General features: G+C 70.7%; 48 protein-coding genes and 5 pseudogenes. 16 read left to right on the top strand and 37 right to left on the bottom strand.

The genetic code is table 11. The features are described 5' to 3' along the window. Nucleotides 1-104: pseudogene (locus JM949_RS06935) on the top strand (IS481 family transposase); the annotation flags it as partial. Here JM949_RS06935 and JM949_RS06940 read toward each other — a convergent pair. Beyond that, nucleotides 101-358: a hypothetical protein gene (locus JM949_RS06940; protein WP_203147610.1), complete on the bottom strand. Its 258-nt coding sequence runs from the start codon at nucleotides 356-358 to the stop codon at nucleotides 101-103. The pseudogene JM949_RS06935 and the gene JM949_RS06940 sit on opposite strands and share 4 nt — an antisense overlap. Before the next feature lie 338 nt (nucleotides 359-696). Here JM949_RS06940 and lanKC point away from each other — a divergent pair, with 338 nt between their 5' ends. From lanKC to JM949_RS06960, 5 genes are read left to right on the top strand one after another with little or no spacing between them, the layout of a single operon-like run. Further along, the gene (gene lanKC, locus JM949_RS06945) at nucleotides 697-3,303 is read left to right on the top strand and encodes a class III lanthionine synthetase LanKC (RefSeq protein WP_203147611.1); all 2,607 of its coding nucleotides are present in this window, start codon (nucleotides 697-699) and stop codon (nucleotides 3,301-3,303) included. Between the two features lie 5 nt (nucleotides 3,304-3,308). Beyond that, complete coding sequence (locus JM949_RS06950; RefSeq protein ID WP_013734295.1) at nucleotides 3,309-3,428, top strand: SapB/AmfS family lanthipeptide; 120 nt, start codon at nucleotides 3,309-3,311, stop codon at nucleotides 3,426-3,428. 24 nt (nucleotides 3,429-3,452) lie between these two features. Further along, on the top strand, nucleotides 3,453-4,505 hold the full coding sequence (locus JM949_RS36605) for an ABC transporter ATP-binding protein (RefSeq protein WP_309232039.1): 1,053 nt from the start codon (nucleotides 3,453-3,455) through the stop codon (nucleotides 4,503-4,505). Then, nucleotides 4,502-5,227 carry an ABC transporter ATP-binding protein gene (locus tag JM949_RS36610; protein WP_309232040.1) on the top strand — a complete coding sequence of 242 codons (726 nt, stop codon included), beginning with the start codon at nucleotides 4,502-4,504 and terminating at the stop codon, nucleotides 5,225-5,227. Before JM949_RS36605 ends, JM949_RS36610 begins: the two co-directional genes overlap by 4 nt. Further along, complete coding sequence (locus JM949_RS06960; RefSeq protein WP_203147612.1) at nucleotides 5,224-6,990, top strand: ATP-binding cassette domain-containing protein; 1,767 nt, start codon at nucleotides 5,224-5,226, stop codon at nucleotides 6,988-6,990. Before JM949_RS36610 ends, JM949_RS06960 begins: the two co-directional genes overlap by 4 nt. 25 nt (nucleotides 6,991-7,015) lie before the next feature. On the opposite strand, the gene JM949_RS06965 is transcribed toward JM949_RS06960, so the two are convergent. The 3 genes from JM949_RS06965 to JM949_RS06975 form a co-directional block, all read right to left on the bottom strand. Then, the gene (locus tag JM949_RS06965; RefSeq protein ID WP_203147613.1) at nucleotides 7,016-7,600 is read right to left on the bottom strand and encodes a response regulator transcription factor; all 585 of its coding nucleotides are present in this window, start codon (nucleotides 7,598-7,600) and stop codon (nucleotides 7,016-7,018) included. Between the two features lie 118 nt (nucleotides 7,601-7,718). Further along, nucleotides 7,719-8,327, bottom strand: a complete 609-nt coding sequence (locus JM949_RS39015) for a response regulator transcription factor (protein ID WP_203147614.1) — start codon at nucleotides 8,325-8,327, stop codon at nucleotides 7,719-7,721. Between the two features lie 192 nt (nucleotides 8,328-8,519). Then, nucleotides 8,520-9,542 (bottom strand): hypothetical protein, encoded by a 1,023-nt coding sequence (locus JM949_RS06975; RefSeq protein WP_203147615.1) that lies wholly within the window; start codon nucleotides 9,540-9,542, stop codon nucleotides 8,520-8,522. A 234-nt stretch (nucleotides 9,543-9,776) separates the two neighbouring features. Between JM949_RS06975 and JM949_RS06980 the strand changes: the two genes are divergently transcribed. Next, nucleotides 9,777-10,352: a hypothetical protein gene (locus JM949_RS06980; protein ID WP_203147616.1), complete on the top strand. Its 576-nt coding sequence runs from the start codon at nucleotides 9,777-9,779 to the stop codon at nucleotides 10,350-10,352. A gap of 62 nt (nucleotides 10,353-10,414) precedes the next feature. Here the strand turns inward: JM949_RS06980 and fabG are convergent, their stop codons facing one another. The 8 genes from fabG to JM949_RS07020 all read right to left on the bottom strand — a co-directional run bounded on the left by fabG (nucleotide 10,415) and on the right by JM949_RS07020 (nucleotide 18,613). Further along, nucleotides 10,415-11,176, bottom strand: coding sequence for a 3-oxoacyl-ACP reductase FabG (fabG, locus tag JM949_RS06985; protein WP_203147617.1), 762 nt, complete (start codon nucleotides 11,174-11,176; stop codon nucleotides 10,415-10,417). A 2-nt stretch (nucleotides 11,177-11,178) separates the two neighbouring features. Continuing rightward, the gene (locus tag JM949_RS06990; protein ID WP_203147618.1) at nucleotides 11,179-11,859 is read right to left on the bottom strand and encodes a TetR/AcrR family transcriptional regulator; all 681 of its coding nucleotides are present in this window, start codon (nucleotides 11,857-11,859) and stop codon (nucleotides 11,179-11,181) included. A gap of 100 nt (nucleotides 11,860-11,959) precedes the next feature. Then, a complete protein-coding gene (locus tag JM949_RS06995) occupies nucleotides 11,960-13,009 on the bottom strand; it encodes a branched-chain amino acid ABC transporter permease (protein ID WP_203147619.1) in 1,050 nt (349 codons plus the stop codon). Then, nucleotides 13,006-13,878, bottom strand: coding sequence for a branched-chain amino acid ABC transporter permease (locus tag JM949_RS07000; protein ID WP_203147620.1), 873 nt, complete (start codon nucleotides 13,876-13,878; stop codon nucleotides 13,006-13,008). The genes JM949_RS06995 and JM949_RS07000 overlap by 4 nt, the downstream gene beginning before the upstream one ends. A 69-nt stretch (nucleotides 13,879-13,947) precedes the next feature. Continuing rightward, nucleotides 13,948-15,192: an ABC transporter substrate-binding protein gene (locus JM949_RS07005; RefSeq protein WP_203147621.1), complete on the bottom strand. Its 1,245-nt coding sequence runs from the start codon at nucleotides 15,190-15,192 to the stop codon at nucleotides 13,948-13,950. A 50-nt stretch (nucleotides 15,193-15,242) separates the two neighbouring features. Next, on the bottom strand, nucleotides 15,243-15,935 hold the full coding sequence (locus tag JM949_RS07010; RefSeq protein WP_203147622.1) for an ABC transporter ATP-binding protein: 693 nt from the start codon (nucleotides 15,933-15,935) through the stop codon (nucleotides 15,243-15,245). Beyond that, nucleotides 15,928-16,692 carry an ABC transporter ATP-binding protein gene (locus JM949_RS07015; protein WP_309232041.1) on the bottom strand — a complete coding sequence of 255 codons (765 nt, stop codon included), beginning with the start codon at nucleotides 16,690-16,692 and terminating at the stop codon, nucleotides 15,928-15,930. The genes JM949_RS07010 and JM949_RS07015 overlap by 8 nt, the downstream gene beginning before the upstream one ends. A 178-nt stretch (nucleotides 16,693-16,870) precedes the next feature. Continuing rightward, nucleotides 16,871-18,613, bottom strand: coding sequence for a tannase/feruloyl esterase family alpha/beta hydrolase (locus JM949_RS07020; protein ID WP_203147624.1), 1,743 nt, complete (start codon nucleotides 18,611-18,613; stop codon nucleotides 16,871-16,873). Between the two features lie 252 nt (nucleotides 18,614-18,865). Between JM949_RS07020 and JM949_RS07025 the strand changes: the two genes are divergently transcribed. Beyond that, nucleotides 18,866-20,569 carry a carboxylesterase/lipase family protein gene (locus JM949_RS07025; protein ID WP_203147625.1) on the top strand — a complete coding sequence of 568 codons (1,704 nt, stop codon included), beginning with the start codon at nucleotides 18,866-18,868 and terminating at the stop codon, nucleotides 20,567-20,569. Between the two features lie 10 nt (nucleotides 20,570-20,579). On the opposite strand, the gene JM949_RS07030 is transcribed toward JM949_RS07025, so the two are convergent. Further along, nucleotides 20,580-21,224, bottom strand: coding sequence for an alpha/beta fold hydrolase (locus JM949_RS07030; protein WP_203147626.1), 645 nt, complete (start codon nucleotides 21,222-21,224; stop codon nucleotides 20,580-20,582). 422 nt (nucleotides 21,225-21,646) lie between these two features. On the opposite strand from JM949_RS07030, the gene JM949_RS07035 reads away from it, so the two are divergent. After that, the gene (locus tag JM949_RS07035) at nucleotides 21,647-22,177 is read left to right on the top strand and encodes a GNAT family N-acetyltransferase (RefSeq protein WP_203147627.1); all 531 of its coding nucleotides are present in this window, start codon (nucleotides 21,647-21,649) and stop codon (nucleotides 22,175-22,177) included. Between the two features lie 186 nt (nucleotides 22,178-22,363). Here JM949_RS07035 and JM949_RS39600 read toward each other — a convergent pair. Then, nucleotides 22,364-22,459, bottom strand: a pseudogene (locus JM949_RS39600) (hypothetical protein); the annotation flags it as partial. A 244-nt stretch (nucleotides 22,460-22,703) separates the two neighbouring features. On the opposite strand from JM949_RS39600, the gene JM949_RS07045 reads away from it, so the two are divergent. Together JM949_RS07045 and JM949_RS07050 are read left to right on the top strand one after the other, a co-directional pair. Then, nucleotides 22,704-24,296 carry a hypothetical protein gene (locus JM949_RS07045; protein WP_238432716.1) on the top strand — a complete coding sequence of 531 codons (1,593 nt, stop codon included), beginning with the start codon at nucleotides 22,704-22,706 and terminating at the stop codon, nucleotides 24,294-24,296. Between the two features lie 106 nt (nucleotides 24,297-24,402). Then, nucleotides 24,403-25,296 (top strand): AraC family transcriptional regulator, encoded by an 894-nt coding sequence (locus JM949_RS07050; RefSeq protein WP_203147628.1) that lies wholly within the window; start codon nucleotides 24,403-24,405, stop codon nucleotides 25,294-25,296. Between the two features lie 117 nt (nucleotides 25,297-25,413). Here JM949_RS07050 and JM949_RS07055 read toward each other — a convergent pair whose 3' ends face one another. The 7 genes from JM949_RS07055 to JM949_RS07085 form a co-directional block, all read right to left on the bottom strand. Beyond that, the gene (locus JM949_RS07055; RefSeq protein WP_203147629.1) at nucleotides 25,414-26,289 is read right to left on the bottom strand and encodes a carbohydrate ABC transporter permease; all 876 of its coding nucleotides are present in this window, start codon (nucleotides 26,287-26,289) and stop codon (nucleotides 25,414-25,416) included. After that, the gene (locus JM949_RS07060; RefSeq protein ID WP_309232042.1) at nucleotides 26,282-27,214 is read right to left on the bottom strand and encodes a carbohydrate ABC transporter permease; all 933 of its coding nucleotides are present in this window, start codon (nucleotides 27,212-27,214) and stop codon (nucleotides 26,282-26,284) included. Before JM949_RS07060 ends, JM949_RS07055 begins: the two co-directional genes overlap by 8 nt. Continuing rightward, nucleotides 27,211-28,455, bottom strand: a complete 1,245-nt coding sequence (locus JM949_RS07065) for an ABC transporter substrate-binding protein (RefSeq protein WP_203147630.1) — start codon at nucleotides 28,453-28,455, stop codon at nucleotides 27,211-27,213. The genes JM949_RS07060 and JM949_RS07065 overlap by 4 nt, the downstream gene beginning before the upstream one ends. Before the next feature lie 26 nt (nucleotides 28,456-28,481). Continuing rightward, nucleotides 28,482-30,971 (bottom strand): glycoside hydrolase family 97 catalytic domain-containing protein, encoded by a 2,490-nt coding sequence (locus JM949_RS07070; protein WP_203147631.1) that lies wholly within the window; start codon nucleotides 30,969-30,971, stop codon nucleotides 28,482-28,484. A 445-nt stretch (nucleotides 30,972-31,416) separates the two neighbouring features. Further along, nucleotides 31,417-31,773, bottom strand: a complete 357-nt coding sequence (locus JM949_RS07075) for a DoxX family protein (protein ID WP_203147650.1) — start codon at nucleotides 31,771-31,773, stop codon at nucleotides 31,417-31,419. 111 nt (nucleotides 31,774-31,884) lie between these two features. Continuing rightward, nucleotides 31,885-32,943, bottom strand: a complete 1,059-nt coding sequence (locus tag JM949_RS07080; protein ID WP_203147632.1) for a helix-turn-helix transcriptional regulator — start codon at nucleotides 32,941-32,943, stop codon at nucleotides 31,885-31,887. A 640-nt stretch (nucleotides 32,944-33,583) separates the two neighbouring features. Beyond that, on the bottom strand, nucleotides 33,584-34,639 hold the full coding sequence (locus JM949_RS07085; protein ID WP_203147633.1) for an SMP-30/gluconolactonase/LRE family protein: 1,056 nt from the start codon (nucleotides 34,637-34,639) through the stop codon (nucleotides 33,584-33,586). 228 nt (nucleotides 34,640-34,867) lie between these two features. On the opposite strand from JM949_RS07085, the pseudogene JM949_RS07090 reads away from it, so the two are divergent. Beyond that, nucleotides 34,868-36,045: pseudogene (locus tag JM949_RS07090) on the top strand (MalY/PatB family protein). Between the two features lie 65 nt (nucleotides 36,046-36,110). On the opposite strand, the gene JM949_RS07095 reads toward JM949_RS07090, so the two are convergent. The 6 genes from JM949_RS07095 to JM949_RS07120 are packed head-to-tail and all read right to left on the bottom strand — an operon-like array spanning nucleotide 36,111 to nucleotide 42,292. After that, nucleotides 36,111-37,298 carry a glycoside hydrolase family 16 protein gene (locus JM949_RS07095; protein ID WP_203147634.1) on the bottom strand — a complete coding sequence of 396 codons (1,188 nt, stop codon included), beginning with the start codon at nucleotides 37,296-37,298 and terminating at the stop codon, nucleotides 36,111-36,113. A gap of 38 nt (nucleotides 37,299-37,336) precedes the next feature. Beyond that, nucleotides 37,337-38,224, bottom strand: a complete 888-nt coding sequence (locus tag JM949_RS07100; protein WP_407664708.1) for a carbohydrate ABC transporter permease — start codon at nucleotides 38,222-38,224, stop codon at nucleotides 37,337-37,339. 55 nt (nucleotides 38,225-38,279) lie between these two features. Beyond that, nucleotides 38,280-39,188, bottom strand: coding sequence for a carbohydrate ABC transporter permease (locus tag JM949_RS07105; RefSeq protein WP_203147635.1), 909 nt, complete (start codon nucleotides 39,186-39,188; stop codon nucleotides 38,280-38,282). Beyond that, nucleotides 39,188-40,612 carry an N-acetylglucosamine/diacetylchitobiose ABC transporter substrate-binding protein gene (gene ngcE / locus JM949_RS07110; RefSeq protein WP_203147636.1) on the bottom strand — a complete coding sequence of 475 codons (1,425 nt, stop codon included), beginning with the start codon at nucleotides 40,610-40,612 and terminating at the stop codon, nucleotides 39,188-39,190. Before ngcE ends, JM949_RS07105 begins: the two co-directional genes overlap by 1 nt. A gap of 16 nt (nucleotides 40,613-40,628) precedes the next feature. Then, complete coding sequence (locus JM949_RS07115) at nucleotides 40,629-41,378, bottom strand: sugar isomerase domain-containing protein (RefSeq protein WP_203147637.1); 750 nt, start codon at nucleotides 41,376-41,378, stop codon at nucleotides 40,629-40,631. Beyond that, the gene (locus tag JM949_RS07120; protein ID WP_203147638.1) at nucleotides 41,375-42,292 is read right to left on the bottom strand and encodes a MurR/RpiR family transcriptional regulator; all 918 of its coding nucleotides are present in this window, start codon (nucleotides 42,290-42,292) and stop codon (nucleotides 41,375-41,377) included. Before JM949_RS07120 ends, JM949_RS07115 begins: the two co-directional genes overlap by 4 nt. A 96-nt stretch (nucleotides 42,293-42,388) precedes the next feature. Between JM949_RS07120 and JM949_RS07125 the strand changes: the two genes are divergently transcribed. Continuing rightward, the gene (locus tag JM949_RS07125; protein ID WP_203147639.1) at nucleotides 42,389-43,339 is read left to right on the top strand and encodes an N-acetylglucosamine kinase; all 951 of its coding nucleotides are present in this window, start codon (nucleotides 42,389-42,391) and stop codon (nucleotides 43,337-43,339) included. A 21-nt stretch (nucleotides 43,340-43,360) separates the two neighbouring features. Here JM949_RS07125 and JM949_RS07130 read toward each other — a convergent pair whose 3' ends face one another. Together JM949_RS07130 and JM949_RS07135 are read right to left on the bottom strand one after the other, a co-directional pair. Beyond that, nucleotides 43,361-43,819, bottom strand: coding sequence for a hypothetical protein (locus tag JM949_RS07130; RefSeq protein WP_203147640.1), 459 nt, complete (start codon nucleotides 43,817-43,819; stop codon nucleotides 43,361-43,363). An 11-nt stretch (nucleotides 43,820-43,830) separates the two neighbouring features. Then, complete coding sequence (locus JM949_RS07135) at nucleotides 43,831-46,257, bottom strand: molybdopterin oxidoreductase family protein (RefSeq protein ID WP_203147641.1); 2,427 nt, start codon at nucleotides 46,255-46,257, stop codon at nucleotides 43,831-43,833. Between the two features lie 348 nt (nucleotides 46,258-46,605). Between JM949_RS07135 and JM949_RS07140 the strand changes: the two genes are divergently transcribed. Then, nucleotides 46,606-47,325, top strand: a complete 720-nt coding sequence (locus JM949_RS07140; protein WP_203147642.1) for an SDR family NAD(P)-dependent oxidoreductase — start codon at nucleotides 46,606-46,608, stop codon at nucleotides 47,323-47,325. 315 nt (nucleotides 47,326-47,640) lie between these two features. Here JM949_RS07140 and JM949_RS07145 read toward each other — a convergent pair whose 3' ends face one another. Both JM949_RS07145 and JM949_RS07150 read right to left on the bottom strand, forming a co-directional pair. Continuing rightward, the gene (locus JM949_RS07145; RefSeq protein WP_203147643.1) at nucleotides 47,641-47,832 is read right to left on the bottom strand and encodes a DUF397 domain-containing protein; all 192 of its coding nucleotides are present in this window, start codon (nucleotides 47,830-47,832) and stop codon (nucleotides 47,641-47,643) included. Further along, nucleotides 47,823-48,590, bottom strand: a complete 768-nt coding sequence (locus tag JM949_RS07150; protein ID WP_203147644.1) for a helix-turn-helix domain-containing protein — start codon at nucleotides 48,588-48,590, stop codon at nucleotides 47,823-47,825. The genes JM949_RS07145 and JM949_RS07150 overlap by 10 nt, the downstream gene beginning before the upstream one ends. 261 nt (nucleotides 48,591-48,851) lie before the next feature. On the opposite strand from JM949_RS07150, the pseudogene JM949_RS36615 reads away from it, so the two are divergent. Next, a pseudogene (locus JM949_RS36615) lies at nucleotides 48,852-49,072 on the top strand (hypothetical protein). Continuing rightward, entirely contained in the window at nucleotides 49,072-49,317 is a 246-nt protein-coding gene (locus JM949_RS07155) for a flavin reductase (RefSeq protein ID WP_203147645.1), read from the top strand. Before JM949_RS36615 ends, JM949_RS07155 begins: the two are co-directional and overlap by 1 nt. 108 nt (nucleotides 49,318-49,425) lie before the next feature. On the opposite strand, the gene JM949_RS36620 is transcribed toward JM949_RS07155, so the two are convergent. From JM949_RS36620 to JM949_RS07180, 6 genes and pseudogenes are all read right to left on the bottom strand, one after another. Further along, the gene (locus JM949_RS36620) at nucleotides 49,426-49,569 is read right to left on the bottom strand and encodes a hypothetical protein (protein ID WP_238432719.1); all 144 of its coding nucleotides are present in this window, start codon (nucleotides 49,567-49,569) and stop codon (nucleotides 49,426-49,428) included. Between the two features lie 11 nt (nucleotides 49,570-49,580). Continuing rightward, on the bottom strand, nucleotides 49,581-50,894 hold the full coding sequence (locus JM949_RS07160) for a PepSY-associated TM helix domain-containing protein (protein WP_238432720.1): 1,314 nt from the start codon (nucleotides 50,892-50,894) through the stop codon (nucleotides 49,581-49,583). A gap of 128 nt (nucleotides 50,895-51,022) precedes the next feature. Then, a complete protein-coding gene (locus tag JM949_RS07165) occupies nucleotides 51,023-51,604 on the bottom strand; it encodes a copper resistance CopC family protein (protein ID WP_203147646.1) in 582 nt (193 codons plus the stop codon). Further along, nucleotides 51,601-52,815 carry a Dyp-type peroxidase gene (locus tag JM949_RS07170; RefSeq protein WP_203147652.1) on the bottom strand — a complete coding sequence of 405 codons (1,215 nt, stop codon included), beginning with the start codon at nucleotides 52,813-52,815 and terminating at the stop codon, nucleotides 51,601-51,603. Before JM949_RS07170 ends, JM949_RS07165 begins: the two co-directional genes overlap by 4 nt. Nucleotides 52,816-52,870: 55 nt before the next feature. Next, nucleotides 52,871-53,470 carry a copper chaperone PCu(A)C gene (locus JM949_RS07175; RefSeq protein WP_203147647.1) on the bottom strand — a complete coding sequence of 200 codons (600 nt, stop codon included), beginning with the start codon at nucleotides 53,468-53,470 and terminating at the stop codon, nucleotides 52,871-52,873. A 68-nt stretch (nucleotides 53,471-53,538) separates the two neighbouring features. Continuing rightward, a pseudogene (locus JM949_RS07180) lies at nucleotides 53,539-54,691 on the bottom strand (copper resistance protein CopC); the annotation flags it as partial.

Below are 54,691 nucleotides of genomic sequence, written 5' to 3' on the forward strand. Positions count from 1 at the left end.
TACCCGCCTGGCTCCACACCTACAACCACCACCGCGGACACACCGCCCTCGCCGGACAACCACCCATCACCCGCGTCAACAACGGTGCTGGGCGCTACACCTAGTAGGTGAAGGTCCAGAGGAAGTAGTAGCCGGGGCCGGTGGGGCCGTACTGGCGGTACTCGCAGTAGTACCAGCTCCACAGGCCGGTCTGGGCGCCCTCGCTGCCGTAGCTGTTGCAGAACTGGCCGTCGTAGTAGACGCCGCGCAGCGTGCCGCCCGGCGGGTCGGCCGCCGCCGGACCGGCGCCGATCCCGATCAGCCCGCCCAGGGCGAGCGCCACCGCCGCCGCCAGGGTCGCCCATCTGCGTCCGCGCATGAAGTCTCCTCCCGTCACTGTCCACGGTGCGCGACGGCTCCTCGTCGAGCCGGGACCAGGACATCGAAGTTGGTGAAAGTCAGGCTGGCATGGGCGCGCGTGGTTCGGCTCCCGACAACGGGCGACGCTGGGGCGATGATCCGCCAGCGTGATCTCCGTCGAACGGGCATCCGCCCTGACCGCGCGGCACGTCGTGCGGGCCTGACTAATGTCATGAGTACCTGTGCGCCACGCATCGAACGTCGTGACTAAGTGCACTGGGGCTCGCCGTGTCCCGTGGACGAGACTCGACTCAACGCCGGAACAACAGCCGGCCGAGTGCGAGAGGCGGCGAGACGATGGACGAACGTTACGACAGCTACTGCGCCGCGGATCGGCTGTTCTACGACTCGCTCGGCAGCGCCGTCGCGCAGCCCGTCTTCCCGGCAGCCGACCGACCGGTGCCGGCCGGCTGGCGCCGCGAGTCGCTCGATGACTGGCTGATCTACGCGCCGGACGGTGGCTCACTGCCGCAGCAGGGCTGGAAGATCCACGTCTCGGCGGGCCTGGCGAACGCGGAGCGGGTGCTGGACGCGGTCTGGAACTACTGCGTCCCCCGTGGCCTGTCCTTCAAGTTCCTGGCCGGGCCGCGCACCCTGCTCATGCGCAACTCCAAGTACGCCGCCCGGGCCGCCAGTGGCAAGTTCATCACTGTCTACCCGCAGGACGACGCGGAGCTGGAACTGACCTGCAAGGAGCTCGACGAACTGCTCACCGGCGAGCCGGGGCCGTACATCCTCAGTGACCTCCGCTACGGCACCGGCCCGGTCTACGTGCGCTACGGGGGCTTCGCCGCCCGCTACTGCCACTCGGCCGACGGCCAGGTGGTGCCGGCGATCGAGGACGACTCCGGCGCGCTGGTGCCGGACCGCCGTGAACCCGTCTTCCACGTACCCTCCTGGATCACCCTGCCCGACTTCCTCGGCCCGCACCTGGCCGCCCGCAACGACACCAGCACCAACGAGGTGCCGTACCGGATCGAGCGAGTGATCCACTTCTCGAACGGTGGCGGGCTGTACGTCGGTCGGGACCTGCGTACCGGCGTCGAGGTGGTGTTGAAGGAGGCCCGGCCGCACGCCGGCCTGGACGCCGACGGCAACGACGCGGTGGCGCGACTCGCACTCGAGGCGGCCGCGCTGCGGCAACTCGCCGACCTGCCGCAGGTGCCGCGGGTGCACGACGAGTTCAGCCTCGGCGAGCACCGGTTCCTCGCGCTCGAATTCATCGAGGGCCGACCGTTGAACAAGGTGCTGGTCGACCGGTACCCCCTGATCGACGCCGACGCCGACGCGACCGACGACGACCGGAAGGCGTACGTCGACTGGGCCCGGCACATCCACCAGCAGGTGGAGACCGTCGTGACGGCGATCCACGAGCGTGGTCTGGTCTACGGGGACCTGCACCTGTTCAACATCATGGTCCGACCGGACGACCGGGTCGTCCTGGTCGACTTCGAGGTGGCCGCCCCGATCGCGCAACACCGGCGCCCCGGACTGCGTAACCAGGGCTTCGCGGCGCCGCGCGACCGAACCGGTCCGGCAGTCGACAGGTACGCCCTGGCGTGCCTGCGGCTGGCGCTGTTCCTGCCACTGACCCAGTTGGTCCGGCTCGCCCCGAGCAAGGTCGCGCACCTGGCCGACATCATCGCCGCGAACTTCCCGGTGCCGAGGTCCTTCCTCGACCCGGCCGTCGAGGAGATCACCGGCGGCCAGCCGGTCACCGCGGACCCAACCGGCACCCCGGACGGGCACGACTGGCCCCCCACCACCCGGGACCGGCTGGCGACGGCGATCCTGGCCAGCGCCACCCCCGAACGAGCCGATCGGCTCTTCCCCGGTGACATCGAGCAGTTCCGCAGCGGTGGTCTCAACCTCGCCCACGGGGCGGCGGGAGTGCTGTACGCGCTCGACCGAAGCGGCGCCGGGCGTTGGCCCGAGCACGAGGACTGGCTGGTCCGGCGGGCGACAGCGCCCCCGTCCGGCACCCGCTGCGGCTTCTACGACGGCCTGCACGGCGTCGCGTACGCCCTCGAACACCTCGGACGGCGGCAGGACGCGCTGGACGTGCTCGACATCTGCCTGGGGGAGCCCCTGGACGGACTCGACCACAGCCTGGCCAGCGGACTGTCCGGGATCGCCCTCAACCTGGCCGAGCTGGCCGCCAGGACCGGAGAGACGGCCCTGCGCGACGCCGCCTGGCGGGCCGCCGAGCGAGTGATCGACAAACTCGCCGACGACCCGGGGCCGGACATCAGTGGTGGCCGGAACCCGTACGCCGGCCTGCTACGCGGCCGGACCGGACCGGCGCTGATGCTGCTGCGGTTGTCCGAGCTGACCGGCGACGACGGGCTGCTCGGGCACGCCGCCACGGCGCTGCGCCAGGACCTGCGCCGGTGTGTGCTGCGCCCGGACGGCGCGCTGGAGGTCAACGAGGGTTGGCGGACCATGCCGTACCTGGCGCACGGCAGTGTCGGTATCGGACTGGTCCTCGACCAGTACCTGCGCCACCGCGCCGACGAGCGGTTCGCCGAGGCCAGCGCGGGAATCCGCCGCGCGGCGCGGTCCCCCTTCTACGCGCAGTCCGGGCTCTTCGCCGGCCGGGCCGGCATCATCGCCTACCTGGCCGCATCGACCGACGACGCCGACCGCCGGGAACTCGCCGCGCAGGTGGATCGGCTGAGCTGGCACGCGCTGCCGTACCGGGAGGGGACCGCCTTCCCCGGGGAGCAGCTGCTGCGGCTGTCCATGGACTTCGGCACCGGCACCGCCGGCGTGCTGTACGCGCTGGCCTGCGCGCGGCACGACGAGCCGCCGGCGCTGCCCTTTCTCGCGCCCCTGCCGGGCGCGCAGAGACTCCCCCGCGAGCGCGGGGGCGATTTGATCAGCGAACGGATGGAAGGGAGGTGAACGACATGGCACTTCTGGACCTCCAGGGCCTGGAGATGGCTCCGGCCGACCGCACCGGTGGTGGTAGCCGGGCGAGCCTGCTGCTCTGCGGCGACAGCTCGCTCTCCGTCACGACCTGCAACTGATCCATCGCAGAACGCGGGCCCTGGGTGGGCAGACGTGCCCACCCAGGGCATCCGCGTCGCACCGGGAGGACCGATGCGACGTTCGACGCGGGGGACCGGCTGCTACGGCGGACGGTCCGAGCGGGCGGCGGCTGGACCATCGGCCTCGCGGCGGTCGCGCTGTTCGGCGCGGCCGCCGAACTGTTGCTGCCCGCGGCCCTCGGCCGCGCCGTCGACGCCGCCCTCGGCGGCGGCCCCGGCTGGTGGGCGCTGCTCGCCTGCGGCCTGGTCGTCGTCCTCGTCTGCGTCGACACAGTGACCGACCTGGCCAGCGGGTTCGGCGCGGCACGGGCCACCGCCGGGCTGCGCCGCCACCTGCTGCGCCACCTCTTCGCGTTGAACCTGCGTGCCACCCGCCGGCACCCCGTGGGTGACCTCGTCGGACGGCTCGTCAGCCAGGCCGCCGACGCCGGGCAGGCCGGCAACGCCGTGGTGCTGGCCCTGGTGGCGGTGCTCCCGCCACTCGGCAGCGTCGTCGCACTCACCATCATGGAACCGCTGCTCGGGGTCACCCTGCTCGCCGGCCTCGGCCTGCTCGCCGTGCTCATGCGCGCCTTCGTCTCCGACGCCTCGGCCGCGACCGCCGGATACCAACGGGTGCTCGGCGACATCGCCGGCCGACTCCAGGAGTCGCTGACCGGTGCGCGGACCATCGCCGCCGCCGGCGCCACCCGTCGTGAGCAGGACCGGGTGCTGGCGGCCCTGCCAGAGCTGGGCCGGCACGGCCACCGCGGTTGGGAGCTGCTGGCCCGGGCGAGCGCGCGCACCTCGGCGGTGGCGCCGCTGCTGAACCTGAGCGTCATCGCGGTCGGCGGGTACGCCCTGACCGCCGGCTGGCTCACCCCGGGGCAACTCGTCGCCGCCGTCCGATACGCGGCGATGGGCGCCGGGCTCGGCGGTGTGCTCGCCACGCTGAACCACCTGGTGCGCAGCCGGGCGGGCGCGCACCGGGTCGCCGAACTGCTGGCCCAGCCTGCCGCGCCGGACGCGACCGGACCCTCCCACCCGGCGGAGGCGCCCTCCGCCTGCGCGAGGTGAGCGTGCACGCCGACGACGGCCGACCCATCCTGGACCGGATCGACCTGGACGTACCGGCCGGCGCGACAGTCGCCGTCGTCGGAGCGTCCGGCGCCGGCAAGTCGACCCTCGCCGCGGTGGCGGGACGGCTGCACGACCCGGACGCCGGGGAGGTGCTGCTCGACGGGGTGCCGCTGCGCCACCTCGGCCGCGCCGCCCTGCGCCGGGCCGTGGGCTACGCCTTCGACCGGCCGGTGCTGGTCGGCGCGACAGTGCACGACGCGATCGGGCTGGCACTGCCGACGGACTCGGCGACGCCGCCAGCCGACGGCACCCCGGCCACGTCGGCGGTCCTCCGGGCGGCCCGCATGGCGGCGGTCGCCGACGTGGTGGACCGACTCCCCGACCGGTACCGCACCCCCCTGACGGACACCCCGCTCTCCGGCGGCGAGACCCAACGTCTCGGCCTGGCCAGGGCGTTCGCCGCCGAGCGACTGCTCATCCTGGACGACGCGATGTCCAGCCTGGACAGCGCGACCGAACACCGGATCGCCCAGGCGGTGACAGGACGGGCCGGTGAGCGTACCCGACTGGTGGTCACCCACCGCACCGCGACGGCCGCCGCCGCCGACCTGGTCGCCTGGCTGGACGGCGGCCGACTGCGCGGCCTGGCACCGCACCGGCGGCTCTGGGCGGATCCGGACTACCGGGCCGTCTTCCAGCCGGTCGGCGGTGCGCCGTGAGTCGGGTCGGCGTACGCCGGGCGACCTGGCGGGCGCTGCGGTCCCGCCGCCGGCAACTCGCCGGCCTCTGCGGCTGGTCCATGGTCGAGTCGCTGCCCGCGCTGCTCTCCGGTTATCTGGTTGCCCGGGCCGTCGACGAGGGTTTCCTGGCCGGGCACCTGTTCGACGGCCTGGCCTGGCTGGGTGCGCTCGCCGTGGCGGTGCTGGTCGGCGCGGCGGCCACCGGCCGGACGTACCGGAGCCTCGGCGCCGTGGTCGAGCCGTTCCGTGACGAGCTGGTCGATCAGGTGGTCCGAGGCGCGTTGGGCGACGCCACCAGGGCCGGCGGTCGCCCGGACAGCGCCGCGCTGGCCCGGCTGACCCACCAGGTGGAGATCGTCCGCGACACCTTCGCCGGCCTGCTGATGGTCACCCGTGGCTTCCTCTTCTCCGCCGGAGCGGCGCTGCTCGGTCTGCTCGCCCTGGCGCCGGTGGTCGCCGCGCTGGCCGCCGCGCCGCTCGTCGTCGGGCTGGCCGTCTTCCTCGCCGCGCTGCCGGCGATGGTCGCCCTCCAGCGGGTGTACGTCCGCGCCGGTGAGCAGCTCGGCCAGTCGGCGGCGGCGGCGCTGGCCGGGCACCGCGACGTGCTGGCCTGCGGCGCGCAGGCACGCGTGACAGCCGACCTGGAAGGCCAGGTGGCGGCGCAGGCAGCCGCGGAACGCGCCCTCGCCCGGATGGCGGCGATCCGCAGCCTCAGCCTCGGCATCGGTGGCTGGTCGCCGCTGGTGGTGCTGCTCTCGGCCACCCCGTGGCTGGTTCAGCGCGGTCTGACCGCCGGCGCGGTGCTGGGCGCGCTGATCTACGTCTCCACCGGCTTGCAGCCGGCGCTGCACACCCTGGTGCAGGGCCTCGGTGGCGGCGGGCTCCGCTACGCGGTCACCCTGGAGAACCTGCTGGGCGTCTATCCGGCGGTCGAGGGTCGTCGCCGGCCCGGCTCCGCCACCCCGCCCCCACCGGTCGACACGGACCACCGCGCACCGGCCGTCGAGGTGCGAGCGGTGACCTTCGGCTACGGTCCACGCGCCCGGCCCGTCCTCCGGAACTTCTCGCTGACGCTCCGCGACGGGGATCACCTCGCCGTGGTGGGCCCGAGCGGCGTGGGGAAGTCCACCCTGGCCGCTCTGCTGGCCGGCCTGGTGCCCCCGCAGGCGGGCACGGTCCGGCTGGCCGGCGCGACGGTCGCCGGCGTGGAGCCGACCGTCCTCGCCCGGATGCGGGTGTTGGTGCCGCAGGAGGCGTACGTGTTCAGCGGTTGCCTCGCGGACAACCTGCGCTATCTGCGGCCGGACGCCGACGACCCCACGCTGGAGGCCGCTCTCGACGCGGTCGGCGCGCGTCCGTTGGCGACCCGGCTGGGCGGCCTCGCCGCGCCGGTCACGCCGGCGCTCCTCTCCGCCGGTGAGCGGCAGCTCATCGCGGCGACCCGGGCCTGGCTGGCACCCGCCCCACTGGTGATCCTGGACGAGGCGACCTGCCACCTGGACCCGGCGCTGGAGGCCGTCGTCGAGGGCGCCTTCGGTAAGCGTCCCGGCAGCCTGGTGGTGATCGCGCACCGGATCAGCTCCGCGCTGCGGGCCCGCCGGGTGCTGGTCCTGGACGGTGCCGAACCGGTGCTGGGGACGCACGAGGAGTTGATGGTCCGCTCGGCCACCTACCGGCTGCTCGTCGGCTGCTGGGACGACCCCGCGACGCCGGCCCGGGCGGTGTCGGCGCGGCGGGGCTGAACCGCCGCTGAACCGCCTGCGTCGATCAGATCCAGCCCGCCTCGCCGGCCTTCCGGACCGCCTCCACCCGGGTCCGCGCGCCCACCTTGCGGGCGATCCGACCGAGATGGTTGCGGACGGTGCCACGGGTCAACCCCAGTGACACGGCGACCTCCGCTACCGGCGCCCCCGCCGCCGTCAGCTTCAGCACCTCCGTCTCGCGGCTGGTCAGTGGCCCGTCGGGGCGCAGCGCCGCGACGACCAGTTCCGCGTCGAGCACCGGTTCCCGACGGGCGAGCCGACGGATTCCGTCGATCACCCGCTGCGGGGCGGCATCGCTGCGCAGGATGCCGACCGTGCGGGTCGCGCAGAGGATGCCGCGCAGCCCACGGGCCCGGCGCGGGTGGGCCAGCACCAGCACGGGACACGGACCGAGGCGGCCGGGTTCGAACCCCTCGACGAAGTCCAGGTCGGCCACGACCACGTCGGGGCGTTGGGCGCGAACGGCTGCGGAGACCGCGTCCCCGCTGTCCACCTTCGCCACCACACGGATGTCCTCCTCGGCGGCGAGGACGAACGACAGCGCGCCCAACACCAGGGCACCGTCGAGAGCGAGCAGCGTACGGATCACGGCGACCTTCCCGTACTCCGATGACGATCACACAACGTCAGAATTCAAACACGCCTGGGACGGTTCCGCACGGCGACGGCGGTGGGCCGGGCACCTTCCCCGGACCCGCCACCGGCGGCTACAACCAGCCGTTACGCCGCGCGTGCCACACCGCCTCCGTGCGGTTGCGAGCCCCGGTCTTGCGCAGGATCATCGACAGGTGGTTGCGCACCGTCCCGTGTGCCAGATAGAGCCGGACGGCGATCTCCTTCAGCGGCGAACCCTCGGCAGCCATCCGCAACACGTCCATCTCCCGCGGGGTGAGCGGAATCTCCGGCGGGCTCAGCACCGCCACCGCGGCGGCCGGGTCGATCGCCCGCTCCCCGGTGGCGAGGGCGCGGATCGACCGCACCAACTCCGCCAGTGAGCAGTCCTTACCGACCAGACCGCGTGCGCCGGCCGCCAACGCCGCCTCCACCAGCGCCGGGCTCCACCGGGGGCTCATCGCCAGGACGGCCGCGTTCGGTGCCTCGACGCCGATCCGGGTGACCACCTCCACCGGGTCGGGCAGCTCCGGCGTGAGTGCCAGCACCACCACCTGCGGTCGGTACCGCCGGACCACTGTCAACAACTCGCCGACACCCTCGACGTCGGCGACCACCTCCATGTCCTCCTCACCTGACAACGCGGCGCAGAGCGCACCGCGCAGCAAACCCATGTCCTCTGCGACCACAACGTGGATCACCACGCTTCTCCGATCTCGGGCGCGCGTCACGACGGCTACCGACCCGGATCAACCACGGGCTCACCGGAGCCGGTCGTGCGCGACAGACGGACGGACATCGGCCACGGCACCGCCACGACGACGTGCACGAGTGCCGATCGACCACGCCAGCGGGCGCACCGACGATGCGGGGCACCCGGGGACGGTCGGTCCGCCTCAGCCTGGTCGGACGATCACGGACAGCGTTCTGCTCCTCATGGTCAGCGGCACGAGGTCATCGGGCTGCTCGACACCGGCACGGGGCGGTCGGCCGACCGGCCGGACCAACCCCGCCCCGGACGGCGAACCGTCGTTGACACCAGCGGCATCCTGGTCAGGAGGCGCGACGGGTGGGCTCGGCACGTCGGTCTCGGCGGTGACCGGACCTTCCCGTACGGCGTGCTGTCCGGTCGGCGTCGATCGGGGCACCGGATCGCGAACGGAGGCGAGCGGAGGCGCGCCCGGCACCGCTTCCGAACGCACGGGCGTCGCCTGCGAGGTCGGCGGACAGGTCGCCGGACGGGTCGGCGCGGATCGGTGCACCGGGTCGGCCCCCGGTGCGGGACCCGGGCGGGGCGTCGGCGCGGCGGGCAGCGGCGGCGGCGCGACCACCACGCCGGGAAGCGGCGGCAGAACGGGATCGGTGAGCCGGCCCAGCGCCGTCACGACGGCCCCGATCGGCAGGACGCCCACGACCTGTGGCAGCGGAGTCGCGATCAGGCCCACCGTGGGCCAGTCGGCCAGCTCGTGCCCGAAGGCCGGCAGCACTGAGGACGGCTGCCGGGTGTGGTGGGCCGCCGGCCGCAGCGGGTCGACACCGCGAGCCGGATGCTGACTCGCGCGGGCGTCGGAGGCGGGCCGAGGCTTTTCGCGCTCCGCGCCAGACCGGACGGGTGCGTCGTTCCCGGGCAGTGGCGCGGTGCCGGGCCGGCCGGCCGCCGGCCGTCGGGGCACCCTCGGGGAGATCGCCTGGCGTGCGGCGCCGGTGGCTTTCGCCGGTCGGGCCAGGGGCGGACGGTGCTGGTGTCCGTCGGCACCTAGCTGGCTGTGCCGGTCGAGCTGCACGACCGGCCTGATCAGGTCGCCGATCGGGAGATGACTCTCGTCGACGGAACCGCTGCCGGCCCGGTCCGCGGCGGCTGGGCTCTGGAAGAAGGCAGCCAGGAGGAGGCCGGCCCCGATGGCGACGGCGATCAGCACGATCCGTCGGGTGAGCCGATCGGTCGCGCGGGACGCGGATCGGACCGGCGCGCAGCTCGGCGGGGTTTCAGTGACGGGACATCGCACGCGGGCACGATCCCTTCCTCTGGATTGCTGACCCATAGTAGCGATGCACTCACGTAGCTGCATCACCTGGTGGATGCGCTCTTCCAACCCCTCGGCGTATTCCCACGGACATAATCGTCGGATTCACACACTGCCGAGGAGGCCCCGGTGCGGCCAATCGCCACGGACGACCTGAGCGACCCCGAGAACTGGACCGGCGGGTTCTACGAACTGCTGCTCGTCCTCGGCGCGACCGATGACGCCCGCTTCGATCGAGCCGTGCGTTCCCTGTGGCGGGCCGCTGACGTGCGAGAATGCCGCGTCGGGCCCGGCCTCGTCGAGACGGCTCCCGGCGCGGACGCGTTCACGGTGGACGGGCACCTGCGCGGGACGCTCACCCTCCCGTCGGGCGACCGCGTGGTCTGCGGCAGCTATGCGTACCGGTACGAGGGCGTCGACAGCCTTGAGCTCCATCTGCCGCTCGGCGTGCTTGAGCGGACCGATGACCGGATCGGCGGGTACCCCTTCGACCACCGCAGCGGCGTCGAGTCACTGGCGTGGCGCGCTCCACTCGACCGTTGGCTGGCCGACATCGCCGTCCGGGTGTACGACGACGTGCCGTTCGAGCGCGCCCTCATCGGCTTCGAGATCGACGAGGACGCCGACACCACGGTCGACAGGAGGTACGCCGCTCAGCTGTCGCCCGGGGTCAACGGCATGGACTACCGCCCGGCGACCACCTGAGCGTCCGACGAGGTCAGCGGAGGACATGCCGACGAGCGTCCGATGGTGAGGGGGCAGCCGGCTCAGATCGAGATGCCTCCGTCCACGGGAAGGACGACGCCGGTGATGTAGCCGGCCTCCGCGGAGGCGAGGAAGGCGGTGGCCGCGGCTATCTCGCTGGGCGCCGCGAACCGACCGAGTGGGATGGCGGCGGTGAGTTCCTGACGTCTCTCCTCGGGAATCGAGCCGATCATCCGCGTCTCCGCGTTGGGTGAGATGGCGTTCACGGTGACGCCGAACGCCGCGAGCTCCTTGGCCGCGGTCTTGGTGAAACCGATGATTCCGGCCTTCGCGGCACCATAGTTCGCCTGCCCGATGTTGCCGCGCAGGCCGGTGTACGAGGTCACGTTGATGACCCGGCCGTACCGCTGCTGCCGGAACACCGGAACCGCGGCGCGGGTCAGCCGGAAGGTTCCGCCCACGTGGACGTCGAGCACCTCGGTCCAGTCCTGGTCGGACAGCTTCCACAGTCGGCGGTCGCGGAGGATGCCGGCGTTGTTGACGATGATGTCCAGGCGACCGGTCGTCGTGACCACGCGGTTCACCAGGGCCTCCACGGCCTCGGTGTTGGTGACGTCGCAGGCGACACCGACCGCGCCCAACTCGTCCGCCGCCGCCAGGACCGCGTCGGCGTCGGCGTCGACCAGGAACACCGTCGCACCGGACCGGTGGAAGAGGCGGGCGAACTCGAGCCCGAGCCCTCGCGCCGCTCCGGTCACGATCGCGGTTCGCCCCACGAAGTCGAAGGTCAGATTGCGATGCTCGTCCGTGGTCTCGTCCGCCACGACTAGAGCACCTCCTCGGCCGCGTCCCGCAACGAGGTCAGAACGCGGCGATTGTGCGGCGTGTCCGGCAACGACGCGAGCAGCAGCGGCGAGGTGGAGTAGGTCGACTGGTGGGCCATCAGGCGACGGACCCATTCCATGCCCGCCTTCACCTCGGCGACGGCATCGGTCGCGCCGCCGCTGCGTACCCAGTTACCGAGCGCGGATCGGTGGATCGCGTCGATGAGGGCGGCGAGGGCCGTCGACTGGAAAGGTGGGGCGTCGGCCGGCAGGTGGTCGCGCAGAAACGACCGGGTGAGTGCCACGTACCGCTCGTGTTCAATGACCTCCCGCTTGCGTAGCTCCGGAACGACACGCGTCAGTTTGTACCGCCGGAGGACGAGCTCGGGTCGGCTGAGGAAATCGCGCAGTGACTCCTCCGTGGCCGCGATGACCGCCTCCACCGGGTCCGGGTCAGCGGTGGCCTCGAGCAGGCATCGTTCGACAAGCCCGAGGCGCTCGGTATGGTCCGGAAACGCGAGTTCGTCCTTGCTCTCGAAGTGTCGGAAGACGGTGCGGCGGGACACGCTCGACGCCTCGGCGACGGCTTCGACGGTGACGTTCGCGTACCCCTCCTCGAGGAACAGGGCCATTGCCGTCTCGGAGATCCGGTACTTGGTCTCGAGTATTCTGCGCGACGTCACCGACAGGTGCCCTCTCCTGATCTGGTGTTGCGCGAAGTGCCGTTCCCGCGCATCGTGAGGTTTGCCGGCCTCGGTGACACTGTGCCGCGCCTGCGGCGGCTCACGGCTCGCGCCTCGTCGGGTCGGCGCTGGCCGACGCGCGACGCGACCTGCGGCGCTGCTGCCAGACCAGCCATTGATGCCGAACGGTACCCCAGAGTCCGCGGCGGAACAGCAGCACCACCAGGACGAAGACCGAGCCGGTGACCAGGTCGATACCGTCGAAGCCGGACGAGGCGAGGTAGTCGGCGAGCATCACGGCCAGGAACGCACCGAGGATGCCTCCCCACAGCGTGCCGATACCGCCGAGCACCGTCATCAGCACGACCTCGCCGGAGGTGCTCCAGTGGAGCTCGGTCAGCGCGACGAAGCCGTGGTTGATGGCGAACACGCCGCCGGCCAGGCCGGTCAGCCCGGCGGAGAGCACGAAGGCGACGACCTTGTACCTGTCCACCTCGTAGCCGAGTGCCCGTGCTCGCTGGGAGTTGTCGCGGATCGACACCAGGACCCGTCCGAACGGCGAGTGCACGATCCGCCAGGCCGCCCACATGCCGAGCAGCAGAATCGGCAGGGCCGCGTAGTAGAAGTAGAACGAATCCGTCTCCACCAGATCGATGCCGAAGAACTGCCGGGGTACGCCCTGCAGCCCGTTCTCACCGCCGGTCAGGTCACTCCACCGGTATCCGACGAAGTAGACCATCTGCGCGAAGGCGAGCGTCACCATCGCGAAGTAGATCCCGGACCGGCGCACCGACAGATACCCGGCGGGGAGGGCGAGGACCATCGCGAACAGCGCGCCGCCGATGACGGCCACCGGAAACGGCACACCGTAGTGCGTCGCGATCAGGCCGGTCACGTAGGCCGAGCTGCCCCAGAACGCCGCGTGTCCGAAGGAGAGCAGACCCGTGTAGCCGAGCAGGATGTCCAGGGCGATCGCGAACAACGCCATCGCGACGATGTCCATCGCCACCGGTGGGTAGACGAACCATGGCAGTGCCAGCGCTGCCACCAGGCCGGCGGCGAGCAGCACCCACCGCAGCCTCGGGTCGGTCGCGGCGACGGGCGGGTGCGCCTCGGTGACCGGGGCCTGGGTAACCGTGGACTGGGTCATGCCGTTGCCTCCTTGCGTCCGAACAACCCGGCGGGACGGACCAGAATGACCAGGGCCATCAGGACGAAGATCAGGATCTGCGCGAACGTCGGGGCGTAGGCCTGACCGAACGCCTCCACCAGGCCCACGAGGAACCCCGCGACCACGGCCCCGACGATCGAACCGAGCCCTCCGATGACCACGACCGCGAACAGGATGATCGCGAAGTTGTTGCCCATGTCGGCAGTGATCGCGCGAAAGGGTGCGGCGAGCACGCCGGCCAGTCCGGCGATCGCGACGCCGAAGCCGAAGACCGGGGTCACCCAGCGACCGACGTTGATGCCCAGGGCGCGGGCGAGCTCGGGTTTCTCGGTCGACGCTCGCACGATCATGCCCACCCTGGTCTGCGTCATCACCAGCCAGACGAGCACACAGATCGCCACCGAGAACAGGAACACGAACAGTTGATAGCGGGGCAGCACGACGCCGGCCAGGTCGACGCGTCCCTGGAGCGCCTTCGGCGGCTTGTACGGCAGACCGGAGACGCCGTACTTCTGCTTGACCAACTCGACGAGGACCAGGGTGAGCCCGAAGGTGAGCAGGAAGTTGTAGAGGGCGTCGAGCCGGAGCAGCCACTGTACGAACAGCCGCTCCACCACGACGCCGAAGGCGAACATCAGCACCGGCACCACCAGCAGCGACCACCACAGCGTGAGGTTGAGGGTGTCGAGCAGGACGGCCGCGGTGACCGCGCCGAGCATGTAGAACGCGCCGTGGGCGAAGTTCACCACACCCAGGACGCCGAAGATGATCGCCAGCCCCAGGGCGGCCAGCGCGTAGAAGCTGCCGGCCGCCAGGCCCTGTACGGCGTACTGCAGCAGTGCGTTCATGGGTTCCTCTCCCGCTGCTGACCCTGAGCGCCGGGGGACGCCTGGGCCTGACGAAACCGGATCACCCGCTCACATCGAGCAGGCGGACGCCTCGGCGGGCGGGAACGCCTTCGCCGCGGGGATCGTGGTCACGATCTCCTCGTAGTCCCAGGGCTCCTTGACCTCCGACGGCTCCCTGACACGAGCCAGGTACGCGTCGTGGACGACGAGGTGATCCTTGGCGCGGACCTCGCCGTTGCGCAGGAACACGTCATTGATCTTCTTGTTCTCGAGCTTGCCGACGACCGCGTCGGCGTCGTCGGTGCCGGCTTCCTGGACCGCCTCCAGGTACTGCAGCGCGGCGGAGTAGTTGCCGGCATGTTCGAAGGTCGGGCGGGTTCCGGTCTCGTCGCGGAACCGGTCCGCCCACCCGCGCGACTCGGCGTCCATGTTCCAGTACCAGGCGTCGGTGAACATCGTGCCGGCGAACTGGTCGACGCCCAGGGAGTGGATGTCGGTGATGAGCATCAGACCGACGGCCAGGTTGATGCCCTTGTCCTTCAACCCCGACTCGTTGAACTGCTTGACCACGTTGATCAGGTCGCCGCCCGCCTGCATGGTGCCGATCACGTCGGGATTGGTGCTGCCGGCCTTGGTGAGAAAGGTCGCGAAGTTGTCGTTCGGGAACGGTGTCGGGATGGTGCCCTGCACCGTGCCGCCCGCGCCCTTGATCGCTTCGGTGAAGGACTTGGCCATGTCCTGGCCGAACTGGTAGTCGGGGTAGATGATGTGCCACTTCTTGTCACCGTTCTGGGTGACGGTGGTGCCGGTGCCGTTGGCGAGCATGTAGGTGTTGTACGCCCACTGGAAGGTGTACTTGTTGCACTGGCCGCCGGTCAGTTCGGTGGTCGCCGCGCTGACGTCGAGGAACAGTTTCTTGTGGCTCTTCGCCTGGTTGGCGACGGCCAGGGCCGCGGACGAGGTCGGTACGTCGAGGATGACGTCCGCGCCGCCCCGCTCGTACAGCTCCTTCGCCTTGGTGTTGGCGATGTCCGGCTTGTTCTGGTGGTCGGTCGAGGTCACCTCGATGTCGTCGACGACCGCCTTGTCGCCGTACTTCTCCTTGTAGTCGGCGACCGCCATCCGCACGGCCTTGACGGAGTTGGGCCCCGACGCGTCCTTGTAGATGCCGGACTGGTCGTTGAGGATCGCGAGCACCAGTTTGCCGTCGGTGAAGTCGCCTCCGGAGCCGCCGGGGCCGCCGCCACCGCAGGCGCCGAGGAGCAGGACTCCGGTCATGGCCGCGGCGCCGGCCCGAATCTGCTTGCTGTTCATGGTGGTCTCCTCGGGTGGAGTCGGATGCGTCGCGTCGTCTGCTCGACCGGTCAGATGCCGAGATGCTTGAGCAGTTCGCCCTCGCGCTGCCGGAAGTCGGAGTTGTCGAGCGTTTCCACGACGCGGCCCTGGCTGAGCAGGTAGTGCCGATCGGCCACGGTGGCCGCGAACGCGACGTTCTGCTCGATGAGCAGCACGCCGGCGCCGGTGGCCTTGATCTGGCGGATGATCTCCCGGATCCGGGCCACGACCACCGGGGCCAGACCCTCGGAGGGCTCGTCCATCAGCAGCAGGCGGGCACCGGTCCGGAGGGCCCGGGCGATGGCCAACATCTGCTGCTCACCACCCGACAACGTGGTGCCCCCGGCCTTGCGGCGGCCGGCGAGCTCCGGGAACGCCTCGTAGACCTGCTTGAGCGTCCAGGCCCGCTCGGAAACGGTGGGTGGGAGAAGCAGGTTCTCCTCCACGGTGAGGCTCGCGTAGATGCCACGGTCGTCCTGGACCCAGCCCATGCCGGCGCGGGCCCGCTGATGGGCCGGCATGCGGGTGACATCGCGGCCGAGGAAGGAGACCGCGCCGCTGACCTGTCGGTGCAGGCCGATCAGGCACCGCACCACTGTGGTCTTGCCGGCGCCGTTGCGTCCGACCAGCGTGACGACCTCGCCCTCGCCCACGCGCACGCTCACCTCGTGCAGCGCCTGCGCCTCGCCGTACCACGCCTTCAGACCGGTGACCTCAAGCATTGTCGGCCTCACCCAGGTAGGCGGTGATGACCCGCTCGTCGTTGCGGACCTCGTCGTAGGCGCCCTCCGCGAGGACCCTCCCCTGTTGCAGCACCGTCACCCGGTCGGCCAGGCTGCCGACCACGTGCATGTTGTGGTCGACGAACACCACGGTGCGACCCGCCGCGATGCGTCGGACCAACTCGATCGTGCGGTCGATGTCCTCTAGACCCATCCCGGCCGTCGGTTCGTCGAGGAGCATCACCCGTGGGTCCAGTGCCAGCACCAGTGCCAGCTCCAGCGCCCGCTTCTGCCCGTAGGCGAGCAGTCCGACCTGCCTGTCCGCCAGCGCCATCAGCCCCACCTGCGTGAGCAGTTCGTCCACCCGGGCGCGATTGCCGCCGAGGAGTTTCTCCGATCGCCAGAACCGGAACCCCTGACGGGTGAGCCCCTGAAGAGCGAGCTCCACGTGCTCGCGGCTGGTCAGCGTCTCGAAGAGGCTGGTGATCTGGAACGACCTGGCCACGCCCCGGCGGGCGACCTGCTCGGGCTGTTGGCCGGTGACGTCCTCGCCGAACACCGTGATCGCGCCGGACGTCGGGGACACGAAGCCGGTCAGGAGGTTGAACAACGTGGTCTTTCCCGCCCCGTTGGGACCCACCAGCGCGTGTACGCCGCCCTCGCGGACCACCAGGTCCACCGAGTCGACCGCGCGGAAGCCGCGGAACACCTTCGTCAGGGCCTGCGTGCGCAGCGCCACCCGGCCGTTCGTCGTCACGCGGCTTCCTCCCCGGTGACCTGCGGGGGAGCGGACATGGTCGGCCGGGTGCCCGGCACCCGAACCCGTTGTCAACTCGGCTGCGCTGACTCCGGCGTCGCGCGGTGCTGGCGGTCGAGGCATGTCAGTCCCTTCTCGGTCCATCTCCTGCACGGCCACAGCACGTTGTCGGACGACGTCAACGCACACAGTTGAAGCTCTGGGCGCTCTCGGGGTCGCCCGATCGGTACTTTGGCCAGGCCGGGTACTCGCAGAGCGGGCGCGTCCGGCCGCTCCTGCCGTCCACCGCCACCGGCTTGACGGGCGGCTGTCCCTTCTCGACCCACCGCTCCAGAGCGGTGAGCGAGTCCCAGTTGGCAGCGAAGGCGGGTGCGCCGACGTTGGCGTGGTTCGCGCCCGGTACGAGGTAGTACCGCATGAATTCCGAGCTCTGCCGAGGCCCTACCGTGTCGAGCACCCGCCGGTAGTAGTCGTTCGTCGAACGGTGGGAGACCAACTCGTCCGCGGCGCCGTGAAGGAGTAACAGCTTCCCGCCGGAGCGCGCGAAGGGACGGAGGTCCGAGTTGTTGCGATCCTGGATGGTGGACAGGTAGCTGATCCGGGGAAGCCACTTTCCCGGTCGTCGGGGATCGACATCGAGGGAGTTGTGGCCGGGGTCCCTGGTCAGGAAGAACTTCACCCACTGGTCCCAGTACTGGACCCCGTAGCCACTCGTCACCGGCATGGGATTGGCGGGCGCGGAGGTGCCGAATCCGAGGACCGGCGTCCTCATGTCGGCACCGGAGAGGAGCGGAAAGCCGGGGTAGTACCGCTCACCGCTGGCGATCCGGTACGGCCACTTGAACGGCGTGGACGCCGCGACCACCGAGGTGAGCTGCGCGTCGGAGAGACAGGTCGGACCGGTGTCGGCGCCGCTGGGGCAGCGCAGCGCTCGCGGATCGAAGTGGCAGCCGTCGAGGTTCGAGATGATCTGGTCCTGGAGACCGTCCCGCCCGTCGCAGGCCGCCATGACGCTGTCGTAGAGAAGGGTCTGCTTCTCGGGCCCGGGGAATGCGCCAGGACGCGACATCACCTGCGCGAGGTGTCCGAGCTGCAGGACTTCCGCGGTGTTGTTCCAGGCCGGGTAGGCGGAGATGACGCCATCGAAGGCGTCCGGCCACCGCTGCGCCACGACGAGGGCCTCACGACCGCCTGTCGAGCCGCCCGCGAAGTACGTTCGACCGGGCCCTGCACCGTAGCCACGACGGATGAGGTACCTGGCGGCGTCGTGGGTCTTCTTGAGCGCGTCGCCGGCGGCGAAGTTGCGGAGGGCCTCGTCGTTCATGCCGAAGGACCCGTCGAGGGACCCCGCGGGGCCCGCCTGATGACCGGAGTCACTGCCGAACGTCGCGTACCCGCGAGCCAGCGGCGCCGGCTGGTCGGGGCGCCCGAATGGCACGTTCTGCGTGATGGCGGGAATCGTCCCGTTGTATCCGCCGCCGCCGAACATGAGGGCGTTGTGGTTCCAGTCGAGCGGCATGGCGAGTTGCAGCCTGATGTCCGGCGCGGTGGGGTCGACCGGGAAGAGTGACGCACCGACGCTGCAGTATTCGACGGTCTGGCCGCTCACGGTCTGGGTCACCAGGTTCGCCGACCCGACGCGGCCGCCCCTGGTCGGCAGACTGATCGCCGAGGCCGGGATTTCGCTCCCCGCCAATTCCGCGCATGCCGGCGTCGTGCCCGCCGTGGCGGTGGCCGGAGTGGACCCGATGACCGCCGTCGCGCCCAGGAACGTGGTGACGAGCGCCAGGGCGGCGGAGGACCGTCTCAATCTTCTACGAACTCGCAGCACTTGGTTCATAGCGGATCTCCTGCCTAAGCACGCTGTGCCGCCAGGTCGCCTAGATACGGCACTGAGTGCCAATACTGTGCCATGCGTCACAGGTGCTCGCAAGGGTCGGGCCGGGGATCCGTCCGGTGTGGAACGACTGTCGTGGATGCCCCGTCACCTGACCGACGACTCAGGACCGAGTGCCGCGTCGGGGCTGTGCTGGGTGATCCTTCGTTCGGTGGGCCACGCGCCGCGGCCCTTGCACCCGTTCAACGATGCGTGTAACAGTGATGGCACGCGATGGCAACAATGCGGCGGTAGCGCGACACCGCGTGCCACGCCCGAATCAGGGAGGCAGTGCCGATGCCTGCTGTGTGGTCCAGGGCCACCGTCGTCCGCGAACCGTCCGGGCGTCGTCGTCGTACGAGGTCAACTCCGCTCCGCGCGTTCCTCGGCATCGTCCTTGCGCTCGCGCTGCTGACGACGATGCCGGTCACCAGCGCGTCCGCCCAGCCTGTCCAACCCGGAAAGGGCTCGACCCTCGTCCACACGACGCTGGGTCCGATCGTCGGGCGGGACGAGGGCCGGTCCAGCGGTACGTACTCGTGGCTGGGCATCCCGTACGCGGAGCCGCCGGTGGGCGATCTCCGGTGGCGGCCGCCGAAGCCCCACCGACCCTGGGTGCAGGCCCGACGCACCCAGCAGTACGGGTCGGGATGCGCCCAGCCGGGCCGCTTCTTCAGCCCGTCCCCGAACGGGCCGTTCTACGACCTGGCGGTACGCGACGGGTTGCAGCAGCCCGTCGGTGCGGAGGACTGCCTGACGCTGAACATCTTCCGCCCGTCGACGGCGAAGCGAGACCTACCCGTCGTGTTCTTCATCCACGGCGGGAGCAACGTCGTCGGGTATTCGGCGGATCCGATGTACGACGGTCGGGAACTGGCCAGGCGTGCCCAGGCCATCGTCGTCACCGTCAACTACCGGACGGGGATCTTCGGCTGGCTGAACGCCGGAAGCGCAGGGGACGACTCGCTGTCCGCGTCCGGCAACTTCGGTACTCTCGACCTGGTCGACGCGCTCCGCTTCGTCGACCGGAACGCCCGCACGTTCGGTGGCGACCCGGACAACATCACCGTCATGGGCCAGTCGGCGGGCGCGGTGAATGTCTGGTCGCTGCTCGTCTCCCCACTGTCGCGGGCGATGGTCGACAAGGCGATCCCGCTCAGCGGTGGCCTGAGCACCCGAAGTGTGGCAGTCGCGAGGGCGTACGCCGACCGCGTCATGCAGGCCGCGGAGAGCGACCACCCCTCCTCGGGCAGGAGCGGCATGGATCTGCTCCGCTCGCTGTCCGCCGACGACCTGGTACGTGTGCTCGTCCGGCACCAACTCGACGCCACACCAGCGGTCATCGCCGACGGCGCGGTGATCCCCTCGGACCCGTACGCCGTGCTCGAGTCCGGGGTCGGCCGCGACGTGCCCGTACTGGCCGGGAACACCCTCGAGGAAGGGAAGTTGTTCGGCAGCGCCGTCGGAGCGCACAAGCCGAGTGACTACGACCGGTTCACGGCGCAGTACCTGTTCGACCCCGACAACCCGGGTAACCTGACCGTCTCCGATCTGCTCAAGGACGACTACCTTCCGGTGGACAAGCCCCAGGGCTGGAACGATGCCGCCGGAGCGCTGACCGAAGCTGTCTTCACGGGCATCAACCGGGACTCCCTGAACGCGTTGGCCCGCAGCGGGAACCGATCGCTCTATCACTACCGGTTCGACTGGAACCAGGAGCCCGCGCCGTTCGACCAGGTGTACGGCGCCGTACACGCGATCGACCTGCCCTTCGTGTTCGGCACCTTCGGGCGCACGGTGTTCTCCTACGCCTTCAGTCAGCAGAACCAGCCGGGACGACTGAGGTTGTCGAACCTGATGATCGAAAGCGTCCGGAATTTCGTCCACGAGGGCTCGCCGCAGCACCGGGGACTCGGTCGTACCTGGGAGCAGTGGCCGACGAGCCTGGTGCTGGACGCGGACGACCGGCACGTCCGTCTCGGGTCGACGACCGACCGGTGAGGGCGGTCTGTCACCCGCCCAGGTACGCGGTCAGCCGGTCGGCGAGCTGCCTGGGGTGGCTGAGCGCCACCGCGTGGCCCCCGTCGATCTCGTCGGGAGTGACGTCGAGCCGGTCGGCGGCCACCCGGCGCTGGAAGTCCGCCGGGAAGAACCGGTCGTCGCGGGCGACGAGCACCGTCGTCGGCACGTCCGGCCAGGCGGCCAGCGGCCACGGCTCGTTCCACTCCGCGCTGACCTGGTCCCGGCTGTGCGCGGCAGCCTCCGCGACGACCTCCGCCGGCACGCCGTTGTAGAACTGCTGCTCCTCGCTGAGCCCCTCGGCGCCTCGGTATCCGGTGTTGTCCCACCAGTCCCCGGGCCGCTCACCGGGTTTCGGAACCATCGGCGTGAGGAGGACGATCAGCCGTACCGGCAGCCGGTCGGCGAGCAGCGGCGCGGTGAACGCGCCATACGAGTGGCCGACGACCACGAGGTCACGCCGGTCGCCGACCGCGCTGACGACGGTCTCGCGGAACTCGGCGAACCCCGCCGAACGGTCCTCGATGGGCAGCTCGGGCACCACCACGTCGTGGTGCCGGTCGGCCAACTCGGGGACCAGGAGATGCCAGTCCCACGCGCTGCCCCCGCCACCGTGGATCAGAACGAACGTCGCCATGACCCGAAGCGTCACAGAGGGGTACGACAGGTACGCCACGACGCCGGTTCGGCGGTGGAGCTGCGCGGCGGCGGTGACGGTGGCCTGGATCGACGTTGCTGTCTTATCGTGGCGGGTCGCCACGCTGTGGCACTGCACCCGCCGGTCATCGACGCGAGGTCGACCCCCAGTCACCGTCGACGGCAGATGCCGCGACAGCGCCTCCCGCTCGACGTCAGACAACTCCTAACGACGACCCACGCGCTACCCGATCCGACGCCAAGATCCTTTGAAGACGCTGCCCAACCGCCTGGGCAGCGGAACGGATGCCATGCGGCTGCGCGACGAGATCGTCGAGGCGTTGCGGCAAGTCAGTGCCGACGGGGCGTGGAATCATCACCGCTGATGACGGAGCACCCGGACAACGTCATTAGAGTTCCGGCATGGAGAACACCACCTGCGGCGTACGCATCAGACGTGGCGGCCCGGCCGACGCGCCCGCCGTACTGGCCATGCTCGACTCCGCGGTGCGCTGGATGAACGATCGCGGCAACACCGAACAGTGGGGCACGACCCCGTTCTCCGAGAAGCCCGGAGGGCCCGAGCTGGTCGATCGTTACATGACCGAGAACCTCCCGTACATCGCGGAGTTTGATGGGACGCCGGCCGCGGCCCTGGTCCTGGACTCCGGTCCCGACCCGCGTGCACCGATCACGCCTGCGGAAGAACCGGAGCGCTACGTCCGCCTCCTGGTCTCTGACCGGCGATTCGCCGGTCGGCACCTCGGGTCGGCCCTGCTGGCACACGCCGTGCAGGAGACCCGGCGAGCCGGTGTACCCCTCCTGCGGGTCGACTGCTGGGCGGGCGGCGGTGGCGAGTTGGTGACCTTCTATGAGCGCCACGGGTTCACGTCCACCGAGACCTTCCGGTCCGGGTCCTGGCCCGGTCAGGTGCTGGCCCAGCGGGTCGGTTGAGTTCGGCCAGCTGATCCCAGTCGGGCACGTGGCATGGCGGCCACCCGGCGGATCAGCGGGGCTCCACCAGGAGTCGGGCGTGATTCGCCAATGACCGCTGGTAGCCCGGCAGGTGCTTGCGAGCGCCCCGGCGATCGAGACTGCCTCCCGCTCCCGGCCGGCCCCGGTCAGCGCCAGTGCGAGCGTCGCTCTGAGCGGGTCGTCGAGTTCGTCGGAGCCGCGCTCGCGCTCCTCGGACAGCAGCCGGACACTCGGTCCCAACTCGTCGGCGAGGGCATCCACCCGCGTGCGGAACTCGTCCGCGTCCCAGTCCTCGGGTGCCGCGTTGAAGGCCGCCCACAGGCGTCGACCGGCTCAAGCAGTGCCGCAGCCTGGCGACCCGCTACGACGAGACAGCAACGTCGTTCCAGGTCACCGTCACCATCGCCGCGCTGCTCCAGTGGTTGCGAGCCTTTGAAGAGACGCCGTAGCGGCCGAGCCGGAAAACGGGTTCGGGCCGGGCCGACCCACAGTGCAGGATGTCGAGGTGAACAAAAGCAGCCGTGCCGGCTGGCCCGTTCCGCACCCGGTGGTCGTGGAGAACGCTCTGCTCGGGTCGGTGCGAGTCGCGGTCGATGAGGCCGGAGCAGGCCAGTGGGAAGCGTTGGACCGGCTGGTCGACGTGCTGCTGGATATCGACGCTGTGGGCGAGGAGGCGCTGGCGCGCTCGGCGGTGGCGCTGGTTGCCGCTGTGCCGGGGCTGGTGGTTCGGCTCGACGAGCACGCGCGGTCGACGCCGTGGCGGGGGCGACACCAGCGGCCCGCCCGGCCGCGGGTTGCCGCATGGTTATCGGGGATGGCGTCGAGCCCGGTTGCCACGGTGCTGGCGAGCATGCACCGTGACGGCAGGATCCGGGAGCGTGCCGTCACGGCGATGGTCGCCCGCCCGTACCCGGAGGCGATGCCGTTCCTGGTGCTCCGTACCGCTGACTGGGTCGCGCCGGTGCGGGACCGGGCCCGGGCCGGGCTCGCGGTGCTGCTCGCCGACGACCCCGCCGCCCACCTGCCGGTGGTCCTGCCGACGGCGCTACGGCTTGCGGCGCGGCTGCGTGCCGGCTTCGCGGTGACCCAGGTCCGCGCGGCGATCCTGGCGGTGTCGGAGCCGGTGTGGCGGCGTCTTCTCGGCTCGGCCGACCGTCGGGCGCGCCCCGTCGTCTTCGACCTCGTCCTGTCGCAGGGTTGGCTGCGGATGCCGGATCTCGTCGCCTTCGCCGAGTCGGATCCGGAGCTGCGGATACGGGCGCGGGCGGTCGAGGCGGCGTGTCGCGACGCGGTCTGGACCCGCCGGCACGACGTCCTGCGCCGGCTGGCGCGGTCAGCGAGGGCTGAGGTGCGCGTCGTGGCGTTGACCGGGCTGGTGCGGGTCGGTCAGGACGCCGACGTCGCGGCCTACCTGGATGACGACGCGCCAATGGTACGGGCCGTGGCCCGAGACGCGGCCCGCCGGCTCGGCATCGACGTCCGGGAGCACTACCGGGCCGCCGTGGCCACCGGCGAGCCGCGCCCCGGATCGATCGCCGGGCTCGCCGAGACCAGCTCGGAGAAGGACGCCCACCTGTTGTGGCGATTCTTCGCCCACCAGCGCGCACACCTTCGTGCCCAGGCGGTACGAGGTCTGCGGCTGCTGGACGCGGTGGTGGCGGAGGAGGAGTTGGTGGCCCTGCTGCGGGACCCGTCCCCGGCGGTGGTCCGGGAGGTGACCGTGGCGCTTCGTCCGGTCGCCGCCGCGCTGCCCCCGGACCTGCCGTGGGACCTGCTTCGGGACGCACGGGTGGAGCTGCGTCGGGCCGGCTACCGGCTGCTGCGCGGCCGCGGCGTCGACATCGAGTTGCGGGCGGCGCTGATCCTGGCCGTTGACCCGAACCCGCGCCTGGCCGAACGGGGCAGGGCCGACGCCACCCGGATCGCCCGCGATGTTGCCCGGGCGGCCTGGCGCGCTGCCCCCCGCCCGGAGCTGACGGTCACCGCGACGGAACACGCCGAACTGGTCACGTTGGCGGCGCGGGCGGCGGTGGCATTGGGGGAGGAGACCGCTCAGCAGCTCGCGGAATGGTTGGCGAACAGCCACCCCGGGGAATAACCGAGCCACGAGGTAGCCTTCTTCCGCTCAACGTTCCTTGACGGAACGCAGCGGGGCACCCCCTCCGGGCATGGACAATCCGCTGGTGACGGCGCACGATAGGGCGATGCCGCTTCAGGAGGGATTCCGGGGGCAACGGATGGCCTCGGTGCCCCGTCCGCTCGTCGCCGAGGCGTTGCGACGCCCGATCACCGGGCGGCTGCTCGTCACCGACGCCGGATACTACCCCGACGCCGCTGACCACCGGATGCAACGTCCTCGGGGCACGCCCGAGGTGGTCCTGATCGTGTGTGCCTCGGGTATGGGCTGGGCCCGCGTCGGGTCCGGCACGCACCGGATCGGGGCGTGGCAGGCGTTGGTCATCCCGCGCGGCGTCCCCCACGAATACGGTGCCGACGAACGCGACCCCTGGACGATCTGGTGGGCGCATCTGATGGGGTCGGACGTGTCGAAGCTGATCGACTGCATGGAGGCCACTACCGAGCGGCCCGTGGTGCCGGTGCGGGGCATCGGCCGGGCGGTGGCGCTGCTGGACGAGATCGTCACCTGCGTCGAGCGCGACCAGTCGCCGGTTCGCCTGCTGGGCGCGGCGGGGACCGCGTGGAAGCTGTTGACCCAGATCAGCGTCGACCGCCTGCTTCCCGAGCCGGGGGACCCGCTGCAACGCGCCATGACATACCTGGCCGAGCGCCTCGACGCAACGGTGAAGGTGCCCGAGCTGGCGCGGCTGGTCGGGGTGTCGCCGTCACATCTGAGCACCCTGTTCCGCAGAGCGACAGGCGGCGGGGTGTTGGCCCACCACACCGCACTGCGGATGGCGAAAGCGCGGCAGCTGCTCGACACGACGGGCGCGACGGTCACCGAGATCGCGGCCGAGATCGGCTTCGACGACGCCTTCTACTTCTCCCGGGTCTTCCGGAAGCACCACGGGATGAGCCCGAGCGGTTTCCGCCGCCGTCATGCCGGCTACCAGGTCACCGACGTGGCGTTCGAGGTGTGACCGTACCGCAGAAGGCGCCGCGCGCCGCCGCCGGAGTGGGCCCGGCGGGTTCGTCCGGACACCGGGTGGCATCCGGACGAACCCGCACGTTGCTCGGTGACGCGGCCCGATGCCGGCTCAACCCTTCAGACCGCTGCTGGCGATGCCGGAGAAGAACTGCCGTTGCAGCACCAGGAAGATGACGATGAGCGGCAGCGACGCGACGAGGGCGCCGGCCATGAGGGTCGGGTAGTCGGTTCCGAACTGACCCTGGAGTCCGGCCAGGCCGACAGTGACCGGCCGATTGTTCCCGCGCGGGGTCACGATCAGTGGCCAGAGCAGGTCGTTCCACGAGTAGAGCGAGGTGAGGACGGCCAGCGCCGCCATGGTCGGGCGAGCCATCGGCAGCATCACGTACCAGAACGTCCGCAGCGGTCCGGCCCCGTCCAGCCGGGCCGCCTCCTCGAACCCGGCCGGGATCGACATGAACGCCTGCCGCATCAGGAAGATCCCGAAGGCCGAGAACATGCCCGGGATCGCCAGGGCGGGAATGCTGTCGAGCATCCCGAAGTCTCTGATGATCTCGAACTGCCCGATGAGGAAGAGCTGGCTGGGCACCATGAGCATGGCGATGAACAGCCCGAACAGCAGCCTGCGTCCGGGGAACCGGAGCCGGGCGAACGCGAAGCCGGCGAGCGCCGAGACGGCGAGCTGCCCGATGACGCGAAGGACGAGCGCGGACACCGAGACGGTGAGTTGCGCCCAGAACGGCACCGACCCGAAGAACGTCGTGAAGGCACCGGTGGTCGGGTTCTCGGGCAGGAACGTCGGCGGCGTCTGGGAGGCTTCGCGGTTGGACTTGAAGATGGTGAGCAGCTGCCAGACGAACGGTGCCACCATGATGACCGCCGCGCCGGCGAGGACGAGGTGGACGACCCACTCGCCGTGTCGGGAGGCCTTCGATCCGGTTGTCGTGCGCTTCTCGGGCTTGCCGCGCAACGCCTGATCAGTCATAGAACACCCACCGACGTTGCAGGCGGAACTGGACGAGGGTGGCGACCATGATCACCATCAGCAGCACGATCGCGATCGCCGCCGCGTAACCCTGGTCGAACTCCACGAAGGCCTTCTCGTAGAAGAGGTAGACGATGGTCTTCGAGTCGGCCAGCGCGGTGTTGTTGACGCTGCGCAGCATCACGAAGATCAGGTCGAACATCTGTAGCGCGGAGATCACGGTCAGCACGGTCACCAGGAACAGGCTGGGCGACAGCAGCGGAAGGGTGATCCGGAAGAACTGGCGGACCCGTCCCGCCCCGTCCAGCGCGGAGGCCTCGTAGAGGTCCGGTGGGATCGACTGGAGACCGGCGCCGAGGATGATGAGGTTGATGCCGAGGCTCATCCAGATGCCGACGACGCCCACCGCCCAGATCGTGAAGGTCGCGTCGGCGACCCAGTACTGCCCGTCGACGCCGAGCCGGGACAGGACGTAGTTGAGCAGCCCGAAATCGCCGTTGTAGATGAAGCGCCAGACCATGCTGACCGCGACCGGCAGCGTCACGACCGGCAGGAAGAACAGCACCCGGTAGCCGGCCCGACCACGGCTGACCTGCTCGATGAGCGCGGCGAGCACGACCGCGACGGGGAGGCCGAGCAGCAGGATCGCGGTGTAGAGCGCGGAGTTGCGCAGCGCCTGCCAGAAGCGCTCGTCACCGAGCAGCTCGGTGTAGTTGTCGACCCCGGTGAAGGTCCCGGGCCCGAAGGCCGGAACGTCCATGAAGCTCTTGCCGAAGGTGGTGAGGAACGGCCACACGTAGAGGGCGACGAGGCCGACCAACGCCGGGGCGATCATCAGGTACCCCCACCCGGGGGAGGGCAGTAGCCCGCCCCCGCGGCGGCGGGTGCGCCGCCGCGGGGGAGAGCTGGCGACGTCGGTGATCACTGCGCGAGGACCTCGTTGATGGCCTTGTTGTAGGCCCGGGCGGCCTCGGCAGCCGGCTGCTTGCCCTCCCACGCCGGGGCGAGGTACTGGCTCTCCAGGCCGGTCCACTTGGCGGCGTCACCGGCGATCGGCAACGGCACCGCGTAGTCGACGGCGTCGACGAAGACCTTGAGGTTGAACTCGGGCATCGCGTCGAGCCAGCCCTGCTGGGTGTCCCGGTAGGCGGGCAGCACCGCCCCGCTCCTGGCCTGGATGACAGCCGCGTCCCTGCCGCTGGCGAAGATCAGGAATTCGGCGAGCTCCTTGGGGTGCTTGGTGCCGGCGTACCCGGCGTTGAGGATGCCGCTGATCATCGTGGCCCGCTGCTTCGCCTTGGGCAGCGGTGCGACGCCGACGTGCGGGCGGAGCGCCTGGTCGCCGTAGAGCCGCTGGGCCCAGAAGGAGCCGGAGAAGTACATGGCGACCTTCTGGTCCATGAACATCTGCACCGCCTCGGTGTCCGAGAGCTGCTTGAGCGTCGGCGAGGAGCCGTCGGCGTGCAGCTGGGTCCAGAACTCCAGGCCCGAGATGGCCTCCGGGCTGTCGATGGCGGCCCTGCCGTCGGCGCCGATCACCCGGCCGCCGGCCTGGTAGATGCTGTTGTAGTAGCCGCCCTGCCGGTCCAGCGGAGCGGCGATGCCCCACACACCGGCGGCCGGGTTGGTGAGCTTGCGGGCTGCCGCACGGGCGTCGTCCCAGGTCCAGTTCTCGTTCGGGTAGGCGACACCGGCCTTGTCGAAGAGCGCCTTGTTGAACCAGATCCCGTTCGTGTCGAAGTCCTTCGGCAGGCCGAAGAGCTTGCCGTCGACGTCGTACAGATCAAGGACGGCCTTGGGGTACGCGGCCAGGTCGACGCCAGCGGTCTTGACCGCGTCGGTGATGTCGAGCAGTTGGTTGCCCTTGGCGTAGGCGGGGAACTGGTCGGCGAGCATCCAGAACGCGTCGGGTGCGGTACGGCCAGCCGCGCCGACCTGGAGGGTGGACCAGTACTCGGGCCACGGCAGGACCTGCACCTGGACGTCGATGCCGGGGTGCTTCTCCTCGAAGGCCTTGGCGATCGCCTCCATGGCCGGCTTCTGGTCGTCGCTCCAGGTCGCGTAGCTCAGGGTGACCTTGCCGTCGCCTCCGGCGCCACCACATCCGGTGGCCGCGAGGGTGACCAGCACCGCCGCGGCGGCGGCCCATCTCTTGCCGTGTCGCATGGTTTCTCCTTCTCGGTGGTCGAGCCTCACTGCTCGGCCAGGGTGGTGGCGGTGTGGCCGGTGCGGTGGAGCCGGCCTACTGCCCAGTCGACGTGGGCCGGCTCCGGGTGGTGGGGCAGGGTGTCCGCGCGCAGGCTCAGGGTGCTGGCGCCGGCGACGCCGACATCGATGTCGCGGGGCGGTTCACCGGCGCGGACCTCGGCGCTGAACAGCTCGACCCCGTCGGCGTGCACGCTCATCCGGGCGCCGGTGGCCGGGGTCTCGTCGTCGACGCCGATGCGCGCGGTGAAGCGGGTGACGGTACCCCCCAGATGGAGGTCGATCCGTGAGGGTGTGGACGCGCCGAGCCCGTCGTCGAACTGCGTGCCCGCGACGGTCATCCGCCGACCGTCGCCCGGGTTGCCGCCACCGTTGCTCTGGTCGCGTTCGACCGGACCGCTCTCGTTCTCGAACCCGACCATGGTCAGCGCCGACAGGCGGTGGGACCCGGGCGTCAGGGGTCGGAACAGGCGGGCGTGCGCCACGATCGGGACGCCGTCCTGGCCCGGCGTCTCGACAGTGATGATGCCGGCGCGCCCGGGTGCCAGCGCGGTGGGCGCGCGGACTCTCCAGCGGTCACCGCCGAGGTGCTCCGCCGACCAGCCGGGCGGTAGCCGCAGCTGTCCGTCGGTCCGCAGGATGGCGGCGCCGTCCGGGTCGAGCAGCTGAACGGGCGGGTCCACCCGTGGGGCGACCTGCTCGGGCCGCTCGACGGCACTGTGCAACGCGGTGCCGTGGGCGGCGACGATGGCGACGAAGCCGCCGTTCACCGCCACCTCGACGACCAGCTTGTCGTCGACGGTCCGCCGGTAGGAGGTCAGGCCGCCGTCGGCGCCGTCGGCGACGATCCACACCTCGGCCGGTCCGCGGGTCAGCCGGTCGAGCGGGACGGTGAGCGGACGCGCCGGCCCGGTGGCGATGCCCCCGATGAACCAACGGTCGCCGGCCCGGCGGGCGAGCACCGCCTCGTGGTCGGGGTCCCCGGCGAGCAGCACCGTCTCGTCCCACACCGGGGCGAGTTCCGCGAGGAACCGCGCGGCGTCCGGCCGGGCGAGGTAGGCGTCGACGTCGTCGGCGAAGTGGGTGATGCCGCACTCGAACACCACGCTGAGCGCCAGTTCGTGGCCGTCGCTCGTGGTCCGTCCGGGCGCGCCGAACGCGACAGGTGTGTAGTCCATCGCGCCGACCACGTTGCGGGTGAACGGCTGGATCACGTTGTGCGCGGCGGTCAGGGGCGTGCCCTGGTAGAAGACGTAGTACTCGCTGCCCCGGATGGCCTCGTAGCCGATGACCTGCGGCCAGGTCCGAGCCCACCCGCGGGGGATGACCGAACCGTGGAAGTTGACGTGCAGGCCGAGCCGGGCGGTCTCGGCGAGGATCGTGTCGTACCAGCGGTAGCGATCCTTCGACTCGGACTCCATGAAGTCGACCTTGACGCCGGCGATTCCCCAGGACCGCCAGAGCGCCAGCTTCGCCAGGTTCTCCGGTCCGTCGAGGTCGTGCCAGACCGCCCACAGGTGCACCTGGATGCCGCGACGACTCGCGTAGGCCACGATCTCGGGAACCCACGTCTCGTCCCAGCCGCAGTCGATCAGGAGGTGCTCCCAACCGAGGCGCGCGGCGACGTCGACGAAATGCCGCTGCCGGTGCAGTTGGGCGCCGGAGTAGAAGTCCGACCACCAGGACCAGGCGGCGCGGCCCGGACGTACCCAGCGGGTGTCGGTCGACGGGTCGGCCGCGGGTGCCAACTCCTCGACGAAGCGGCTCTCGACGATCGTGGCGAGAGCGCCGACCAGGAACACCCGCCACGGGGTCACCGGACCTCGGGTGATCTCCACCGATTCGTCGGCGAGCGCGAACCGCAGCTGGCCCCCGTCGCGGATCTCGACATGCGCGCCGCTGAAACGGCCGTCGATCGCCGCCTCGGTGAGCAGGTGAAACTCCCCCGACCGGGGCGAACGGACGAGAAGCGGAAGCCCGTAGGCGCCGGGCGGCAGTGCGGCGACGTCGGCACCGAAGCGCGGCGTCTCGTACCAGGTCTGGTAGTCCAGCGCCCACACCCGGGCGTCGGGTGCGAGGGTGAGCCGGGTGTGGTCGGCGTCGAGGCGGCCCTGGCCCTCGAAGCGGGCGAGCACGTAGCGGACGGCCACCCCGTCGGCGCCGGCCCGAATGTGGATCTGCCACTCGAGGCCGGTCGCGTGCCGCAGTTCGTGGACCGTCTCGTGGTGGACGTACCGGTGAACTCCGGTGGCCTTGCCGGACCGGGCGGTCCACTCGTCGGTGATCTCGCGGTCGCGGGAGCGCAGCGAGACCGAGTCCATGCCCAGGTCGACGCCGTCGACGCTGATGCCCAGCCGGACCCCGTCGAGGACGATCCCGCCATTGCGCCGCACCCGCAGGACGACGCCGTCCGCTCGCGTTTCCACCTCGGGCTCGACGCGCTCGGGCAGCGTCGTCGGGCCGATCTCGTTGCTCACATCGTCTCCGTGCCGGGCGGGAACCGAGCGGGCGGATCCCCTGCACGGCGGCTTCCGACGCTAGGCTCGCGACGGCTCGCCGGGAATGTTCATTCGAGCTCGAAGCCTGGACGATCCGCTTCTGTCTGAACGGCTGTCTGGCCAGGAGACGCTGCCCGCGCTGGGCTCCACAGGGACGATCGTGCGTAAAGGGAGAGACCGACACGAACGGCTGGGCCGACAGTCCGCTGCCGAATACCTGGTTGGCGGTCCAGCAGGCGGCCCGCTCCGGTCTGGACCCGTGCGGGTGCCCGTTCGCCGAGATCCGCGGCCGGTCGCTCCGCGGAACCGGGCGACCATTTGCGGGGCGCGGTGATCGGATTCAAAATTCGATAACGTCACGCTGGTCGAAGCGGTACCCAACTCCGCTCGCGCAGCCGAGGTGGTCTTCTCGTTTCCCCAGCGATCACCAGAAGTCGTGGTAGGCCAGGTTCACCACGAACGTCGCCGTGACGGTCACGAAGAAGACGGCCCATCCGGTGAGTTTGCGCGAGCCCACCCGGGCGTGGGCTATGAAGGCGCCGATGAAATACAACACCAGGCCGAGTGAGGCGAGCGTGCCCAGCACCGGCACCACGAAACCGGCCAGCAGACCGAGCGAACCCGCCGCGAGCGTCGCACCCAGCCGGGGCATCCAGGACAGCGGCAGGCGCTTCATCTCCATCTGTTCGCGGGGGTACTCGTGATTGATGAGGTAGGTGGTGGCGGCGATGGCGGTGAAGAGCGAAGCGAGGATGTTGAGCGTGACGTAGGCGGCGAACACGTTGTCCCCTTCCACCGAATCGAGGGACCGGACGATACCTGTCCGATGACGATCCGTGGGATCCTCGCGAACAGCGTCGCCGCCGGCACGCGGGGGCCCGCCGCCGCACGCCTACACGTCCAGGACGTGGCGTTCGCCCCGGCCGCCGTCCGCCGTCGCCGGCTTGTCGTCGCCGTCCACATCGTCGATCAACCCCAACCGGGTGGCCTCCACGCCGGCCTGGAAACGGCTCGTGGTCCCCAGTCTGTCCATGAGCTCTGAGATGTGCCGGCGGCAGGTACGCACCGACGTGCCGAGGCGACGGGCGATCGTCTCGTCCTTGTATCCCTTGGCCAGCAGACGGATGACGGCACGCTTCACGTCCTCGTCCACCGGTGCGGCCCGGTCGGCGTCCGGTTGGAAGGGGACCGCGGTGCTCCAGAGGTGCTCGAAGACGTCACACAGGTAGCCGACGAGCGCCGGTTCCCGGACGACGATCGCCCCGGCGGCTCGGGAGGCCACACCGCGCTCGGGCACGAAGGCTACCTCGTGGTCGAAAATGACCATGCGATCGATGACTTCCTGCGTCGTACGGACGCGCGCGCCTCGCTTCGTCACGTCCGATACGTAGGCCCGGGTGACCAGGTCGGTGCGCGCCGGATGCTGGTAAATGGTGCGGTTGTCGACACCCCGCTCCAACGCCTCGATTAGTGGCCCCCGGGTGGCGGACAGCAGGTGGGCCGGTCGGGCGCCGCCGGGTTGGATCGTCATGATTTCCGACTCGCACCGACGGGCGTGCTCATTGAGCACCGGCTGCACCATCGACGCGTCGGTAATCATGTCGAAAGCCTCGTTGTGATTGCCGTCCCGGCGATCCTCGAAATACGCGGGCGCCAGCGCCATGATCTGCGTGCGGACTTCGGTCACAGCGGACTGAAGGTCGCGGATCTGATTCTCCGCCGGCGCGACAAGGCCGGCGGCGGCGGTGTCGGGGCCGACCGGAACCAGCACCTCCGGGCAGCCTGGCATGGGGCGGATGAGCCGAAGGGCGCTGAGGATCCGCTCCGCGCGGGCGATGCCGGGCGGGTCGAGGCCCAGGCGCTCCGCGATGGTGGCCGGGATGAACCTGCCGCGTCTGACCGCCTCCCGGTAGACACGCACGCTCACCTCATCCAGCTCGGGAAACCTCATCTGTTCGTGTTCGCCTGCTCGCATCGCGATCGCCCCCTTCCCCGAACGAAGTGGTCGAACAATGGCGCAAGTCTTACACGTCGGTCCGCTGTCCGGGGGCTGCTGCACATGCCCGAACGGATACATATTCAGGATGAACGATGCTGGCCATCCACCCCTTCGGAGTTTTCGCACAAGGGGCTTTGCGGCGTGAGACGAATACCGGGCGCTCCAGGTGTCACTTAGTGAACTACAGCTTTTTCTATTCACACCTGGTGCTTCCGCAGCAGAGTGTCGATACGCCTGCCCGGCTCACTGGCACCCGTCGGGTAGATCGCGCGATGACCGAGAAAGACCGTGTCGGAGGAGGAGTCAGGGTGGCCTCGCATGTGCGGCGTAGCACTGTCGGCGAGCGGGGGCTCGGGCCCGTCCGGGGAACTCCGACTCCACGAAGACGGCCCCCCGCTGGCGCAGTGAGCGCAGCACGTGGTGGTTGTGCGCGACCTTCTTGCGCACGTACACCGGGGGGGCCGTCGGGTGGGGCCCGACCGGGGTTCCGGCGGGCGCCTTACCCCCCACCTGTTGTCCTGGTGAGCAGTGGCGGAGGGCAGGTTGTCACGGGGTTGTCAGCGGGGCCGGCGGTGGCGGCGCCGGCGGGCCGTCAGTACGGATATCCGGGGATGTTGAGCCGCACGCTGTACAGGCCGGAGTCGCCCCACGGACCCGAGGTGACGTAGAGGGTCTGCCGGTCGGGGCCGCCGAAGGCCACGTTCGTCGTACCGGAGAAGCCGGGCCGGATCGTGCCGAGCTGGACGCCGGCGGGGGAGTAGACGTGGACCAACGAGTCCGACCCCGACGCCCAGTAGACGTTGCCGGCGCAGTCGATCGTGGCGCCGTCCGGGCCGCCGATGTAGTTCACGAACACGCTGCGGGCGCCGGTGCTGCCGTCGGGCTGGACGGCGTACTTGTAGATCTTGTTCTCGGAGTAGGCACCCACGTACAGGGCGGTCCCGTCCGGCGAGAGGGCGATGCCGTTGGGCTGGCGCAACCGGTCGTCCACGAGTGACACCTGGCCGTTGGTGACACGGAAGACGCTGGTACGCCCGCTCATCTGGTCCGGTCGGTTGCCGCGCTGGAAGTTGGGGTCGGTGAAGTAGACGACGCCGTCGGAGCGGACCGCGACGTCGTTCGGCGAGTTGAACGCGCGGCCCTGGTAGTTGCCGGCGACGGTGCTGCGGGACCGGTCGCTCAACCAGTACGCGGAGACGCTGCGCTGGTCGTGGGTGGCCGCGATGAGCTGCTGGGCGTCGGCGCTGAGCGCGAGGCCGTTGCTGCCCGCGTTGGCGAGGAACGTGTCGAAGGTGGCCGGCGGGGTGAGCCGGCGGATCGTGGACGGCTGGACGTTGTACGGTCCGGTGCCCGCCGCCATGTCCGACACCAGCAGGTAGCCGCCGTCGGCGATCCACACCGGTCCTTCGAGGAAGGAGAACCCACCCTGGATCCTGGGCGCCGTCACCGAGCTGGAGGGCAGCGGAGAACCGTAGACGGCCCCGGCCGGGCAGACCCCGGCCGGTGCGCCGGGCGGATTGGCGAGGGTGGCGTGAGCGCTAACATGCTCGGCACGCGGAGGTGCTGCGGCGGCAGCGGTGGCGAGTGGCGCGGCGCTGAGCGCGAGGCACAGCCCGGCCAGTGCGGCGGTGGTGGGACGCCAGGTCATCGGATACTCCAATTGGCGTCGGCGGCCGTGCGATGCGGCGGACGACGTCGGGTGATGGTGGGACGGGCGTGGCGGTGGCCGTCGGTGCGGCTGTCCGCAGCGTATGTGATGAACCAGGGGCAACAGAAGACAATGACCGCAGTCAATACATAAAGGCGTGTGCCGGTTACCCTGTCGAGTCCGCACGAGGGTCGGCGTGGTCCGGGGCGGGCGGAATAGGCTTCGGCCATGAGTAGCGTGCTGAGCGGTGCCCGAGCCGCGACCAATCCCCTTCGCCAGCTCACCATCGACCAACTCCGCCAGCGGACCAGCCTCAAGTGGCGGGAGTACCCCGATGACGTGCTGCCACTCTGGGTGGCCGAGATGGACGTCCCGCTGGCCGAGCCGGTCGCCCGGGCGATCACCAACGCCGTCGCCCGCGGCGACACCGGTTACCCGGCCGGCACGGCGTACCCGGAGGCGCTGTCGGAGTTCGCCCGGCGGCGGTGGGGTTGGGACGGGCTGGCCGTCGAACGCACCGCGCTGGTGCCCGACGTGATGCACGGCGTCACCGAGGCGCTGCGGCTGGTCACCGAGGCGGGGGACGCGGTGGTCGTCAACTGCCCGGTCTACCCGCCGTTCTACGCGTTCGTGGCGCACGCCGGCCGTCGGATCGTCGAGGCGCCGCTCGGCGACGACCTCCGGATCGACCTCGACACGCTGGAGGACGCCTTCCGGCGGGCTCGCGCCGGTGGGCGGCCGGCCGCGTACCTGTTGTGCAACCCGCACAACCCCACCGGCGTCGTGCACACAGTGGACGAGTTGGCCGCCGTCGCCAGCCTGGCGCAGCGGCACGGGGTGCGGGTGGTCGCCGACGAGATCCACGCCCCGGTGGTGGACGCGGAAGCCCGCTTCGTGCCGTACCTCTCGGTGCCCGGCGCGGAGAACGGCCTGTCGCTGATGTCCGCCTCCAAGGGGTGGAACCTGCCCGGTCTGCGCGGCGGGCTCCTGATCGCCGGCCCGGCCGCGGCCGCGACCTGGCCCGCGTTCCCTACGACGTCAGTGTCAGCACCAGCCACCTCGGCGTGATCGCCCACACCGTCGCCTTCCGCGACGGCGGCGAGTGGCTCGACGGCCTGGTGGTCGGCCTGGCCGACAACCGGCGGCTCCTCGCCGCCCTGCTCGCCGAGCACCTGCCGGCCGTGCGTTACCGCCCCGGGGCGGCCACCTGCCTCGCCTGGCTCGACTGCCGTGCCCTGGGCCTCGGCGCCGACCCCGCCGCCGTGTTCCTGGACAACGGTCGGGTGGCGCTCAATTCCGGTGCCGACTTCGGCACCGGCGGCGCCGGCCACGTCCGGCTGAACCTGGCCACCGCACCGGAGCTGATCACCGAGGCGGTCCGCCGGATGGCCACCGCCGTCGCCTGACAACCGACCGGACGCCGCTCGCCGTGACTGGCGAGCGGCCGTCGGTAACCTGCTTCAGCTGCCGTTCAGCAGCGGCCGAGATCCTCCCACTGCTGGGTCCAACCCGGCTCGGAGCCCTGCGTCCAGTACCGCGCCCGCCACAGGTGCTTGCCGTCGCCCGACGGCGGACCGCTCGGGTCGCCGTACCTGCTCTTCTCGTGCTTCACCGTCTGGCCACCGGCGTAGGCCGTGCCGAAGGCCCACTCCGGCGCGGTCGCACAGCTGCCGGCCGGCGGCGTGGTGGGCGGAGTCGTGGGCGGCGTGGTTGGCGGCGTGGTCGGCGGGTTGGTCGGGTTCGAGCAGCCACCGGTCGTGGCCACCGTGTCCGCGAACGCGCTGCCCGCCGTCCGGTACGCCGCCGTCTTCGACGTCACCTGCGCCGGGGTCAGCACCTGGTTCTTCGCGAACAGCACCCAGTCGACCTGCTGGATGTAGGTGCTCAGCCCACCGGTGTGGGCCGCCGTGTCGATGAACCAGAGGTTCCAGTTGATCGTCATCGTCTGCCGGGGGTAGAACTTGCCCGAGTGGTCGCCCACCTGCACACCGTCGATGTAGTAGATGACATGGCCGTTCGCGACGGTCGCCACCAGGTCGTGCCAGCCGTTGAGGCTGCTGCGCTGCTCCGAGTGCACGTTGTCCGCGTACCAGGGGTCGTTGCGGTACGTGTACCAGGTGGTCTGGTAGTTGATCGGGCCGGTCTCGCCCCACCCGCCGTTGGGTAGGTACTCGGAGATGTCCAACTCGCTGTAGGTGGGGTCGAGGTCACCGTTCAACGGGCTGATGGTGAAGAACGTCTGGTTGATGTGGTCGCCGTCGTTGCCGCTGGTGGGGGTGTCGGTGAAGCGCACCCGGCTGGCGTAGGTGCCTTCCAGGTAGCGCTTCTGGGTGCTGTAGAGCTCAGCCTGGTTGGTGCCGGCGCCGGTGCCGTCGGTGGAGGCGGTGAGCTGCATGACCTTCTGGCCGCTGACGGTGGGGAAGGTGATGCTGTTCGGGGACCAGGTCGCCCCGGGCACGCCCGGGCCGCCGGCGTAGCTGCGCGGGGTCCAGCCGTGCGCGGTCAGCGAACTGTCGCTCGACGAGGTGTAGGAGAAGTCGTCGAACAGGTAGCCGCACTCGGCGGCGGAGGCGCTCGGTGCGCTGCTGAAGACTGCCAGCGTGCCGAGCAGGGCCGCTACTCCCGCGAACCCTATCGATCTACGTTTGTCGATGGACATGAGTCGGGTCCTCCGATGGGTGGGGGTGGAAAGGGGACCTACTTGACCGCGCCAGCGGTCATACCGGCGCGGATGTGCCGTTGGAACGCGACGTAGGCGACGAGCACCGGCAGCATGGCGATGGTCAAACCGGCGAACAGACCGCTCCAGTCGCTGCGATACCCCTGGCTGACCGACAGGGCGGCCAGACCCTGCGCCAGGACGTACCGGTCTGGGTCGGGATTGAGAACCAGTGGCAGCAGGTACTGGTTCCACAGCCCGAGGAAATTGAAGATGCCGACGGCCACCAGGCCCGGCCGGGCCATCGGCAGCATCACGCGGAAGAACACCCCGCTGTGCGAGCATCCGTCGATGAACGCCGCCTCCGCCACCTCGCCGGGCAGCGTGCGGAAGAACGCGTGCAGGAAGAAGACAGTGAAGGGTACGGCGTACGCCGCGTACACCAGGATCAGACCGGGGTACGTGCCCAGCAGGCCCAACTGTTGGACGACGAAGAACAGTGGCACCAGCGCCAGGAACACCGGGAAGAACATCGCCGCGACGAAGGTGTAGTAGACGAGCCGGTTACCGCGGAACTCGTAGCGGGCCAGGGCGTAGGCGACCAGCGAGCCCAACAGCATGGTCAGCAGGAGCGCGCCGCCCACGACGATGACGCTGTTGAGGAAGTAGCGGCCGATGCTGGCCTGGGTCCAGGCCCGGGACCAGTTGTCGAACTGCGGCGAGGCGGGCAGGGACCACGGGTCGTTGAGGATCTCGTTGTCGGTCTTGAAGGAGCTCACCACCGCCCAGAGCAGCGGAAGCGCGGTGACGACGGCCCAGGCCAGCATGGCGAGGTGCACCGGAAAGGCGGCTCCGGACCGGCGGGCATCACGTGCCGGGGCGGGCCCCGCACCGACCACCGCCGCTCGCTCACGTGTCACGGTCATGCGGATCCCCCCTCGGCGTGCCCTCCTGGCCCTTGCTGCGCTGCGGTGCAGTCGGTCATGCCAGCTCCAGCCTCTCCCTGCGCCCGGACCGCAGCGCCAGCACGGCCAGGGTCAGCGTGGCGAAGAACAGCGCGACGCCCATGGCCGAGGCGTAGCCGAACTTCCCGTACTGGAAGGCGTTGCGGTAGAGCGACAGCCCGATCACCTCGGTCGCGCCGTCCGGCCCGCCGGGCCCGACGGTCATCACCTGCACGACGGCGAAGGCGTCCAGCGCCGCTATGCCGAGATACACGAACGCGACGTGCACGCTCTCCCGCACCAGCGGAAACGTCACAGTGCGGAAGGTCGCCCAGCCGCCGGCCCCGTCGAGCAGCGCCGCTTCGAACAGCTCGCGCGGGATGCTGTCGATCGCCGCGCTGAACAGCACCACGTAGAAGCCCACCGACGACCAGACCAGGACCGCCATCACCGCGACCAGCGCCAGGGACGGCGACGCGAGCCAACTGCGGGTCAGCCCGTCCAGGCCGACCGCCCGCAGCGCCCCGTTCAGCAGCCCGTTGTTGGGGTTGTAGACGAACCCCCACAGCACCGCGATGACCACCAGGGACAACAACTGCGGAAAGAAATAGACAATCTGGTACGCGCCGGAGCCCGCGATCCCCCGTCGTCCACCGTGGCCACCGAGGTGCATCATGTTCGCCAGGAACAGCCCGATGCCGATGGTCACCAGCGGCACCACGACCAGCATCACCGCGTTGTTCCGGACCGCGTGCAGGAACAGGGAGTCGCCGCCGAGGCGGGCGTAGTTGCCCGCACCGACGAACCGCGCCTCGCCGGCGACGCCGGTCCAGTCGGTCAGCGACAGGTAGAAGGCCTGCGCGTACGGCGACAGCACGAACACGGCGTGCAGCACCAGCGCGGGCACCAGCGCGCCGGCGAGGAACCGCCACCGACCGTGTCTCATCAGCGGGTGTACTTCTTCACAGTGGAGTCCTTGGCCAGCCCGTCGGCCGCCTTCTGGATCCGGTCCGACCACTGGCTCGCGGTGATCCGCCTGTTCACCAGCTCGCCGGTGGCATCGTCGACGGCCTTCGCCAGCGGGGCGTACCAGGTGCGGAACCGGTAGGTGAAGGTCTCGGTGCCGGCCGCCCGGACCGCGTCGCGGACCGAGCCGAGGCCGCTGCTCAGCGTGAGACCGTCGGTGGCCCCGGCCACGGCGGGCAGGGTCCCGGCGGTCTCGGCGAACGCCTTCGCCGACTGCTTGGAGAACAGGATCCGCAGATACTCCATACCGCCGGCGGGGTTCTTGGCCTTCGCCGGCACCAGGAACGATTCGCTGCTCGCCGCCTGCACCGCCGTGTGCTTCAGGACGTCCGCCGTCGTCCGCGCCGGGACCGGGGCCATCACCATGTCGAAGTTCGCCGGCGTGACGCCCTTCTGCTCACTCTCCAGCCAGGACCCGCAGGGGATGATCGCCGCCTTGCCCTGCGACCAGGCCGCCTGCGCCTCGGTGTGCGACAGCGCCTCGGAGCCGGACATCAGGTAACCCTTGCCGGCCAGCTCGGCGAACGCCTCGGCCGCGCCGAGCAGACCCGGCGCGCGCCACGCGTTCGGTTCCAGGTTGTCCACGGCCTTGACCAGCGCCGGCCCGCCGGTCTTGGCGGCCATGCCGAGCAGTGGGTCGTTGATGTACTCCGGGTACTTGCCCTGGTAGGTCCAGGGGGCGATGCCCGCCGCCTTGATGGTCGCGCAGAGCGTGAGCATGTCGTCCCAGGTCGTCGGGAAGGTCCAGCCCTTCGCCGCGAAGAGCGGCTTGGAATACCAGAGACCCCAGACGGTGTAGGTGAAGTTGAGCGTCAGCGGCACCGTGTCGAACGTGCCGTCGGCGACCACCCCGGGCAGCAACGTGTCGCGCACCGTCCGGCTCGGATCGTCGAAGGCGGGAGCGTCGAGCAGCTCGCTGAGATCACTCACCTGCTTGGCGGAGACCAGCGTCGCGATGTCGAGGCGGCTGGCACCGGTGTTGTCCACCACGTCCGGTGGGGTGTTCGCGACGAACCGAGGCTGCAACGCCTCGCCGATCTTCTGGACGCCCTGGTGGTCGATTTTCGCGCCCGGGTACTTCTGGGTGTAGAGCGTCTCGGCGCGCTTGGCGTACTCGTCGCCGTACCCGCCCTTGAAGATCACGACCTCGAGCGGCGCGTCCGCCTTGACGCCCAGTGGGTTGTCGGCGTTCTTGGTCCCGGTGTTGCCGGCGGCGCGGTCCTGGTCGTCGCTGCCACCGGTCACGCAGGCGCTGAGCACTGGCAGCGCGACACCGGCGGTCGCCGCCGCGCGCAGCACGGTTCGTCTCGTTGGATGCGGTCCGGACTCGGGTGAACGGTTCATCAGCTGGGCCTTCTCCCTATGCGGTACGCCGGATGCGGCCGGCGTACCGCGCTTCGATGAGTTTGTTGTGCTCCCGCCCGCCCGGCACGTTGTCGGACAGATAGACCGGCGGGGTGACGTTGAGCGCCAGCAGCCGGGCCACCACCTCGGTGACGATCTGCTGGGCCAGCAGTGCCGCGGTGATCGACGAGACGGCCCCGACCGCGCCGGTGCCGTAGTCGAGGGCCGCGTCGCCGTACGGCGCGCCGTTGTCGAGCACGACGTCGGCCAGGTCGGCGAGCTTGAGCCCGCTGTCGTGCCGCGACTCGACCCGGGCGGAGTGCTCGACCGAGGTGATCGCGATCAGCGCGTGTCCGCGCTGTTTCACCAGGTGGGCCATCTCCACCACCGCGCCGTTGACGCCGGAGTTGGAGGCGATGACGAACGCGTCGTCGGGCTTGATCGGGGCGAGGGCGTAGAGGCGGTGGGCGACGTCGGGCGTGCGTTCGAGTTGCGGGTCACCGAGCACGCTCGTCGGCTCGCCGCCGTACAGGACGATGTCGCGTAGGGCGATCCTGTTGGTGGGTACGAGACCGCCGGCCCGACCGGCGATCTCCATGGCGAGTGCCTCGGAGTGTCCGCAGCCGAACGCCTGGATCACCCCGCCGGCCTGGAGCGTCGCGGTCAGCAGGTCGGCGGCGCGCGCCACCCGGTCGCCCTGGGTGGTGCCGACACGCTCGATGGCCTCGGTGATGACCTCGACATAGTCCGCGCTTGTGATCGTCACAGCGGTCTTTCCTTCCGTGCTCGCTTGCGGTTCGCATTGGTGTCCGGCATTCGGTGTGCGTCGACGGCCCGCACGGTGAGTTCGAGAGCCTCGGCGGTGCGCTCGTAGGTGCGCTGTGCGACGGCGACGTAGATCAGGTCGAGGATCAGCAGCTGCGAGTGCAGCGCGGAGAGGGCGGCGAGCCGGAACGTGGTCTCGTGCACCGAGGTGGTGAAGACGACGTCGGCGACCTCGGCCAGCGGTGAGCGGGCGTACGAGGTGACCGCCACGGTCAGCGCGCCGTGATCGGCGGCCTCGGCGAGCATCTCGATCGCCTCACGGGTCCGGCCGGAGTGCGACAGGCTGATCGCGACGTCGCCCGGCCCGAGCAGCGCGGCGTTGGTGAGGGCGGTGTGCGTGTCGGCGCGGTACCGCACCGGGATCCGGATGCGTTCGAGCCGGAACGCCATCTCGCTGCCGGCGGTGCCGCTGCTGCCCAGACCGAAGATCTCCACTCGGCCGGCGGCGGCGATCGCGGCCGCCACCCGTTCGACGGTGGCGGTGTCCAGGCCGGACGCGGTCGCCTGGATGGCCCGGGTGTCCGCGGCGGTGATCACGTCGAGGACGCTGCCGATCGGGTCCTCCGGCGCGATGTCTCCGGAGATGTCGGTCTCCCAGCGTGCCTGCTCGGCGCGCCCGGTCTCGGTGGCGACGGCTACCCGCAGGTTGGCGTACCCCTTGAAGCCGAGTGCCCGGCTGAAGCGGGTGACCGTCGCGGTGGAGGTCCCGGATCGTTCGGCCAGGTCGACGATGCTGGCGTGGGCCGCCGTCTCCGGATCGTCGAGGATGGCTTCGGCGATCTTCGCCAGAGCCTCCGGCATGGTCGGCCCCTCCATCCGGAGCCGCACCAGCAGTCCACCACTCTCACCCGTCACCAGTGATCGTCCTTTTCATCGATTAGCTATGAAGATGAAAATTACGACCACATCAACGTCTAGTCAACAGCAATTTTCTATGCTTCGATCTCCGGCATGATGCTGGTACTGGGCCTGGATGCCGGCGGCACGTCGTCCCGGGCGGTCGTGGCCACCCGCGACGGCACCGTGGTGGGCCGTGGCACGGCGGGGCCGGGCAACCCGACCTCGGCCGGACCGGCCGCCGCCCGCCGCATCGGTGCGGGCGGTGCGCGAGCCCTCGCCGAGCACGACCCCTCGGCCGTGCTCGGCGGCGTCGCGGGCATCGCCGGTGCGGGCATCATGACGGACCCGGAGCTCACCGCCGCCTTTGACCAGGAGTGGGCCCGGCAGGGACTGACCTGCCCGGTCACCATCGTCGGCGACGCGGTGACGGCCTTCGCGGCGGGCACCCCGGCGTCCTCGGGGGCAGTGCTCATCGCCGGCACCGGCGCGGTCGCCGCCCGCATCGACGACTGGCGCGTCAGCCGCACCGCCGACGGCCTCGGCTGGCTGCTCGGCGACGAGGGCTCGGGCCTCTGGCTGGGCCTGCAGGCAGTCCGTTCGGTCGCCCGAGCCTGGTCCGGGCCCACCGTGCCCGCCGGGCTGGCGGCCGCCGTCGCGGCCCAGGCCGGAGCGACCAACTGCGACGAACTCGTGCGCTGGGCCGGTCGGCAGCAACCGGCGGCCTTCGCCACGCTGGCACCCCTGGTGTGCGCGCACGCCACGGCCGGCGACGCCCTCGCTGAACGGCTGACCACCGAGGCCGCGACCCGACTGGTCGCCACCCTCGGCGAGCTGGGCCCACCGGACGGCCCCGTCGTGCTCGCCGGCAGTCTCCTGACCAACACCACACCCGTGCGAGCGGCAGTCCTGGCCACCCTTGCCGGGCCGGCCGCGACCGCCAGGGACCCGGCGATCGCGGCAGCCTGGCTCGCCCTACGTCAGAGCACCGACCAGGAGGAGGCGGCGCGCCTGCACCACCGCATGCTTCGACCCGATCGGGAAACCTCCCCGGTCGGCCACTGACCGGAGCGCCCGCGCGGGCGGTCAGTCGGCGACAACGAGCGCCTGGGGTGCGGCGGCCTTCATCCGCGTCCGCAGCCACTTGAGCTGGACGGCGGTCTCGCCCTCACAGCGCAGCACCACGGCGAGCAGGTCCTCGTCGCGGACGCCGTAGGCGGCCTGCCCGACCACCGTCCAGGTGATGTCGCACTCGGCGGCCATCAGGTACAGGTCCTGGAGGTCGCGCAGCAGGCCGATGCCGCCGGTGCGGGTGCCGGTGAACAGCTGCGAGTGCAGCCGGTCGGGTTCGTCGGGCGCGCCCGCGGCGTAGTGGACGACGAACGGGTGCAGTTGTTCGGCGTGCGCGTCGCAGCGTTGCGCCTGCTGCTGGCAGAGGTGCTGGATGTCCGGTTCCTCGGCGTGCGCGGTGGCTACCTGCCGGAACGCGTCGGCGAGGTTGACCTGCGCCCGGTGCAGCAGACCGAGGTAATGGGCGAGGTGCACGGCTCACTCCTTCACGCTGGTGGCCTCGGCGGCCGGTCCGCCGACGGTCGGCGGCAGGTCGCGTCAGCGGGCGGTGCGCTGCCGCCGACCGTCGGCGCCGGCGACGGTACGCCCCGCCCGTCGGCGAGTTTCGTCACCGCGACGGCCGCCACCTTGAAGATGGGCTGCTTCGAGACCGGGTCCCACCCGGTGATGGTCAGCTCGTTCGCCGCGCGTGGGGTGCGGTCGGCCGGATCCTGGTCGAAGTAGCCGTAGTGGAAGGGCACGAAGACCACCCCGGGGCGGATGCCGCAGAGCCGGGCGCGCGCCTGGATGGCGCCGCGTGCGGACGAGACGCCGACCAGGTCACCCTCGGCGATGCCGAGCCGGGCCGCGTCCGCCGGGTTGAACTCCACCCACACGTCCGGTGCCGCCTGGTCGAGTTGCGGGGCGCGACCGGTCTTGGTGCGGGTGTGGAACTGGTAGACGGTGCGCCCGGTGGTGAGTAGCAACGGGTGCTCGTCATCGGGCACCTCCGGGGAGGGCTGGTAGTCGACGGTGTGCAGGAACGCCCGCCCGCGCGGCTCCTTGGCCCGGTACTCCGGCTCGGTGAACTCGGCACCGGTGCTCAGGTCGTGGCCGTAGGTCTCGCAGTAGTCGGGGTCGGTGTTGAAGACCCCGTCGGTGTAGAGCCGCTCGGTGCCGTCCGGATGCTCGTCGGTGCAGGGCCACTGGATGCCGGAGTCGCCGCGCAGCTTCTCGTAGGTGATCCCGGTGTAGTCACACGGCCGGCCCCGCGAACACTCCTTCCAGGCCTCGAACACCTCCTCCGGCCGGCTCCAGCGGATCAGCGGTTGACCGTCCCGGTCGCGGAAGTCCATCCGGCGGGCGTAGTCGAGGAAGATGTCCAGGTCGGCACGGGCCTCGCCGGGCGGGTCGACGGCCTTGTCGGAGAGGTGCACCGTGCGGTCGACGCTGGTGAAGGTGCCGGTCTTCTCGCCCCAGGTGGCGGCGGGCAGCACGACGTCGGCCAGTTCGGCGGTCTCGGTCAGGAAGAGGTCCTGGACGACCACGAACAGCTCCGGCCTGGCCAGGATCCGCCGGATCCGGCGCAGCTCCGGCAGCGAGACGGCCGGGTTGGTGGCGGAGATCCACAGCAGCTTGATCGAGCCCTGCTCGGCGTACCGGAAGACCTGCATGGCGTGCGTCGGCGGCGCCCAGTGCGGAATGGTGTCCACGTCCACGTTCCAGAGCCGGGCCAGCTCCTCGATGTGCGCGGTGTTGTCCCAGTTGCGCAGGCCGGGCAGGTCGCCGTCGGCCCCGGTCTCCCGGGTGTTCTGGGCGGTCGGCTGGCCGTTCATCTGATAGATGCCGGCACCGGGGCGCCCGATCATGCCCCGGATCAGGTGCAGGTTGTTGACGGCACAGGCCGCGGCGGTGGCCTGGTTCGACTGGTAGAAGCCCTGCAACACGGTCGACAGCAGTCGCTGCGAGGTGCCGAGCAGTTCGGCGGCGCGTTCCACGTCCGCGGCCGGCACGTCGCAGATGTCGGCCACCCGGCGGGCGGGATAGCCGTCCACGATCCGGCACAGCTCCGCGAAACCCACTGTGTGCGCCTCGACGTAGTCGCTGTCGTACCAGCCGCGCTGGACGATCTCCCGGAGCAGACCGTTCAGCAGGGCCATGTTGGTGCCGTTGCGGACGGCGAGGTGCAGGTCGGCCTCCCGCGCCACCGGGGTGGCGCGCGGGTCGACCGCCAGCATCGCCGGCGGGTTGGGGCCGCTACGCCGGTCCAGCATCCGCATCCACAACACGGTCTGCGTCTCCGCGACGTTGTGGCCCCAGAGCGCGATCGCGTCGCAGTGGTCCACGTCGGTGTACGAACCGGGCTGCCCGTCGGTGCCGAAGCTCGCCTTCATCGCCGCCGCCGCGGTGGCGGTGCAGAGCCGGGTGTTGCCGTCCATGTGCGGGGTGCCCAGACCGGCCTTGCCGATCACACCAAGCGTGTAGTACTCCTCCAGGAACAGCTGACCGGAGGTGTGGAAGCCGAAGTGGCCCCATCCGCCGGGGCCGTCGAGGAGCTCCTTCGACCGGGCGACGACGCGGCCCATCGCGGTGTCCCAGTCCGTCTCGACCAGGCGGTCACCGTCGCGGACGAGCGGCCGGGTCAACCGGTCCGGGCTGTGGTTGGCCTGCCAGCCGTACAGGTCCTTCGGATCGACCCGACCCCGGTTGACCCGGTCCACCGCCCGGCCGCGTACCCCGACGATCCGCCCGTCGGCGACCGCGATGTCCAGCGCGTCACCGTTGGAGTGCAGCACCGACGCCGACTGCACCCAGCGCTCCACGTCGGCCTCGGTCCGTCCGTCGGCCAGGTACCCGTCCACCCGCACCGGCCACTCCTGACCCGGCCCGTACGGGGTCCGCTCACCCCACGGGTCGGCGATCCGGTCCACCACGACGTCCTCCTTCCGGCGACTGCGCGAGCGCCCCATCGGCCGGTCCGACGGCCCGCCCACAGTCAGTCAACGACCGAGCGCGAACAGCATCACGTTGGCATGACGAAGACCGTGGTCGCGTCCGCGTAGCGATACTTCTCCCGGACGTCGGCAGTCACACCTGTCGTACTCCGCTTGATGCGTTACGTCGTGGCTTCACTTGGTGCGTGACACGATGCCCCGGCTCGTTGGCTACTCGCTGTCGCGGGGCGGCCGGAGAGGCTGGCGCATCCGCTTCCGAAGAGCGGATGTCCGGTCTTGGCAAGTTCCTGTTGACCTCAACCAAAGTTCACATGCTTCACTTCGGCCATGAATCTTGACGGCCTGCGCGTCGCCATAACCGGTGCCGCACGTGACACCGGGCGACTACTGGCCGAAGCCTTCGCCGAGCGCGGTGCACAGATCTTCCTCTCGGCCCGCGACCTGGCTGCGGCCAAGCATGTCGCGGATGCGATCAGCCAGCGGGGGCCAGGTCGGGCTGACGCATTTCACTGCGACCTCGCCGTACCGGACTCGGTGCGCGCGTTCGCCGCTGCCGTGGCCGAACGGACGAAGCACCTCGATGTGCTGATCAACAATGGTGCCCCATACATTGAAGGTGACGACCTGGGAGACGTCTCGGACGACAAAATCGAAAGCGTGATGTCTGCCGGCGTGACCGGCGCCATGTTGTTGACCAAAAATTTACTGCCGCTGCTACGGGCATCGTCGCGGCCCGACATCGTCAACATGATCTCCGCATGCGGCGAGGTGCGGCACCACCGCTCGGGTGCCCATCCCGCCTTCTACGCCGCCAAGCATGCCCACGCCGGACTCGCTGAGATCCTGTCGCACCGACTCCGGCCAGAAGGGATCCGGGTAATCTCACTGTTTCCGCCGGACTTCGTTCAGGACGGGCCCCGCCAGGTGAACAGCGAACTCACCGCGCGATCGGTCATCGACTGCGTGCTTTTCGCGGTCGGCCAACCACGAGACTGTTTCATTTGCGAGTTCCACTTCGAGCAGGTTCGGCAGGCGTCCACACCCTGACCGCTCACTGCGCAGAGCGGCCCGAGCCCGGTCGAGGGCTTTCGGCAGAGATCCGCCCTTGAGAGACTGTCACCGTCCAAACCAAGGTCAAGGGCGCGGATTCGCCGCCGACGGCGCGCCCTTGACGTGCCGTCGAGTCCGCCCGACCCTGAGTAGTAACTCGGTGTAACAGCCGCAGCCCATCGCGAGGGAACCCGTAACGCGTCAAGTGAGACCAGGGCGTCACGCATCAAGTGGAGCTCGACAGTCGGCAGTCACACCTGCGGACTGTGGCCGAAGTGGACGGAGCGGGCCAGAAGGTGTGTGGCGTGTCGCTTACGGCCGCCCGGCGACCTGGGCGACGAACGCGGCCCACACCGCCGGGGGGAAGGTCAGCGCCGGCCCCGACGGGTCCTTCGAGTCGCGTACCGCGACGATGCCCGCAAGGTTGTCGGCAATCTCGACGCAGTCGCCGCCGTTGCCGCTGCTACGGGTGCTCTTGCGCCACTGCGCGCCGGTCAGTTCCATGTCTTCGCCATCTCCGTCAGTAGGTGGACCGATTGCCAGTGGGAGAGCGCCTCGCCGCGTACGTTTTCCCACGCCGCTAGTATCGCCGCGATGTCGTCGGTCCCGGTAACAACATTTCCCTGAAGCTGGTTGTCGAGATAGCCAGCCGTGCGGTGCTCCGGCCCGACGGCGATGACGAACGGCCCGTTCAGTCCGGCGTACGCACCGACAGACGACGGAACGATGTGGACGCGCACGTGTGGCGCTTCGCACGCGACGAGGAGAGCCTGAATCTGTGCGCGCATGGTGGCCCGACCGCCGACGGGTCGCCGTAGCACTGCCTCGTCGACAACGGCGGTGAAGTGCGGCGGGTTGTCACGCGTCAGGATGCTCTGCCGGGCGAGCCGCGTAGCGAGATGTCGCTCGATGTCTCCTCGCGTGATGACGTCGGCTCCGGCCAGCACGGCGCGGGCGTACGCCTCGGTTTGCAGCAGACCCGGCAGGACGACGGACTGGTACGAACGCAGCGAGATCGCATCGCGCTCGATCTCTTGCCATGGTCGGAACCAAATTGGTTCACGACGTCTCGATGTGTCCGGCCAAATGTCCCCGATGGGTCGACGCAGAGCGCCGGCCGCCGCCTCCCGATGGCGCGGGTGCGGTATGTGGTCATGGTTGAGCCAGCGCGCGACGGTTTTCCTGTCGACTCCGACCCGCTCGGCCAGCGACTCGATGGTGTGGCCCGTCTCATCGAGGGCGACCCGCAACGCGTCGTTCACGGCCACTCCCATTGGGATGCGTGGAATGTCCTACGACCATATCGTCTACGGGCTGTTTCTGTCCCGTCACGCCGCGCAGGGTGTGTGTAGACGGCGCGGCCGGCAGGATCGAGACCCGGCGGTCGCGTTCGTAAGCGGGGCTGCCCTGGCGGGCGAGCACTCACAGGGCAGCCCCTTCCCAACGACGATCAGGGGAGCACCGTGCGGAAGGTTCAGGCGGGCGACGTCCTGCGCCTCACTACGGCCGCGAGCGTCCAGTTCATGCACCCGATCGTCGTGCGTGTCATTCGCGTTCTCGACTGGCGACGTACGACGGATGGCTCTGGTTTGACGGCTACCAACTTGCCCCAAACGGGAATGCGATCGCCCGCCGAACCCTGTTCGTGATGACCAGCGGTCTGATCTGGCAGGACCCTCCCGCCTTCGTCGGCCGAAAGAACGCCCGTCGCCCGGTCGCCCGTACGTCAGTGCGGGTCGGGTGATGCGGTGCGCACCGAAGCACAGGCCCCTACGCCCGTCGTGGCGCTGTCCTAACTGCGGTACCCACTGGCCCTGCTCGGCTGCGAAGCTGCGCCTCCTCGGTCAGTTCCGCGAGGACCGGCCGGGCCTGCTGGCGTACCTGACGAAGGTCCAGAGGGAGGCCGAGGCGGACCTGACGAAGCTCAACCCGGACGCGGCGCTGCCCGACCTGACCTCGCGCTTCGTCGGCTGGGCCGAACGTCGGTAATTTTTTACTCGCCCGCCCTTGCCCCGGCACCCCGGTCATGCCGGGAGGCGTGCCCGGCACGGAGCTCGACCGCCCGTCCAACGACGGGCGGCCGAACCCGGTGGCGCGTCAGCTGCCGGCCGGCGCGGGGGAGGTGGGGACGGCGGTGGAACGGCGGCGTCGGGACACCACGCCGACGATGACGTCGATGACGAGGAAGGCGAGCACTGTGAGCCCGAACAGCGGCAGTGCCCAGCCGACCGCCACGATCACCGGTACGCCGATCAGCAGGGCCCAGCGCGGTAGCCCGCGGACGCGCCGCGGGCGGGTGGGGTGCCGGCCAGGGCGCGCCGATCGGCGCGGGCCGGGCGGCGTTGCCACCACATGCGGTAGCCCCAGACGATCACGCAGAGCAGCCCGAGGGCGAGCGCGGCCAGCAGGATCTGGTTGACCGGGCCGAAGAGGATCCCCATGTGCGCCTGGATGCCGAGGCCGCTGAGTTTGGCCAGCACTGGCCAGTCGGCGAAGTCGCTGCGGGCGGTGACCTGACCGCCGGTGGGGTCGACGGCGACGCGGTCCTTGGCGACCGGCCAGGTGTTGTCGACCTGGGTGACGGTCCAGGCCGAGCCGGGCTCGGTCGCCGGGGCGATCTCGACCGGGCCGGAGAGGCCGGCCGCGCGGGCGGCCGTCGACACCCGGTCGAACGCGGCCGACTCGACCATGCCGTCCGCCCCGGAGCTGCCGTGATGGCCTCCGCCGGCGGCCGGCGGCGCGCCGTCCAGGCTGGTGGAGATGACCGGGGTACGCGCGTTGAGCGCGTCGAGGCCGGCGCTGAAGTTCGCTCCGGCGTAGCGGGACCAGGTCAACCCGGTGGCGGAGAGGAAGAGCAGCCCGACGGTGAGCCAGATGCCGGTGGTGGCGTGCCAGCCCCGGGTGCGACGGACACCCTTGCCGGCGGACAGGTCCGGCACCAGCAGGTGGCGGGCGGTGCCGCGGGTGGCGCCGCGCCGACGCCACCACAGGACGACCCCGCCGAGCGCGAGCACCCAGAGCCAGCTCGCGGCCAACTCCGAGTAGTGCTCGCCGACGGCGCCCAGGTGCAGGTGGCGGTGCAGGTCGTCCAGCCAGGTGGTGGCCGGGGTGGAGCCGAACCAGGTGGTGAGCTGCCCGTTGACCTCGCCGGTGTACGGGTCGACGTAGACGGTGTGCTGCTTCTCGCCCAGCTCCGGCAGGGCGAACGACACCCGGGTGCTCTGGTCGCCGTCGCCGGGTCGCACGGTGGCGATGCTGCCGTCGGGGTGCGCGTTGCGCGCGGCCCCGATCTGCTCGGCCAGCGGCAGCGGACGCTCACCCACCTGGGCGACGGTCAGCTTCTTGCCGTAGAGGAGGGTGTCGAGCTGCGGGGTGATGGTGAAGGACAGCCCGGTCAGCGCGGCGGTCACCAGGAACGGGGCGACGAGGACACCGGCGTAGAAGTGCAGCCGCAGCAGCAGCGCGCCGAACGCTGAGGTGCGCCGGGCCGGCTGCGGTGGTGCGTCGGCGGTGGTGGACGGCTCCGGCGTCGACGCGCCGGACAACTCGGTAACAGACATGGTCATCCGATCGGAATGCGCGAGAAGTACCTGGTCAGGTGCGTCTCCTGCTGGCGTGGTCGCCCGGTGGTGTCGCGTCAGCTCCGGCCCTGTGCGGGTAGTCGGGTCGGAGGTGTCTGTGGTTCCCGGACGCCTCACCGGGCTCCGCGCCGCCACCACAACCCGGCCGCCACCAGGGCGGTGACGGCCAGCGCGGCGGCGGCGATCAGGATGCCGATGCCCCGGCCGGGGTCCGGCGTCGCCGCCCGGACCGCGTCCGCCGGACCGGTACCGCTGATCGGGGCGGCGCTGGAGGTGGGGTCGGCCACCGTGAACGGGTACGACCCCTGTGCCGGGTGTCCGTCGGTGGAGACCACCCGGTACGCGACGGTGTACGTGCCGTTGGGCAGCGCGTCGGTGACCTGGACGGTTCCCGTCGCCCCGCTGACCACCGGGTCGCCGGTGGGCATCTTCCGCTTCGCGCCGTCGGTGAGCACGATCGTGGTGAACGTGGGGTCGAGCCGCTGCATGAACTCCAGGACGACCTCGCGCGGCGCACGGGGCACCGTCGACTCCTGAACCGGTGCCGCCGCGCGGAGCGAGTTGTGCGCCCACGCCGGCGTGGCGGGGATGAGCAGCGCCGCCAGGATGGCGAGCAGCGCCGCGCCGAGTCGGACGGCGGCGGGTCGGGACGACGACACGGTCGAAGCGGCGAGTCTCCGGTCGGTGTTCCTCATCCGAGCACCTGTTCGCCGACCCAGCCGCCCGGTTGGCAGCCCGGTGGGATGGCGAAGACGGCGGAGCCGATCGGGGTGGTCCACTCGTTGAGCAGGTCCCGGTCTGCCAGCCGGCGTTGGATCGGCAGGAACTGGCGGGCGATGTCCGCCTGGTACGAGGTGAAGATCAGGCCGGCGTCGGCATCGCCGTCGGCGGTGGGCACCCCGTCGTAGTTGTAGGGCCGGCGCAGGATTTTCAGCCGGTCGTCGGTGACGTGGGCGCGGGTCAGGTGGGAGAAGTCGGGGATGACGGTGAGGCCGTGCGCGTCGGTGGCGGCGAAGTCGGGTTCGTCGTGCTCGGCGGTGCCGGTCAGCGGCGCGCCGGTGTCGAGCCGCCGCCCGACGGCGAGTTCGCGGTCGGTACGGCCGAGCAGGTCCCAGGTCTCCAGGTTCATGCTGATCCGCCGGACGACGAGCGTGCTGCTGTCGCGCAGCCACCCGGGCCCGTCCGGCACCCAGACGGCGCTGTCCAGTGGCGCCCCTGGGCGGGGGTTCGCGGTGCCGTCGAGCTGGCCGAACAGGTTGCGTTGGGTGTGGCCGCCCGGCTCGACGCCGGGGCTGCGGCGGAAGCCCTGTTGGACCCAACGGACGGTCGCGAAGGGTCGGCTGTCCTTGAGCAGCACCCGTTGCGCGTGGGCGACGGTGATCGCGTCGTCGGCGCAGATCTGGAGCAGCAGGTCACCGCCGGTCCACGCTGGCTGGAGCCGGTCGACGCGGAAGGCGGGTAGGTCGGTGACCGAGGCCGGCCGCCGGTCGTCGACGCCGGCGGCACGGTAGAGGCCGGGGCCGAAGCCGAAGGTCACTGTCAGCCGGGCGGGCAGCAGCCCGAGTTCTGCCTCGGTGTCGGCCAGCGCGGGTTGGCCCTGGGTGAGCCGGGCCGCGTCGTCGCTGAGCAGTCGCAGCATCCGACCGAGTGCGGCCCGGTCGGTGCCGGGGCGCACTGTCAACGCGACGAATGCGGCGTGTGCCTGCGGTTCGGTGGTCACGCCGGCCTGCCGGGCGCCGTGGAACGGCTCGACCAGGGCGCCAACGCTCGCCACCGGCGTCGTGCCGGTGCCGGCCGTCCGCTCTCCGGTTCCCTCGGCACGGGTCGCGGCGATCGTCGCGCCGCCAGCGAGGGCCCCACCGGCGACCAGGGCCCCACCGGCGACCAGGGCCCCACCGGCGACCAGGGCCCCGCCGTGAGCAGGCCCCGCCTGCTCACCGGCCGGACAGGTGACGCGCCGGTCACGATGCCGGGCTCATGCTCATTCCCGGCGTGGCGCTCATGCCGGGCATGGGCTGGCCGTGCCCGGGGGCGTAGCTTTCCTGAGCGCCGGTGAACGGTTTGACGACGGCGTTGAACTGCTGGGTCTTGCCGTCGGCGAAGGCCAGCGTGAAGCTCAACTCGTCGCCGGCCTGGACGGGCTTGGCGAGGTTCATCAGCATGAGATGGTCGCCGCCGGGCTCCAACGCGTGCGTGCTCTTCGCCTTGATGACGATGCCGCCCTGCTTGGCCCGCATGACCATCTTGCCGTCCTTCATGGTCATCTCGTGCAGCTCCATGGGCGACACCGAGGTCGTGGCACCAGTGACGGTGACGTCGGTGTCGCCGTCGTTGACCAGGGTCCCGAAGGCCGCCGTCATCCCCTTGTCGGCCGCCTTGACCCACGGGTCGCGGATGCCGACCACACCCGCGACGGCGCTCGTGGAGGCCGACGGGCTCGGCTGCGCCGCGGTTGACGGCCCGGACGAGCCGCAGCCGGCGGCACCGACCGTCAGGAGCGCGACGGTGGTGAGGACGGCGGCCGAGGCTCGGCGCGGTCCAACGAAACTGGTGGTGCGCATGTGTTCTTCCTCCGATGGTTGCTGCTGGAGGAAGAGTCGGGCGCGGTACGTCGAAAGTTCCGGACCGGTCAGGGCAGGTTGATCGTGTACTCGGCGGTGTGCACCTGCCCGCCGACCTGGAAGTCGAAGAAGGCGCGGTACCGGCCGGCGCTGGGGGCGGTCAGCCAGAACTTGACCTGCCCGTCGACCAGTTCCGGTTCGGGGTGGACGTGCACGTACCCGAGGTCACCCTCGCGGACGACCACGAGGTGCCCGTACGCGCCCAGGTACCGTTCGAGCGCGGCCGGTCCCGCCCCACCGGCGCGGTTGACCTGGAAGTGCATCGGCGCCGTCACCGCCGCCGTGGGCGTACCGGTCATGGTCACCTCGAACGGCCCGGCCGTCGCCGTCGGCCGTGCCGGGGGCAGCGGGGCGGGAGCGTACGCCCCGGGCACGTCGTGGTCGACGCCCAGGACGAGAGGCCGTGCCGTGCCGTCGGCGGCGGTGACGGAGAAGTCGGCGTAGACGCGGTAGCCGCCGGGGCGGGACAGCGTCAGCGGCACGCTCCAGGTGCCGTCGGGCGCCATCGTCGGGTGCAGGTGCTGGTAGCCCCCCAGATCGCGCCCGACCACGATCAGGTGCAACGGCTTGTCGTGCACGACCGTGAAGCGGGTCGCCGGCTGCCGGTCGGTGCCGACGATCCGGAACCGGTAGTCCGCGCGTACCCCCTTGGGTTGGGACCGCTCCAGCGGTTGCAGGGTGTAGCCGCCGGCGCTGACCGTCGTGCCGGTGGCCAGCGTCTCCCCGGTGCCGCCGTCGCCCGGGTGGGAGTGCGGCCCGGTGCCGGCGGGGTGTTGGTGCCCGTCGCTCGCGGACACCGCGCGTCCGGACGCGGTCGGTCCGCTGGCCGGCCGCGCGTTGCCGGCCGGCTCGTCGCCGTTCGTGCCGATGCGGGCCAGACCGAACCCGGCCAGCAGGGCGACCACCAGCCCACCGACGAGCATCGCCAGGTGGGCGTTGCTCATTCGCGATTCCTGGGCCACGGCGTCGTCGTGCCGGTCCGGCTGCGGCAGCGCGTCGACCGGCGCGGACCGTGCCTCGTCCTCCTCCCTGGCCACGGTCCGCGTCGACCGGCCTGCTGCCCGGTCCGCGTCGGCCCGGTCTGCTGTCCGGTCTGGGTCGGCCCGGTCTGCGTGTCCGGTCGCGCCGGCGCGGTCGCGGTGGAGTTCCGTCGCGGTGACG

The sequence above is a fragment of the Micromonospora tarensis genome, assembly GCF_016803395.1.
Classification (GTDB): Bacteria; Actinomycetota; Actinomycetes; order Mycobacteriales; family Micromonosporaceae; genus Micromonospora; species Micromonospora tarensis.

What these genes read in the sequence shown, in the direction of transcription:
- JM949_RS07085 (WP_203147633.1), bottom strand. Translation starts at nt 34,639, where the DNA reads ATGACCTGGCGTCCCACCACCGCCGCACTGGCCGGGCTGTGCCTCGCG.
- JM949_RS07035 (WP_203147627.1), top strand. Translation starts at nt 21,647, where the DNA reads ATGGAGAACACCACCTGCGGCGTACGCATCAGACGTGGCGGCCCGGCC.
- JM949_RS07005 (WP_203147621.1), bottom strand. Translation starts at nt 15,192, where the DNA reads ATGAACAGCAAGCAGATTCGGGCCGGCGCCGCGGCCATGACCGGAGTC.
- JM949_RS07095 (WP_203147634.1), bottom strand. Translation starts at nt 37,298, where the DNA reads ATGTCCATCGACAAACGTAGATCGATAGGGTTCGCGGGAGTAGCGGCC.
- JM949_RS07155 (WP_203147645.1), top strand. Translation starts at nt 49,072, where the DNA reads ATGCGGTGCGCACCGAAGCACAGGCCCCTACGCCCGTCGTGGCGCTGT.
- JM949_RS07030 (WP_203147626.1), bottom strand. Translation starts at nt 21,224, where the DNA reads ATGGCGACGTTCGTTCTGATCCACGGTGGCGGGGGCAGCGCGTGGGAC.
- JM949_RS06940 (WP_203147610.1), bottom strand. Translation starts at nt 358, where the DNA reads ATGCGCGGACGCAGATGGGCGACCCTGGCGGCGGCGGTGGCGCTCGCC.
- JM949_RS07100 (WP_407664708.1), bottom strand. Translation starts at nt 38,224, where the DNA reads ATGACCGTGACACGTGAGCGAGCGGCGGTGGTCGGTGCGGGGCCCGCC.
- JM949_RS07000 (WP_203147620.1), bottom strand. Translation starts at nt 13,878, where the DNA reads ATGAACGCACTGCTGCAGTACGCCGTACAGGGCCTGGCGGCCGGCAGC.
- JM949_RS07105 (WP_203147635.1), bottom strand. Translation starts at nt 39,188, where the DNA reads ATGAGACACGGTCGGTGGCGGTTCCTCGCCGGCGCGCTGGTGCCCGCG.
- JM949_RS07055 (WP_203147629.1), bottom strand. Translation starts at nt 26,289, where the DNA reads ATGACTGATCAGGCGTTGCGCGGCAAGCCCGAGAAGCGCACGACAACC.
- JM949_RS07080 (WP_203147632.1), bottom strand. Translation starts at nt 32,943, where the DNA reads ATGAGGTTTCCCGAGCTGGATGAGGTGAGCGTGCGTGTCTACCGGGAG.
- JM949_RS07050 (WP_203147628.1), top strand. Translation starts at nt 24,403, where the DNA reads ATGCCGCTTCAGGAGGGATTCCGGGGGCAACGGATGGCCTCGGTGCCC.
- JM949_RS07175 (WP_203147647.1), bottom strand. Translation starts at nt 53,470, where the DNA reads ATGCGCACCACCAGTTTCGTTGGACCGCGCCGAGCCTCGGCCGCCGTC.
- JM949_RS07160 (WP_238432720.1), bottom strand. Translation starts at nt 50,894, where the DNA reads ATGACCATGTCTGTTACCGAGTTGTCCGGCGCGTCGACGCCGGAGCCG.
- JM949_RS06995 (WP_203147619.1), bottom strand. Translation starts at nt 13,009, where the DNA reads ATGACCCAGTCCACGGTTACCCAGGCCCCGGTCACCGAGGCGCACCCG.
- lanKC (WP_203147611.1), top strand. Translation starts at nt 697, where the DNA reads ATGGACGAACGTTACGACAGCTACTGCGCCGCGGATCGGCTGTTCTAC.
- JM949_RS07140 (WP_203147642.1), top strand. Translation starts at nt 46,606, where the DNA reads ATGAATCTTGACGGCCTGCGCGTCGCCATAACCGGTGCCGCACGTGAC.
- JM949_RS07145 (WP_203147643.1), bottom strand. Translation starts at nt 47,832, where the DNA reads ATGGAACTGACCGGCGCGCAGTGGCGCAAGAGCACCCGTAGCAGCGGC.
- JM949_RS06950 (WP_013734295.1), top strand. Translation starts at nt 3,309, where the DNA reads ATGGCACTTCTGGACCTCCAGGGCCTGGAGATGGCTCCGGCCGACCGC.
- ngcE (WP_203147636.1), bottom strand. Translation starts at nt 40,612, where the DNA reads ATGAACCGTTCACCCGAGTCCGGACCGCATCCAACGAGACGAACCGTG.
- JM949_RS07165 (WP_203147646.1), bottom strand. Translation starts at nt 51,604, where the DNA reads ATGAGGAACACCGACCGGAGACTCGCCGCTTCGACCGTGTCGTCGTCC.
- JM949_RS07025 (WP_203147625.1), top strand. Translation starts at nt 18,866, where the DNA reads ATGCCTGCTGTGTGGTCCAGGGCCACCGTCGTCCGCGAACCGTCCGGG.
- JM949_RS07125 (WP_203147639.1), top strand. Translation starts at nt 42,389, where the DNA reads ATGATGCTGGTACTGGGCCTGGATGCCGGCGGCACGTCGTCCCGGGCG.
- JM949_RS07010 (WP_203147622.1), bottom strand. Translation starts at nt 15,935, where the DNA reads ATGCTTGAGGTCACCGGTCTGAAGGCGTGGTACGGCGAGGCGCAGGCG.
- JM949_RS07065 (WP_203147630.1), bottom strand. Translation starts at nt 28,455, where the DNA reads ATGCGACACGGCAAGAGATGGGCCGCCGCCGCGGCGGTGCTGGTCACC.